Source organism: Chitinophagales bacterium (assembly GCA_016787225.1).
In the GTDB taxonomy this organism is placed as follows: domain Bacteria; phylum Bacteroidota; class Bacteroidia; order Chitinophagales; family JADJOU01; genus CHPMRC01.
Map to the genome: position 1 here is coordinate 1 of JAEUUY010000008.1, position 57,671 is coordinate 57,671.

Sequence of the window (57,671 nt, forward strand, 5' to 3'; positions counted from 1 at the left end):
GCCTTAGTGCTATTTGATTTGGATCACTTGTTTTAAATTTAAAATTGATTTTTAAAGGATTATCCTTTCCTAATTGATTTTGATTATTCTTCATACCTAATTTGGTTTGAAAAACTGTCAAGTTTTTTCAGGATAAGACAGGTAGTTGGCTAAAATGATTTTTTAAACCAACTTTGTCATTTAGATCTATCTCCGCAGGGAAAGGGTGTAGTTTCATATTAATTGTTTCCACAATGGTAAAGATTAAACCTGCTGTGATTATACCTACGATGACAGAAATTATATTACGCTTCATTTGTTAAAATTTAATTGAATGCAAAAATATATATTGTGTTAAGTGGTTAATTGTAAAAATGTTACCTATTTAAGAAAAGGAATATAATGAGGTGTGATTTTCATAGATGGAAATGACCTATAAATATGAATATATTCTGTTGGTGTTAAACCAGTTAACTGCTTGAAGTTATTGTTAAAATGTGCTTGATCAGCATAATTCATTTCATAAGCTAAAATCGAAAGATTGTCTTGATTTTCTTTAGAAATTATCCGGTAAGAATCGTTTATTCTAATAATTGAAAGCAAAGTTTTAGTAGAAACACCTATATAATTATTAAATAGTTGATTTAGATGCTTACGTGACGTATTTAGCTCTTTAGTCATAGCATTTACATTAGATAAATTGTTTTCATTTAGTAGAGTTTTGATTCCTTTTATCTTGTTGTAGTTTATTTTTTTCTTAATTAACTTTTCGAATAAAAAATCCTCTATAATCAATACTTGTTCCTCGAGGGTTTTCGCAGAAAGCATTTTCTCCCAGATTTCTTCTGCTTCATAGGAGAAAACATTGTCAAGTGTTATAAATTCATTCTTAAAAAGAGAGAGTGGCTCTTTAAAAAACGCATAGCACCCTACAATTTTGAATTGAATGGTAAACATACGGCTCTTACCATAACTTTCTACATAGTTTGGTTTGGTTTGTATTCCAGCTATCCAATGTTTGTAATAATTGGCAGCTGAAGAGAAACTATTATCATGGAATAGCTTGAAGGCATCGCCTAAGTTAAATACCAAACTCATATTTGTCTTAGGTAAACTTATTCCTTTATTATTACCTTCTATATAAATATAATTTTCAATATATTCTTCAAGTAAACGGCTCGGTTTTATGGTTTTGACGAACATGTGTTGAATGATATTTTTAGAACCAAATAAACGGACAGAAATCATAATATCGTTCCTTCTCTGGTCTTACCTGTAGCAGATATCCAAATGATAATTCTAATCCACCATAACTATTGCTCGCTATGCGGAGAGGGGAAGTATTCATGTCATAGCTCAGTTGAATTGATGAGCGTTTGATGTCGTATTGAACCCATGGGATAAAGGCATCGCCTGCTCTCCAACTCACTCCCAGTTTAAGTTTATTTCGCTCTTTACTTTTAGGTGCCAGATTCATACCTACACCGCCGCCGAAAACGATTTCATATTTTTTATCCTGATACTGATAGAAAAAAAGAGGAATAATACTATATCCTTTGCCGATTCTGAATTCTCCGTTGACATAAATATTTATTCTATTTTGCAACAAGGTATTCGTAGATTTTCTTAAAAAATTCTGCTCGGAAGAAAGTAGGTGCTGCATAGAGGCTCCAATCCCTAAGATATGCTCCTGCATAAAAGTTTGTTGATAGTTTAATCCTATCCCAAAATCAAAAAAATTGAGGCTCAGTCTATCAAACTGCTCTGTGACTGGCAGGCTTGGGTCGAAATAATCCCCATTGAACTGTTCTGGAAATCTGAGAAGCTCAGGGTTATAACTTCTATTGATATAATTGACATTCGCACCTATAGATAGTATCATGAAATTGAGACCAGAGGTGATAAGATGATAAGCACCAGATCCAGTAGCCTGGAATGTCGTAAATTTAGAGTCTCCTGCTCTATCCGCTAGCACTTGTAGTCCCAAACCAAATTTATCTTTGGTCAATTTAAATGGGAAATTCATATCGGCGCTTATACCTATCGAGTTATAATTCACCGGAATAGTCGCCCATTGATTTCTGGCTATAGCCATGAGTCTTATATCTTCCTCCATAGCACCGGTATTAGCTGGATTTAGAAAGATAGGGGTACGATAATACTGGGAAAAATGTAAGTCTTGACTACGGAGGAAACTAAGAGTTAAAGAAAAAAGAATAAGGAGAAGAATAGAGACTAGCTTTTTTGCGTATACATTTTTATTATTGTAGCACAAAGTTACGCGAAGTATTGCACAAAGTTTCACTAAGTAATGATTGGTAGTTAGAATGGGTCTCTTGTTTTTTTGTTTCAAATCAGGCTTAAAAGAAATCTTGCTTAATTCTATGTTCAAATTGCTAAATAAGGTAACCACTGACCACTCTCCACTGACCACCGACCACTATTTTAATATCGTAATATTCCCTTTCTTGCTCATACTGGCGCCTCCTATACATTCTACATAGAGATGATATGCGAATACACCTGGTTCTAGTTCTATTCCTTTGTAGGTGCCATCCCAGCCTTTTTTCTGATTATTGCTTTCGAATACGACTTGTCCCCATCGATCATAAATCATTAAATGCATTTTCATGATATTATCACCCATGACATAGAGGGCATCATTCTTGCCATCTTTATTTGGCGTAAAGCCTGTAGGAAGATATACTTCGGGGTCTTCACATATTTCATAAAATACAGTGACAACGACAGAATCTCCACTTCTGCACCCCAGTGGATCTCGCACTTCTACATAATACGTTGTGGTTGTATCTGGCTTAGCTTCTGGTATCGGTATAAATCTATTATCGAGGGTTTTGGCAGGAGACCATACGTATCCTACGATATTAGAGGCACTGGCCTGCAATATGGTTTTAGAACCATACTCAATTCTACTAGGATTAGCAGTGACATTAAGGTCGTCTAAGTACCTACTGTAATCTACCTTAATCGAGTCTCTATATTTACATTTCGTAAATAAACTGCTCACGGCAACGCAGCGAATAAGCGTAGAGTCAATAATTTTATAGCTTACGATATTTTTGTTATTGGTTATCCAGTTATTTGGTGTCCAGCTATAGGTAAAGGTTGGACTAAAATTCGCATTCAAAGTTATAGTGTCACCTTTGCAAACTATTTTATTGCCAGCAATTTTGAGATACAAGGTGTCTTTTCGCATATTGATACTATCTATTACAGAGCAGCTAATACCCCGGCTTAAAATAGCATTAATATAGAACTTAGTATCTTTATCTATCCAAGCTCTGATTTTATGGGTGCCTTGACCAGAGAGAATAGGCTGAGATGGCGCCCATTGATAGCTCACATTGGCTATATTTGGTACTTCTAATTTTACGGTATCAAATCGGCAAACTGTAGAATCTCGACTTAAAAATTTAAATGATGAGTTACTAAAGATTTTGATATTTAAAGAATCCTTTAAATGACAATTATTAGAATCTACTACCGTGAGTTTATAAGTGCTTGGTTGTACTACGGTTACTATAGTCTTGCTCGTAGTAGCACCTGTTGACCATTGATAAGTAGCTCCATTCAATGGAGTAGCATTCAGCGATACGGTATCACCTGCACATATCATAGTATCAGCCCATAATTTTAAGTCTGGGTTTCCAGCGAACACAAAATGAGTATCTACTGCTGTACAAAGATTTTTAAATCTTGCTGAAACGAAGTAGTTTCTGCTGACATCTGTTTTGAAAACAGCTGTATTTAGTAGCGCATTAAATAGGGCATTGTTTGGCCCCCACGTATAGGTTGTATTCGGTATAAGATTGGCAGATAATCTGATAAAACTATCTTTACAGTTGCTATTCGGTCCTTGAATATTTATCAAATTTTCAAACAAACGAACCCGAGCAGTATCTCTGAACTGACAACTTGGTCTTGAATTGAGGGTAGCTTGGAAATAAATAGTGCTGTCAGAGTTAAATGGACCAAAGGTAGCTGGCGATACTCCCTGGGCAGATTGCAATAATCCTGGTGGATTCCATAAGATATTCCATAGAGGATTGACATTAGCTATCGCAGTTGTGTTTAATCCTTTACAAGTTATGGTATCTGGTTGCCAATTGACAGCATCTTGTAAAAGTTTAAAATGAATTGTTTTTGTAGCGAAGCATGCGTTATTGACACGATACTCTACACTAATAGTTCGGGTGGTATCTACGCGATACTGAGCAGAGGTAGCTCCCTGAGATATGATATTCGAACTCGGATTAAAACTATATTGACCACCAAGTAAATTAGATGAAAAATTTATCGTTAAAATTTCATTTTTACATCCTATTGTATCCATTTGTAGATTCAGCGCAGTATTGACCACCTGCACGAGCATGCTATCTCGCGATACACAATTGTATTCTGATATGTAGGTCGCTTTTACATAACTATTAGAATTAATAATAATACGTGCACTATCTCTATTTTGATATGCGATTTGAGTGAATGGCTCCCATTGATAGCTTCCTAGAGCATACTTGGTTCCAGTGTATAGGGCTTCTTCTAGATTACATACAATATTAGGGCCATTTATAGTTAGTGGTTTGGCGGTGTCTATTAAGACGGTTTGTTCTATGGTATCTGTACACCCATTTTTCGTGAGATAGGCACGAAAAGTAGTTTGAGTATTGACCTTAACCTTTGGAGAAAATGTGTTGCCTCCTGTCATTTGACTGCTAGGAGTCCACGATATGGTAGCGTTAGGATCTACTATTCCAGTTAAACCTATAGTGACAGAGTCTCCTTTGCAGCTTTTAATCTGTGGCAATGTCGTAAAGGCATTATTGAGAATATATATTGGTTTTACTATAGTATCTGTTTTATTACAAGCTAAATTGTCATTGATTATTAAAGTAACATTTTGTAAACCGTAACTAGTAAATGTAAAACTAGGATTCGTTTGAGTAGATGTTCCTTGACCATTAAAATTCCATACATAGCTAGGATTAGCAGCTACACTTCGCGAGGTATTTGTGAAATTGATGGATAAATTTTGACAATTCGTATTCGCGGTAAAATCTGCTTCAGCAGTATGAGAAGTATCTAGATGTCTTACCAGAAAAGAATCTAAAATATAGCATTTTTGGGTGTCTTGAATATGTACAAAAAAGAGCTGTGATTGAATAGGTTTCACTCTAATATGAGCAGTATCTGACCTACCTATAATTGGAGGAAAGGGAGTCCACTGATAGTTAGATCCACTCATCAAGGTGGCTCGAATGGCAGCTGTATCTCCAGGGCATATGAGAGAATCTCCAGTGATTTTTATGAGATCATTGACGATACGTATCTTTAATGAATCAGATTCAATACAGTTATTGTCTACGACAGTCATCCGATAAAAGCTTGTTTGTGGCACACGGAACGTGGCGGATGTATCCGTTTGATTGATAAGCAGGGAGGCTGGGCTCCACTGAACATTGGCGCCTTTTGAACTATTATGCTTAATTGTGACCAAGCTATCTTTACACTTGAGTGTGTCCGCAGTTATATTCATAAATAAGTCTATGAATTTAACCAATGCTGAATCTTTAAACTGACAATAACTTTTTTGATTGTGAGTAGCTTCTATGAATACTTTCCTATTCGTATTACTAAAATTGAATCTTGCAGGACTGGTGCTCTGTGGGGTAATTAAAGTTGCTGAAGGCTGCCAAACTATGGTATAATTCATATTGGTATTGGCCGTGGCTACTACATCTTCATTCCAGCAGAGGATACTATCTACCTGCCAGTTCACAGCATCTTTTAACAATTTTATTCTTATAGAATCTTTGGCAATACAACTAGCAGATATGGTTTTCGTGACAACAAGGGTGAAAGTAGTATCCACTATAAATCTGGTAGTATCTGCATTTTGATATATAGGAGTAATTGTAGGGGAAAAAGTAAATATGCCTCCTTGAAAGTTAGATTTCGCTATGAGAGTTATGACGTCTCCTTTACAGGCTATGGTGTCTGCATTCAAATGGAGGTCTGGACTCCCTCCAAAAATTGTTTTAGTGGCAGAACTAATACAACCATGAGCACTTGTATAGCTTACAGAGATAGTGATAGGTAAGGCGGAGAAAGAATACTCTGCAGTATCTTTATTTGAGCGAGAAAGTATATTTTTAGGAAGCCAGTCGTAGCTACCTTGCGGGTACTTGTTAGTTGTGTATATAGCTTTTGCTCCAATACAAGACAAACTATCTCCTAATATAGTTAAGGCTTTAGGAGTGTCTACTATGACATTTTGATAAAAGGTATCTGTACAACCGGTTTTTTGAATGATAAGTCTATACTTAGTTGTAATAGAAGGAGAAGCAAATGGAGCTAATATTGTAGTATCATCTAAAGTTGAAGTTGGAGACCATCTGAAAGTAAGACCAGTATCTACAATATTGGTAAATCCAATACGAGTAGAACTCCCCGTGCAGATTGTCTTGTCTGTTAAAGTATCTGCAGTTGTACCGAGTACAATGATAGATTTAATCATAGTATCTGTAATATTGCAGGAAGTGGTATCCCGCACCACGAGTCTTGCCGTGTAAATTCCTGGTGTAGTAAAAGTTATAGTAGGCTCTTTTAATGTGGAGGTTGCACCATTGCTAAATAACCAAAAAAACTGAGTATTATTACTAACCGTATGACTAAAATTATTCATTTTAATATTAGCGGGGGCGCAAGCTGGTGTATAGGAGAAATCGGCTGAGACTGGAAGTCCGAAATCAAACTTAAAGACCCCAAGATTACAATTTGAGCTATTGTTGGTAGGACCTATTACAGATGCTGCATTGGGGTAGATTGGGAAATTTTGCTGTCCACCGCATCCAGCACAGACGGCATGATAGACGATCCCATTTTTATCAAATCGACTCGTACCTCCATCGACATGTTCTTGTGATAGGGCTGTAGTACCACCAAAAAAACTACCATAGTACAAGGCACTCAAATTTCCCTCCAAAATCATCATATAAAATCCATTCCCAAGCGTAGTGGATTGAAAAGCATTGGCTGTTACAGGAAGACCACTTGTCGTAAGTGAAAATGTATTGAATGAGCCTAAATTGCTACCCCATCCGGTAATGAAGATTTTATCACAATAGTCTACTAAGAAAGCTGTGGGAGAGATATCAGGGTTTTGATTTCCTCGACCAAACATGGTTGATCGAACCTTGGTAGTAACTGTTGAGTTGAGAATAGATACGAACTGCCCCGTATGTGGAATAGAGTATGCGGCACTTACTAAGTAATAATTCGTACTATTATGTGTAGTTTGCCCTAATACATAAACTTGATTGGAATTATCAGTTTCTACAAAGTAAATCTGATCATAACTACTGGTGCCATAGTAGGTAGCGAATCTGAGAGAAGTTAGATTATTATTAAGCGATACAATCATTCCATCTGTAGATCCACTGTAACTTCCGTTCACAACCCCCGCAGTTGCGCCTATATTTGAAGAGGCTGTACCACCTGCCGCAATTATATTTCCAGTATTATCAAAACATAAATCATAGATGGCATCATCTCCTGATCCACCTATATAGGTAAATGCTAATAATGTAGTTAAATTTGTATTAAATTTAGCTAGGATACCATCGTAGCCGCCTGTATTTGTTGTCTTAAACCCTCCTGCAACAGTTGGTAAATTATTGGAATTCGACAATGATGCTAGATAAATATTCCCAGATGTATCCGTTTCTATTTCTCCTCGAATACCGTCGCCATAGTTCTTAACTAAATCCGTGCTAATTCCTACTCCGTCAGTGCTAGATCCACCAAAAAACGTAGACCCAACCAATCCAGTTCCAGCTGGATTAAATTTCGTTATGACTATATCTGCTCCATTGGGATATGAAATACCTAATCCATTCAAAGAGGCAATTCCTGATAGAGCAGGACCACCAGAGAATGTCGTTCTAAAAGCACCTACTGTTGTTGGAAAATTAGAGGAGCTTGTGGTAGAAAGCAGTATAAGTCTATTGTTAGCATCTACTACCAAGCTATGCGGTACATCATAGCTGGAACCCCCGATGTAGGTTGAATAAATTCTAGCATTTCCCGTAGGACTAAATTTTGTAATTCCCACGTCTGATTGACCACCGAAGGTGGTTTGGTAGGCTCCAATAGTTGTAGGATATCCTGTTGCAAAAACTAACCCAGTGCCATAGAGGTTACCTGCATTATCATAAGTCGCTGAGGCGCCAAAATTATCTCCAGTAGAGCCGCTGTAGGAACTAAATATAATTTGCGGATCTATTTCCAAAACTTGATTTTCTTTAATATTTTTAATATCAGCTTGGAAACTTAAGATATTATTTTCAAGAATAAAATTGCTAGAAATATCACTAATTTGACCTTCTTGATGGAGAAAAGTGATAGGCTTCTCATCAACCACATCCCCTAGTACGGTTGTGGATACCAGATCTCCTTTGGCATCAATGTAGATACCCGAAAGTCCATTAAATTTCATCTGAATATCTCCTACCTTGGCCCCTGCACGCAAATAAAAAGTATATTTAGGTTGAAAATACTTTGAACTAATAACGAGGTCAATGTTTGGATAGATATCTTTATATCGAATGTCTTCATAGCCATTGCAGCCACCTTGCCATTTTGTAGGGTCATCGCCTAGAAAATAATTGAAATATTCTTGAAACTTTTTTTCAGCTACTATTTGAGTATTCATGTTACTATTGATGAACTCAATATTATAAGCATGTCCTTTACATATTCGGTTAAAATCAAAACTGGAGTCAAATTTGTGGCTATTATTTTCGGTGACATTGACAGTTATTTTGTTGTTTTCTAAATAGATAGCACCATTGCGAATAGCGGTTTTATACCGTACATTATTATGCCATTGTCCTTTGTTTTCGATATAAATCAGCTTACTAGACTGCCCACTATGTGCGAGACAGAGTGTATGCATGACCAAAAGCGAAAGAAAACTAAGGATTTTTCTCACATTAAAGTTTTGTTGCTTAGATATATTAGTCTCACAAATATAGCTAATTAGAGCAAAATCTTCAAGGATTTTTTAGCATATAAATCATTTTTTTATATACATTTGCTATAGTTTTAAAATCTAATCATGAATTTAAAGAGTGTATTGCTTCTTTTCGCTCTCATATTTTATATCATTTTATGTAGTAGATATTACGTTTGTGACATTAAAAATCTGTGTCCCGAGTCTGATAGTTCAATTCATGAACAGTCTTTTCCATTAAGGTTTTTTAAGAATTCTCATGCTTATGTTTTAGGAAATTTTGATATTTATTCAGATTCTATAATTCAGTTGAGTAAATTCAATAATATTGAAATTGTAGGTTATTATTCTAGTGACGAGGTGAATCATTCTGAATATGAAAATTTAGGTTTGGCTAGAGCAAATGTCTTAAAACAGCTCCTAATAAATCGTGGACTTGATTCTAATAAAATTAGCGTTTTTAGTCATAGTCAGCAACTTGAATTCACAGATAGCTTAAGTATAGCTACTATGGTAGATAAAGCTGTAGAGTTAGATTTAAATAGTGAAGCGGTGCAGATTGTTACCCATCACGGTATTTCGGAGGTTTATTTCCCTTCGAACTCAGATAGTGAAATAAAAAGTGAGGTGCTAGAATCTTTTTTGAACGAATTAGTTCAAACATCCATTGGTAAAAAGATAAAATTGGTAGGGCATACAGATAATCTAGGGGATGAAGAATCGAATCAGATCTTATCCTTAAATAGAACACATACTGTGCGAGATCGTCTGATAAAACTGGGTATACCTGAAGACAAAATAGAATGCGAGGGAAAAGGTTCAAGTGCCCCTAAGGTAAATAACTCTACACCTGAAAATCGCTCACTAAATAGACGAGTAGAGGTAATTATTCTTTAAATTCATTCAAATTTATTAATTATGATAAAATCATTCCTAATTTTAAATGCTTTTGGACAAAATCTAACGGAGAAATATGACGGAAGCGATGCCACGGCCCACATTCTGCTCATGCTTTTAGGTGCTGCCCTTATTGGGTTCTTATTAAGACATTTTATCGGATTTAGAAAGAAAGAATATATCATTGAACAAAATTCAAGTTCTAGTGGCTTCGAGACTACAGGTGATTTAGCAGAGCAAATAGAAAGACTTCGATTAGAAATCAATCGATTAAAAGGAGAAACAGATGAATCTTCACAAGTCTCAGGATTAAAAAGTGCTATTAAGAAAGTCGGTGGTCAAGGTGGAGGCAGCATGAAACCTAAACAAGAAACCACAACTCTTGGAGAAATTTCTGCCTTAGCTTCACTTAAAAATGCAGAGGTCAAGACTCTAGGAGACCTTGAGTCCAATAAAACCGAAAATGAGAAATCAACACAACCATCTATTAAAAAGAAAAGTAGCGCTAGCGATGATCTCAAAGTGATAGAAGGTATAGGACCTGCTTTAGAAAAGATGCTCAATGAAAATCAAATATTCACCTATGAACAATTAGCTAGTAAAACAGTCAGTGAGCTCGATGAATTGCTGGATAAGGCCGGTCCTCGCTTCCGAGTGCATGTGCCTGAAACCTGGCCAGAGCAGGCTGCTCTTCTAAGAGATGGTAAAACCGACGCCTTCAAAGCACTCACGGAAAAGCTGAAAGGCGGGAGGAGGCTTTAGTTGTTTAACAAGAGCTGTTTTTCACTCTTTATGAATTAAGTGCTAAATTGTCTTCCCAGAGGTTAAACATTAGCGAGAAGACACTAGGAAAGTTGTGTTAATAAATAGAATTTTGTGAATTTGGGGCGCAAAACTTCAAAACTCCTTCATTATTTTAAAAAATCGTAAGTTTGTCTTTTATCGAATATTAAAAGATGAACGCATTTGAAAAACTAGAACATTACAGGAAACTCGCTCAGCAAGGAGGAGGAGAGAAACGCATAGAATCTCAGCATAAGAAAGGAAAACTTACTGCACGGGAGCGCATAGAGATACTTCTAGATCCAAGTTCTTTTGAGGAAATAGGTATGTTTGTTGAGCACCGGTGCACGGATTTCGAAATGCAAAATGAGAAGTATCTCGGAGATGGCGTAGTGACTGGTCATGGGACTATTGATGGGCGTTTAGTTTATGTATTTTCTCAAGATTTTACGGTATTCGGAGGTTCACTTTCGGAGACACATGCAGAGAAAATATGTAAAATCATGGATTTGGCAGTTCAGAATGGATCACCGATTATCGGTTTGAATGATAGCGGAGGTGCGCGTATACAAGAAGGTGTGAGTTCCTTAGGGGGGTATGCAGATATTTTTTGGAGAAATACCAAAGCCAGTGGCGTGATACCTCAGATATCAGCTATCATGGGGCCATGTGCAGGCGGTGCGGTCTATTCTCCAGCTATTACGGATTTTATTTTTATGGTGGAGAAGACCAGTTATATGTTTGTAACAGGTCCTAATGTCGTAAAAACCGTTACCCATGAAGATATCACAAGTGAAGAATTGGGTGGTGCTGATACCCATTCAGGCATAAGTGGGGTAACTCATTTTAAAGCACCGAATGAGGTTGAGTGTTTAAGCATGATTCGAAAATTGGTAAGTTATCTGCCTCAGAATTGTGAAGATACAGCTTTTCAAAATGAGTTTAGTATAGGGAATGAGTCGCGAGAAAAACTTGACACGCTCATACCAGCTAGTCCCAATCAGCCATATGATATGCACGATGTTATTGAAGGAATCATTGATCAAGATTCTTTTTTTGAAGTTCATAAAGACTGGGCAGAAAATATAATTTGTGGATTTAGTAGAATAGGTGGACGCAGTGTGGGTATTGTAGCTAACCAACCTAGCAGTTTGGCAGGGGTCTTAGACATTAATTCGAGCAGAAAAGCGGCACGTTTCGTTCGTTTCTGCGATGCATTTAATATTCCTTTATTGACCCTAGTCGATGTTCCTGGATTTCTTCCAGGTAAAGATCAGGAGTGGCAGGGGATTATCACGAATGGAGCTAAATTGCTTTTTGCATTCAGTGAAGCGACAGTTCCGAAAATTACGGTGATAACCAGAAAAGCCTATGGAGGAGCCTACGATGTTATGAATTCTAAACATATTGGCGCCGATGTTAATTTAGCATGGCCTAGTGCGGAGATAGCGGTCATGGGTGCAAAAGGAGCAGCAGAAATTATATTCAAAAATGAGATTAATGCTTCAAATGATAAAGAGGCTACATGGAAAGAAAAAGAAAATGAGTATACAGAAACCTTTGCCAATCCATATAAAGCTGCGGCTAGAGGGTTTATTGATGAAGTTATATTTCCTAGAGAAACTCGATTGAAAGTCATAAAAGCATTTACCATGTTAGAAAATAAAGTAGTTAATCTACCTAAGAAAAAGCATGATAATATTCCTCTTTAGATTTGATTGCTGAATTTTTAATTTAAATATTGTGCGAAATGAATGCATACTTAAAAATACAAAAGCTGCTTCTAACAGCGACCATTCAATATATTAACTAACCAATTTTACATGTACGAATTTCATACAAACACACAATGGTATTACGAAATGCAGACACTAAATGCGGAGAAGTCAGTTATTCCATTTATTGAAGAAGTATTTCCAGTTAAGGAAGGAATGAAGGTTTTAGAGGTGGGTTGTGCTGAAGGAGGTGTATTAAAGGCATTTATAAAGCGAGGTTGCTATGGAGTAGGTGTGGAGTTAGATGCTGCGAGATTAGAGAAGGCAAAAGAGTTGAATGCGGAATACATTCAAAATAATCAGGCACAGTTTATAGCCAAGAATATTTATGATTCAAGTTTTCAATCTGAATTTAATGAACATTTCGATTTAATTATTCTAAAAGATGTCATAGAACATATACATGATCAGGAAAAGGTGATGCCTGTTTTAAAGCAGTATTTGAAAAAAGGAGGTTGTATTTTCTTTGGTTTCCCACCATTCAATATGCCTTTTGGAGGTCATCAGCAGATTTCTACGAACAAAATCTTCGCCACGCTACCTTATTCTCATGTTCTTCCTTGGCCATTGTTTAAATTGCTTCTAAAAATATTAAAAGTGCCTTCTCCGGAGGCCTACATTGAAATAAAAGAAACAGGAATATCTACGGCTAGGTTTGAGCGAATAGTGAAAGATACGAATTTAAGCATCATGAATGAAAGGCATTATTTATTCAATCCCATCTATGAGTATAAATTCGGACTCAAACCTCGAATTCAATTTTCATTTATTAAAGCGATTCCTCATATACGCGATTTTCTAACTACTTGTGTTTTTTATTTGGTAAGGAAATGATACGTATTTCTTTTTTGTTTTTTGTAGCAAGTCTTCTGTTTTCATTGAGTTCGAAAACAAGAGTTGAAACTAAAGCAGACTTGGGTAAAAAGTTATTTTTTGATACGCGTCTTTCGAAGAATAATAAAATTAGCTGTGCTAGCTGTCATAAGCCTGAATTTGCTTTTGCAGATACTTCTGCTGTTAGTCTTGGAGTCTATGGTCGTGCAGGTAAGCGCAATAGTCCTAGTGTGATGAATATGAATTCAAGGGAAGTGTTTTTTTATGATGGTCGAGCCAAAACACTTGAAGAGCAAGCTACATTTCCTATCCAAGATCATAATGAAATGGATATTCTTTTGGATAATGCTTTTGAGAGAATTATAAACGATAAAATTTATCAAGGCTTATTCAGAAAAGTATATAAAGAGAATCCAAGTCGAGTGAATATACTCAATGCAATAGCAGAGTTTGAGCGTACTTTAGAGACCACAAGTCCTTTTGATAAATATATGGGAGGTGATGAGAATGCAATTTCTGCCTCCGCTAAAAGAGGACATCAACTATTTCTAGACCAAAAGAATAAGTGCTTTGAGTGCCATTTTTCTCCAGATTTTACCGGAGATGAGTTTCGAAATATAGGGCTATTTGATGGTAAGAGATACAATGATAGTGGACGATTTCAAATCACAAATGACCCATCAGATTTAGGTAAATTTAAAGTGCCTGGTTTGCGAAATGTGGCGGTCACTGGACCTTATATGCATGACGGAAGTATGAAAACTCTTAACGAGGTCATTCAGTATTATAATGATATATATTCAATAGTTTCCAATCCCATTAATGAAGACAGTTTAGTTAAACAGAAGTTGAATTTAACGGAAACAGATATGCTAGATATTGAAAATTTCTTAATTTCGCTCACAGACCCACAATTTAATCATCTGCTTCATGGAAAAAATTCTCATCATAGGCGAGGAAAGTCTCTGTCAACTTCTAAGAAAAAAGTTAGATAACAAGGTTTATGAAATAGAAGTTTCCGATGGGGATGATGAAGAAGACTTCAAAAACTTCGATATCATTTTTGATTTGAATTTTGACGACGATTCTGAGAATTTCCCCATTTATGCAGGACTGAGAGATAAGCTCATTTTCTTATCCTCAGTCAAGCAATCGATAGCAGAATCTGCATATATCTATCCAGCAAAAGTTCGCTCACATATTTTTGGTATCAATGCTGTAGAATATTATTTAAACACGAATATTATTGAGCTATCAGCTTATCGTAAAAATGAATGGTCAATAGCCTTAGATTTTATGTCTAAGTTTAATTTAAATGTGATACAAGTAGAGGATGTTGTCGGTATGTTCAGGCCAAGGGTTGATTTTTTAGCTATCAATGAAAAAATTAAATTGCTAAATGAGAATATAATTTCATTAGAAAATGATTTTTTTCAAAAAGATTTTCAATTTATTGATAAAATTGGCGTTACTCCTATATTTGAAGTATTAATGGCCATCTATGAAGATACAAAAGATGTTTGCTACTTACCCAATACTATGCTTAAGAAAAAATATTTAAGAAATCATAGTTTTGTGAAATGATGCTGATTTATATTCCTGCTCCTAGTCCAAGAGTGCAATATATCTTCGACTTTGTACTGAAGGAAACTTTGGCTATAGATTATGAATTAACCTCGAATAAAGATTTTTTTAACTCAGCGGATAACCGTATGAAATGGTCTTATGGGGAATATATTCTTGGACTACCATCTTTGCCAGCGGCTAGGTTATTGTGGGAGACAGATATCCAGCATCAGTCATGTCATAAGTTAATCGTAGAAGATTTAGTTGTCATTTTTAAAACGGTAGAATACGATGGCATAGGTTACGATATTTTTGCCTCAATGTTTTATTTGATTTCGCGTTATGAGGAATACTTACCCTGTGTCAAAGATAAACATGGACGCTACGCCGCTATTCAATCTATTGCCTTTCAGTACGGTTTTCTGGAAACAGCTATGGTTAATCGATATATACTATGGTTTGGAAAGTGGCTTCGACACAAATTTTCTGACATTGATTTTAAGCTATCTAGACCCAAAGCCCTCATGACAGTCGATATAGATCATCCATTTTATACTCGCGATGTATCTTTAGGTAAATGGTTAAAACGTAGTTTAAAAGAACTTTCTTTTCTAGATGCGAAAGATAAATACGATACAACAGATTATATGCTCGATGTTTTAGGAGATTTAACATCTATATTTTTCATATTATGTCCAGAGCATCCTTCGGAAGTCGATCACCACAATCAAAGGGACAGTGAAGCTTTTCGTGCTATGATAGATAAGTTTCAATCCAAAGCCAAAGTAGGACTGCACCCTTCCTACTATGCAGAAGAAAGAGGACTCTTCTCTGAAGAGTATGATTGGTTATCCAGACTGCATCAGCGACCCATAAAATCTGTTCGTTTTCATTATCTTCGATTTGATGTAGAGACAACTGCTAACGTATTGATTCGACATGGTATTCAAAATGATTTTTCGCTCGGATATGGCACACATATAGGTTTTCGCACAAGTACGAGTTTGCCATTTTATTTTTTTGATTTAAACAAAAATAGAAAGACCCACTTGAAAATATATACCCCATGTATCATGGATAGTATATTCAAGCATCATAGGAAACCAAATTTTCAAGAGCATTTTCAGCAGTTGTATGCTGAGGTATTAAATTATGGAGGTGTTTTTATTCCTATCTTTCACAATGACATTATTGCTGAAGATGAGTGGCGACAAAATTTCGAATCGAGTATCGAGTTAATGAAAAAATTGGTTTAAGATAGTATGGTTTTTCTTTTAGATATTGATGGTGTGCTCAATAAATCAGATTATTTTACCACGTCGTATTCGAAAGATTTCGGTGTAGACCCTCAAATATTTAGTCAGTTCTTTGAATCAGAATTTCCATATACTTTGACAAATGATAAGGATTTGAGTGAGATGTTGCCTACTTTTTTAAAGATATGGAAATGGGAAAAGTCAGTAGATGAATTTTTAGATTATTGGTTTCGCAATGATGTCAAGCTTGATCGAGAATTACTTTTACTTATAAGACATTATAGGCTTTTAGGGTATCGTGTGGGTATCGCATCACAGCAGGAAAGGTGTCGAAAAGAATATTTATTATATAATCAAGGTTTGGACAATGAGTTTGATTGTTTTTACTTTAGTTGCGATTTAGGATATTTAAAGTCCGAAGCGAACTTTTACAAGGCTATATCGGAAAAAGAGTCGAACCCTATTTATTTATGGGACGATACTCCAGCTGTCATAGAAAAGGCTGCACATCATGATTTTCGTGCGTATCTTTATCACGATAATCAAAAACTAAAGCAAGAAATAGAAGTAATTATACAACAACATGAATTTTAAAGTTCTACACAGTTCCGCAATTAACGCAGCAAAGTGGAACGACTGCGTAGAAAGATATCAGATGGATATTTATGATGAATTTCATTTTCTGAATGCTGTTTGTCTAGATAATTGGTATGGTTTTGTATGGGGAGATTATGAGAAGATTCTTCCATTTTATCGCAAAAAGAAGTGGGGAATATTACCTTATATATGCATGCCCCCATTTTGTCAAAAGTTTGATAATAGACCATTGAGTGAAGAAGAATGGGAAGGTGCTTGGACTTATCTTAAAAGTAATAATCTGAAAATCGATTATGCTGTAATGGATAGGAAAGAAGAAAGTGAAGCTATTGAAAAATTTAACTTTGTTTTGGATAAATCGGATAAAAACATAGATCAGATTAGGGAGAATTATTCTTCATTACTAGTTAAAAATTTGTCGAAAGCGAAAAAGGAGCTTGAATTAAATTTAGAACTCTCTCATGTTGCTCTCGAGTTATTTCTTGCCAGTTTACCTTTATTTAAAAAATTAGTTTTCAAAAAATATGCGTTAAACTTTTGGAAGTTAAAGTCTAGCCTGTTAAAATACAATTATGCTTTGGACAAGGTTGAAAATAAACAGGTGGCTATATTAATGTATGTCCAACTCAAAAATAGAGTTTATTTGCTCTTTCCATATTCCTCTGACGAAGGTAAGAAAATGCAAGCCATGAGTTTTTTAATCAATTCCATAATAGAACAGAATGAAATAAAAGTTATTGATTTTGAAGGTTCTAGCATAGAGTCCATCGCTAATTTTTATTCCCAGTTTGGAGCAGAGAAACAATCATTCTGGTCTCTTAACTGGAAATGTCGATTTTTCCCAATATAATCCCTCATTTTTAATATTTTATGACTATCTTTGCACTCCCATTTTTAAAAAGTGGGAATTCATAATATTGTTAACCCTTTAAAATTAAACTTGCAATGCAAGACTCAAACAACAAAGCAGCGTATAACACTGCACACGACGACTTCGATTGGACGGTAAGTAAAAGAAATGTAACTACTTATGACGAGTCTACAAGAAAAAATTACGATGAAATGTATGGTAACTCATTGAATACGATCAATGAGCACGAAATCATTTCTGGAAAAATAGCCGCCATTACCTCTTCCGATGTGGTATTAAACGTAGGCTTTAAATCAGATGGACTCGTTCCATTATCTGAATTTAGAGATATTGAAAAACTGGAAATTGGTCAGGAATATGAGGTGTATGTAATGTCAAAAGAAGACAAGAAAGGTCACCTTGTTTTATCTAGAAAAAATGCAAAATTATTCAAAGCGTGGGAGCAGATTAAAACTTCTCATGCAAATGAAGAAATAGTGACTGGTTACATTAAGTCTAAGACTAAAGGTGGTTTGATCGCCGATGTATACGGCTTAGAAACCTTCCTTCCTGGTTCACAAATCGATGTGAAGCCTATCACAGATTACGATCAGTATGTAGGTAAGACTATGGATCTTAAGATTGTAAAAATCAATGAGTTGATTAAAAATGCAGTCGTATCTCACAAAGCACTTATTGAAGCTGACCTTGAAGGTCAGAGAGCAGCTATCATCGGTCAATTAGAGAAAGGTCAAGTACTAGAAGGTGTGGTGAAGAATATCACAGACTTCGGAGCATTTATGGACTTAGGAGGTGTAGATGGTCTTCTTTATATTACAGATATATCTTGGGGTAGAATACAGCATCCAACCGAAATTTTAGCTGTTAATGATAAGGTAAACGTAGTCGTACTTGACTTTGATGATGATAAGAAGAGAATTTCTCTGGGTATGAAGCAGTTGACCAAGCATCCATGGGATGAAATGATGGAGAAATTGAATGTAGGTGATACTATTGAGGGTAGAGTAGTGAATGTAGAAGACTATGGTGCATTTTTAGAATTGACACCAGGTGTTGAAGGATTAGTGCACGTTTCAGAGATTTCTTGGTCTAATCAACCTGTAAATAGTCGTGAATTCTTCAAAGTAGGCGATACGCATAAAGCTAAAATCATGACTATAGAAAATGATGACAGAAAAATGTCTCTTTCTATCAAACATCTTCAAGAAGATCCATGGGCTGGCATTGCGGATAAATTTGCTAAAGGTACCAAGCATACTGGTCTTGTGAAAAATATTACGGCTTATGGGGTATTCGTAGAATTAGCAGAAGGTATTGGAGGAATGGTTCATATCTCTGACCTAAGCTGGACTAAGCGTTATGGTCATCCAAGTGAGTTCACTTCTGTAGGTAAAGAAATTGATGTAGTTATACTAGAGATAGATAATGAGGCTCGTAAAATTACCTTGGGACATAAGCAGATTGAAGAAGATCCATGGGATACATTTGAGAAAGTATTCCCTGTTGGCAGTATTCATGAAGCTACTGTCATCAAGCGCGATGAAAAAGGTGCTGAAGTAGCCCTTCCTTATGGCTTAGAAGCGTTTTCTCCTACCAGACATGCTAAGAAAGAAGATGGTTCTATTATAGATATCGATCAGAAATATGAATTTAAGGTTATTGAATTCGATAGAAATGATAAGCGAATCTTAGTGTCTCATACACGAGTGTGGGAAGAGCGAAAGGCAGAAGAAAAGGCTGCAGAGCATGATGAGAAAAAAGCTGAGGCTCTTAAAACTAAAAAAGCCGTGCAAAAACTGAATGCTTCTACTGATAAGTCTACATTAGGTGACTTAGATTCATTGCAAGCACTTAAAGAACAGATGGATAAGAACGAAAATTAATATTATCAATCTTTATCATAAATGCCACTCTGCTAGGGGTGGCATTTTAATTTTACTTTAGTTCAAGCTTAAACTAAAATTTGTTTATATTTGCTATAAATAATTCTATATTAAATCTATATGGACCCCGAACCCCTGAGTTACTCCAATATTTTTCTCACTCTTTTTTTAGTATTTCTCAATGGATTTTTTGTAGCAGCAGAGTTTGCTATTGTTAAGGTTCGTAGCTCTCAATTAGAGACTTTAGAAAAAGGTTTTGTTTCCAAACTATCTAGGCACATTGTGCAGCATTTAGACGGCTATCTCGCTGCTACTCAGCTAGGTATTACCTTGGCTTCGCTGGCTTTAGGTTGGGTAGGCGAAAAAACAATGGAGCATTTCATTCATAGTGTTTTGTCAAGTTTGAGTTTTATTGATCCTATTCAAGCAAAAACTCTTTCTGATAAATTCGCCCTACCGATAGGTTTCTTCATTATCACTATGTTGCATATTGTTTTTGGAGAATTGATTCCTAAATCTATTGCCATAAGAAGTCCTTTAAAAACTACACTATTTATTTCAGCTCCTCTAAAAGTTTTCAGAACACTTTTCCTACCATTAATTTCCTTTATGAATGGTCTCGCTAACCTTTTTCTAAAAGCTATGGGAATGCGTATGCATGAAGAATTGGTTCACAGCGAGGAAGAATTGAAATTAATTATTTCTGAAAGTGCTGAAGGTGGAGCTATAGAGGACAGTGAACGAGAGCTGATTCAAAATGTTTTTGATTTCGATGACAGATTGGTTAAACAAATCTTTGTACATAACTCAAAAGTAGTGGGAATTCCTGTCGAAATTTCTATCGAAGAAGCTTCTCGTATAGTCTTGGAGCAGGGTTATTCGAGATATCCTGTTTTCAATGCTTCCTTAGATAATATAATAGGCATGGTGCACTCAAAGGATATTTTGAAAAATTTAATTGAAAAGCAGTCGAAGAAGGTGAGTGAAATCAAACGAGATGTATTGTTTATCAATGAAAATAAGCGTGTTATGGATGTGCTCCGCTCTTTTCAGAAGAATAAGACAGAATTCGGAATCGTCGTAGACGAATTTGGCGCTACCATAGGGATTATAACCATGGAGGATATTTTGGAAGAGTTAGTGGGAGATATTCAAGACGAACATGATGAAGAAATTAATATAGTAGAAAGGTTAGATGCAAATACTTATCGTGTGTATTCGCTCAATAGTATCGATGATATTAATGAGCAACTGCCATATGAAATCCCAAAGGATGAAACTTATGAGACATTATCTGGTTACATTGCTTCCTTAAGCCCTGAACTTCCTGAAAAAGGAGAGATTTTTGAAGATGAGCACTATCATTACAAGATATTAACAATGAGCCGCAAAAGTCCTGAATTAGTAGAGGTGAAGCTCAAGGGATAATAATGTGGATTTCTTTAATATATCTGTAGGTAAATTCTTCTTAACTTCGCATACTTATGTCAAAGGAATTACATGCAATAGTGGTAGGAGCTAATGGATTGGTAGGAGCGGAACTTACTAAGCTTCTACTTGAAGACAATTTATACAGTAAGGTGACTCTTGTTGTCAGAAGATATTTGGATTTCGAACATGAGAAGTTAGAGACAAAAATCGTAGATTTTCGGGATATACATAAAGATTGGAATGTTTTTGTTTGTGATCACCTATACTATTGTCTGGGAACTACGAAATCAAAAACATCGAAATCTGAAGAATACCAAAAAGTTGAATTTGATTATTGCATTAATATCGCGAAAATTGCTCACCACAATAAGGTAAATAAATTCCTTTATATAAGCTCATCTGGTGCTAGTCCTAATTCTTGGTTTACATATTTATCTTTAAAAGGAAGAACGGAGAATGCCCTCATTAAAGTAGGTTTTGAATCGTTACATATATTTAGACCCTATGTGTTGATAGGTCCTCGCTCTGATTTTCGATTTTGGGAGTCCATCGTACAGTTTGTATTGAGGATGTTTAATTTTTTGATGGTCGGGTTCTTGAAAAATATAAAAGGAATGCCAGCAAACCAGTTAGCTAGGGCTATGATACACAACGCTAAACTTAGCTCTAAAGGAGTTTTTATTCATTCAAATAAAAGTATTCATGACTTTTTTCCTAAGAAATAGTATTGCTTTTATACTTTTTTTCTTAGCACAAAATGTATCTGCGCAGTTTGAAAAAATGTCTGTACGCAATACTTCTATTGAGTATGAAAAAGATCTCATCGCCGACACTACTGCTCATTATTTGAAAATAATGTTGTGCGGAGACTTGATTCATAAAAGTCAGCTGCTAAAAAAATATGCCCATACAAAGACTGGTCAGTACAATTATCGAAGCTGGTTCAGACAGGTAAAACCTTTGTTCTTTTATCCAGATTATGTTGTAGGTAGTCTGCGTTCTTTTTTTCCCAATAGAGCCAATATTACTACGTTCCCAAATAGTGCCCCTGATGAGTTTTTGGCAGAATTAGAATACACCGGATTCAATGTTTTGATGATGTCAAATGCCGATGCATTAACGGATAGGGAGCACCTGAATCAAATGACTTTAAAAAAGCTAAATTATACGGATATCTTTAGAGTAGGTTCTTATAAAGATACTCTCGATAAGAAATCTAATTTTCCTTTAGTTTTAGAGAAAAAGGATATGAGAATTGCGTTTCTCAATTATTCTTGCGATTCTGTACTCTTAGACCTGCCTTCTCATCAGGTCAGTTTTTTCCATTTGGATTCTATACAAAGAGACGTAAAGAAGTCCAAGGATACCATGTTAGCTGAATATGTTATAGCATATATTGATTGGGCTGGGCAAGACTCTTTGAAGCTAGGTAAAGTTGTCGAGCTACTCAATATGGGTATAGATATAGTAATAGGAACTGGAGGTGGTGAAGCTTTCACAAGTGCAGATTTACTGACTTATTCTGATGGTTCATTAAAGTTACATGTAGATAATATAGGTTATTTTAATGCAGAATCTAATGAAAGAGAACGCGATAAATCCGCAGTGGTAGAGATTGTATTGCGGAAAGATAAGGCTACGAAAAGGGTTACGACACATGATATGGGTTTCATTCCCATTTGGACTCTCATAGATCATGAGCGGTATGCGGTATTGCCTATTTCAAACATAGAGGAAAAGCATATAGAAGATGTAAATTTAAATATAGTTCAATATTCTACAATGAAAGTGGCTTTAACTGATTTGAGATATGCGTTTTTTGATAAAATACCAGAACTTCATTATGACTTTAACGATCGAATAGTAGAGAATGTGGAGCAAACTGCATTTATCAGAAAGACGCTCATGCGCGAACAAGATAAAATCAATGAAGTAGTTAAGGAAAAGGCTGTAGATGAATATGTCAAACTCTTTGGTTCTAAACCTCCACCGCATGGTTCGCTAGATATTCCATACGAGGATATTTGGGATATGTATCCAAAGAAGCCAAGGAAAAAACAAAGTGAAAATGTAAGGGATACCATTGAATTGTACGGTGTTAAAGATGAGTTATCTCCTAGAGGTATAGTCAATATCAAAGCCAATCATAAGCACTATCAGCGAGAAAGAGTCAGAGTGCTTACTGCTAGAGAAAAATTTGTTATAGATTCTATCCGTCAATACAATGAGCGATTTATTGTAGTAGATAGTATTGCAGAACTTAAAAAAATGCTTAAGAAAAAGAAACAAGATAGTCTACGAAGACGAGATAGTATGTTTCAGGCGAGTCTAAATCCAAATTATAAATCTACCTATAATCCCCAACCAGAAATAGTAAAGGCACCAGAATATAAGCCTATTCCTAAATCTGGAGTTTATACCCAAGCAGAAGCTACTCGTGAAGGAAATTTACCGGTTCGTAATATTGAAGAATATTTTCTGGTGCAAATATTTACCCTTTCTAGCAAGAAACCAATAGACCTAGATAAGTACCCGTATCTTACAGGATATGAGATTAGGTATGAGGATGGTTTTTATAGGTATTACATAGGTCGCACCAATTCTAAACTCTTGGCCATCGAGTTATTAAAAAGTATCAAAGCAAAAGGTCATCCAGATGCTATTTTAGTTAAATATACTGATGGGGTCCGGACTACGGTAAAAACCAATTATTAGATGCATATCATTTCTGAACCAGGATGTCAACTATTCAAAATGGTAGCTTTGTTTCCTGTAGGGCGAGTTTCGGAGTCAAAGCGAGGCTTGACTCAATCCGTGACCGCTATGATGAAAAAGGCTACCTTAGCACGATCTAGTAAAAAACTTCATGAGTATTTAGACAGATATAGTATCCAAATTGAGGTCTATTCTACTCCCACGCATATCACTGCTCAGCTTCATTGTCAAGCGAAGTTTATTGATAAATCAATCCCTGTTTTTTTTGAAATTCTATTTCAATCCAAATTTTTAAAAAATCACTGGGAAATAGTGCGACATCAAGTGATAGATAATATTAAACAACAAGAAAAGCAAACAGATTTTTGGGCAGATAAACTCCTTTCAGAGCACTTATTTGGATGGAATCATCCTTATGGCTATTATAGTCAACCTTCCGATTATCTAAATATTCAGATAGATCAGATTCAGGATTTTTATGCTACTCATATACAAATTCAAAGGCCAGAATTTTTTTTAGCAGGTGACGATATTCCTATAGCCCAAAAGATCATAAATTCTGAGATTAAGAAGTATCCACTGCAAAAAAATCAAAAAAAGCCAAGGGTAAGATTAGTCCATACTTCACCTGGTATTATGGAAAAAAAGTTGGAGGGTAGTTCTCAGGCTTCAGTAAGACTTGGGAAAATTTTTCAAAGAAAATCTTTCAAAGACTTTCAAACTTTGGAATTAATGACGGTATTTCTTGGAGGATATTATATGTCTGCATTAATGAAATTACTGAGGGTCGAAATGGGCATTACTTATGGTGTCTACGCGCATCTAAATCACTTTTTTGATGTTTCTGTTTTGCATATTGGATTTGAAACAGACATGAAGAATGTCCCCGAATCACTCAAAGCAATATCGGAGCTTTTTGAGCGTTTATCTAAGGAGCAAAGGTTAAAAATCGGCGAAGCAGCCAAAGAATACTATAGTCAATGGTCAAAAAACTCTGAAAAATCATTACAAGAAATTATGTATAAGGTACGAATGTTTAAGCTCGGGTACAACTACACAGAATATTGTCAATGGATCAATTTATTGGAAGGTATTCCAAAATCTAAATCCATTTCCATAGATCCTACTATTTTTGATATAAATACCTATTCAAAATCTGTTGTGTATTGAAAAAGTTATTTTTTCTTGTCTTGTTTTACAGTTTAGTATTTGAACTACTTGGTCAATACAAAGCTCCTATTCTGACATGTGTTACAAGAAAAACTGCTGGAGGTGCTTCGAATGAATTAGAATGGAAAGATCCCAACGAGACTTGTGGAGCATTTCAAAATTTTGAAATTTATCATGCGACAACTAAATCTGGACCATATACCTTACTCACTACAATTACTAACTTAACTACCACTACCTACAATCATCTAGGTATTAATGCCAGTAGTACCAATTATTACTACATGACCTCCAAGTATAATTGTGCGGGTTCTAGTTCTTTCTCTGACACCTTGAGCGATACGCTTATGCCTTATCCTAGATTACTCGCTATTTCTATTGAAAATAATTTCCCCGTTTATAAATGGCTACCAGTTCTCGACCAAAAAAAAATCTGGGCTTATGTCTTAATTAATTTTGGTTCGTCCTTTATAGATACCGTAATAGGACGCGAAAAAACAGAATACATAGACTCCTCCTTTCAAGCCAGTTCAGGGGTATATACTGGACATATGGTCGGCTCATTGAGTGCCTGTGGTGAAAAGGGACTTTCTCCTCCTATTTTTAGACATAGACCGGTTTTTCTCAGTCTTGCGAGCAATCCCTGTGAGGATGAGATTGAAATTGCCTGGACTAAATATCAGGGCTGGGGTCCTAATGACGAAGTAAAAAATTTTGAAGTCTATATCAAAAAGAATAGTGGAGCAGAAGAATTAGTGGCTACGACAGACTCTTCTATACGGACCTTTCGATATAAAGACTTCCTATTTGGCGATACCTTGTGTATTCGTATTAAAGCCCTGCATCCTAGCGAGCCTACCATACATTCTTTTTCAAATCAGCTTTGTTTTGTATCGAGTAAATCTCAGGTTCCTGAGCTCCTTCAGGCTTTAAGTGCTAGTTATATCGATAATTATAAGATACGTGTACGATGGTATTGTTCACTAGACGCTATTCCTAAATCTTTTGATTTATTGGTGATAGATCCACGGAGTGGTTCTGTTCTTCGAACTATAGAAAAAGTAAAATATGAATCTGAAGGGAATGGTTTTTATTCCTTCCTAGATTCTTTTGGGGAATCATCCAAAGCAGTAGCATACCGAGTGAGATATGAAGATTTGTGCAATAATAAAAGTGCTGGAGGACAAGTAATTACGAATTTTATGACAATCAATCAAATAGGGCTTTATAAAACTGAATTAAAGTGGCCAAAAGCCTATTTTCATGATTCTATTCTGTATTCAAAGCTTAAGTATGAATTATATTTTTCTACAGATGGCATGAGCTATAATAAAATAGCAGAACCTAGTATATCAGACTTTAATTATGAACATAATACTGAAAATTATTATCAGACCGAGGGCAAATTTTGTTACAGATTGGTCATCAATTATAAATTTGATACCTTGAGGTTTATTCATGATAGCTCCTTTACCATGATCTCTCCTAGTCAATGTATCGATATGCGTACAGTTCTATGGATGCCAAATGCCTTTAAAATAAATGGTGTAACTCCTGTTTTCAAACCGAAGATGTTCTTTTTTAATTCATCGGTTTTCAATATGAAAATTTTTAATCGCTGGGGGAAACAAATATTCGAATCCAATGATCCTAATCTCGGATGGAATGGCTATACTAGCAGTGGACAACTAGCTTCTGAGGATAGCTATGTGTATTTAGTGTCGTATCTAGGCAATGATGGAGTAAAGGTGGAGAAGACAGGCACCTTTACCTTACTGAGATAAGCAAAGGACCCGTTAAATTGCTAGTTTTTCAATAGACTTATCAAGAAATTCGTAATAACGAATTATTCATTAATCCCAAAATAGAAAATTTTATTCTTATTTTTATCATATTGAGCGATAAATGGAAAGGTTTCAGTTTCGCTTTGTAAGCTACCTCTAAATTCTATATTTTGTGGTTCTGATGCATGCGAGCTAAATCCATCGAAAGTAACGTCCGTAATAGTGGCAGTAGATTGAATTTGTTCGTTCACTGTATTGAGTTTAAATAATTCTTCTAATGAAATCTTATCGAGGTCTACATAGCGAGCGTTGTGCTGATTTCGTCCACCTAGAAAATTTTGTAAAAAATTTGCGGTTAAGTTCATTCCGATTTGATTCATTCTAAGGTCTGCAATCGGGTAGTTATATTCCGTGACTTGCTGATTAGCGTGAATTTTGACCTTTACCTGTTCAATGGAGTTCTTTTTAACGATCTCTCCAGCTGTATCTATGAACTGAAGTGCAGCAGAGGATGATTGGAAGTCAAATCCAATGAGAGGAGGAATATTATAATAAATATCGATAATGACAGAATCTTTTGATTTATGAATAGTCAAATTGTCGGCACCGAGGTTTAGTTTCAGATATTCGCTAGTATGATTGTAAGGATTTTCCTTGCAAGCAAGGATTATACAAGCTAAAGTAATAAGAATGATGTTAGGAATACGCATGGATTTTTTTAATTTTTTATTGCCTCAAAAGTAGAAACGAATTAGTAACTAATTTGGTATAATTTAAGGCTAGACAAAAGCTTATATAAATTTAAATTAGGGTCTGCTGAAAAACGCCAAAACAATGGATAGCCAAAAGATTGCAAAAACTTTTCCCCCTGAAAATGCAAATTGTAAAAACAAGTTTACTAGAGTTCACGCCCAAATATCTTGCATTTACCGACAAGATTTTTAGGCTACTCAGAAGCACACCAGCTACTTCGCCATCTTCTACCAATAGCGGTTTTAAAATGGTCCAACCCATTTTAATACCTTGCTATGGTAAATGCCGTAGCAGTATTTGTTTAGTACAATGAGCCATGCGACATTGGACTATTACTAATACGCTTACGGTATTCACCTCGCAGTATGTCTATACAACTTCGGCTTGATTGCTCGTATTTGTCGCACTTCTGAATTTTTCAGCAGACCCTAAATTATCTAAAGCGACCTCGAAGCTGCGTTTTTATCTGAGGTTTTATGAATTATTCTAAGTTAAATGTTCAAATTCTTTAATTTTGCCCAAAAATTTTCCTTCATGAGCCAGAATTATGCATCTCTAATAGGTGATCAAAAAGCAGACCTATTACTAAACTTTTCAAAACCAGCTATTGATAAAAGTTTGATACACAAGCCAAGTGGAGATTTTGTCTCAGAAATTTGGTCACATAGCAATCGCAATATTCCTACCTTAAGAAGCCTCGAGCAACTATATGGAAATGGTAGATTAGCTAATACAGGATATATGAGTATATTGCCCGTGGATCAAGGAATTGAGCATAGTGCTGGCGCTTCTTTTGCGCCTAATCCGATTTATTTCGATAGTGAAAATATAGTAAAACTAGCGATAGAAGCTGGTTGTAATGCGGTGGCCTCTACCTATGGGGTATTAGGCTCTGTCGCTAGAAAATATGCACATAAAATTCCATTTATCGTTAAGATTAATCATAATGAGTTCCTGAGTTACCCAAATACCTATGATCAAGTGATGTTTGGGACTATCAGAAGTGCTTGGGAAATGGGCGCAGTGGCGGTAGGTGCTACCATATATTTCGGCAGTGAAGAAAGCAGAAGACAGATCGTAGAAGTAGCAGAGGCATTCGAATATGCGCATGAATTGGGCATGGCTACGGTTTTATGGTGTTATACCAGAAATAATGCATTTAAAGTAGACGGTGTGGATTATCATGCTTCTGCGGATTTGAGCAGCCAGGCAAATCATTTAGGCGTTACCATTCAAGCTGATATTATCAAGCAGAAATTACCTGTAAATAATGGTGGTTACAAAGCGACCAAACATGGAAAAACACATGACAAGGTTTATTCTGAATTGACATCAGATAACCCTATTGACCTTTGCCGATATCAAGTGGCAAATTGTTATATGGGTCGTGCGGGTTTGATCAATTCTGGGGGTGAGTCAAAAGGTGCTTCGGATATGGCTGAAGCTATTGAAACAGCTATTATTAATAAAAGAGCTGGAGGTCAAGGATTAATTCTTGGTAGAAAAGCTTTTCAGAAAGATATGAAGGTAGGAGTAGAGCTAATAAATGCTGTCCAAGATGTATATTTAGATAAAAAAGTCACGATTGCATAATTTTGGTTCGAAACTTTAGAAAAAAAGGACTGTTGAAAAACAGTCCTTTTTTTATGTGAATTCATGTGAATAAACTGTGAATTACTGCATTGAATTATTCGTGTTTATTCATTGTATTTGCCAACTTTCAAATGCCTAGTTTTTTCGGTATTCTCTTCTCTTCTTTCTGATTTCTGACATCTTCGCATCTTGCTCATTGTTGAGAACGGAGTCTACCTTAGCTTTTGTAGCTTGCATTTCTGCTTTTCGCTGCTCTTTCGACATAGCTTTTCTAGCTTCTTTGTTTGCCTTAGCTTCTTTGTGAATCTCTTTAAGTTTGGCTTTTTGTTCTTCTGTGAGATTGAGATCCTTTCTCATCTCTTTAAGTTTGGCTTTTTCTTCTGCTGAGATTTGTCCTTTTGCAGGCTTATCCTGAGCTTGTATTACGTTTGATAAAAATGTGATCGACAGAATTAAAATAAGCTTTTTCATACATGTTAAATTTAAAAGTTGAGTAATTTTAAATCTTGGATAGGTTTTTGCATTTTAGGTTTAATTCAGGTAAAATTATTCCAAAAGTTAAGATTAAATTCCTTACTTTTGCAGCGCTTTTTAGAAAGATAAATATTTTAAAGGCAGCTTAGATGATTAATAGATTGATTTTCAGTTTTTTATTTTCGGTAATTTTCAGTTTTTTTGCCTTGGCTTCATCGGAAGTCCATGCTATAGTTGATACCGCTTCAAAAGTCGTAACAGCAACACCGGCTGCGACTCCTGTTTCAGCGGCTGAAGCTACTGATGCACATGGTAAAACATTTGATCCAGTAGGACTCATTATGCATCACATAGCTGATGCGAATGAGTTTCATATTTTAGGCCATACTTCATTGCCATTACCTGTTATTATCTACAATAAGGATAAGAAAAATTGGTTTACCACACTATCATCCAAATTTCATGCCCATCATGGCGAAGGCACCGTAGAGGTGGATGGCTATAAAATGGAACATAGCCGTGTGCACCCTGTGGATGGAAGTCATATCATTGATTTTTCCATTACAAAGAATGTGTTCGGCATGCTTTTAGGTATGTTCATTTTGTTCGTCATTTTCTTCTTAGTCAGAAAGGCTTACTCTAAGAGAGCGAATCAAGCACCAATTGGATTACAGAGTCTAATGGAGCCATTGTTTCAGTTTATAGCGCATGATATCGCTCGAGAAAATATCGGCAAGAACTATATGAAGTTTACCCCATTCCTAGTTTGTGTATTTTTCTTTATTCTTATTAATAACCTATTAGGACTTATTCCTATTTTCCCAGGTAGTGCAAACGTCTCTGGAAATATTTCTTTTACCTTAGTATTAGGGACTTTGGCTTTTATACTAATCAATTTTTTTGCAAAAAAAGATTATTGGATTCACGTATTCGCTATGCCAGGTGTTCCTAAAGTATTATTACTTATTTTAACGCCAATAGAAATTTTAGGCTTATTCATTAAACCAGCTTCCTTGATTCTGCGTCTCTTCGGAAATATTACCGGAGGTCACATAGCGGTATTGAGTATAGCTAGCTTAGTTTTCATCTTAGGCAAAGCAGGAGAGAGTGTTGGCGGTTCATTAACTGGTGGATTGATTGCTATCCCTTTATTGATTTTTGTAAATGCGATGGAGTTGTTCGTAGCTTTTCTACAAGCTTATGTCTTTACACTACTGACTTCAATTTTTATAGGAATAGCTCAAGAAGAACACGCTCATCATTAAAATATTTTCATATTAAATAACCATTAAAACTCAAAAAAATGACTGGAATTGCAGCAATTGGATGTGGATTAGCAGCGGTAGGCGCTGGATTAGGAATTGGTTTGATAGGTGGCAAAGCCGTAGAAGGTATTGCTCGTCAACCAGAAGCTAGTGGTGAAATCAGAGGTGCCATGATTATCATGGCGGCACTTGTAGAAGGTGCAGCTTTGATCGCTATTATCTTCTCTTTCTTGATGAAATAATCTCCCAAGAAAAACTAATGCGGGGCAAGGGATTGCCAAGCCCCGTATTTAATTCACCAAATGGTAAAGTAAAAACTAAAGATATATGATATTATTATTCGACGCCATGAGCTTAATAACTCCAGATTTAGGATATACATTCTGGACTTTATTAGCATTTGTAATTTTTTGGATAATCGCTGGAAAATTTGCGGTAAAACCTATCGTAAGTTCTATCGAAGCTAGAAATCAGAAAATCGAAGACGAATTATTATCCGCTCAGAAGGCTAGACAAGAGTTTGAAGCATTGAAAGCTCAGAATGACGACTTATTAAAAGAGGCCAGAGAAGAAAGACATAAACTTCTACTAGAAGCTAAAAATGATGCGGATACCTTTAGAAGTACCGAAATGGCAAAAGCTAAAGAAGATGCAGCTAGACTATTAGAGCAAGCAAAAAGCGAAATAGAGAATCAGAAAAGAGCTGCTATCAATGAAGTAAAGAAAGAAGTAGGTGCTATTTCTATAGGAATCGCTGAAAAATTGGTAAGAGAGAAATTGAATGACAATGCTTCTCAGCAGTCTTTGGTAACTAAGTTGGTGAACGAATCACTATCTTCAAATTAAGAATCAATGGCTATAGAAAAAAATAGTATTCCATACGCCAAGGCTTTATTTAGCCTAGCCACTGAAAAGAAAAACACTGCCAGTATCAAGGCAGATGTTATGGCTCTTCAATCTTTGGCTACAGAGAATGCAGAATTTAAAGATATTATCAAAAACCCAACGATTTCTGCTACCCTCATGAATGACTTGGTTCAGAAATTGTTTTCAGGCAAGCTTCAACCAGAAACCTTAGACTTCCTTCGTCTATTAATTAAAAAAGGAAGAATAGGACAGTTAGCTTCTATCTGTGAAGCGGTTGTTTTCTTTATCAATCAGTCCGAAAATTTAACTCATGTTAAATTAACCACAGCTACTGCGGTATCAGACAATGAGAAATCTCAAATTGCAAGTAAATTCCTAGGAGACAGGAAGTGTGAAATAGAAAATATTGTCAATCCAGAAATCGTAGGTGGTTTCGTATTGGAATTTGACAATAAAATATTAGATAATAGCATATCTACCCAATTGCAAACTTTAAAAAATAATTTAATAAACTAATAATATGTCCACAGCAGTTAGACCAGATGAAATTTCATCATTGCTCAAGCAACAAATTTCTAATGTAAATTTATCTTCATCATTACAAGATGTTGGTACCGTGCTTCAAGTAGGTGATGGTATCGCTCGTGTTTACGGATTGAACAACGTTCAGGCGGGTGAGCTTGTAGAATTTGCCAATGGTACACAAGCTTTAGCTCTAAATCTTGAGGAAGACAATGTCGGTCTTGTATTGATGGGTCCTTCAGAAGGTATTAAAGAAGGAGATCAGGCTAAATCTACAGGCAAAATCGCTTCTATCAAAGTAGGAGAGGGTATAGTAGGTAGAGTTGTAAACACTTTGGGTCAGCCAGTAGATGGTAAAGGTCCTATCAGTGGTGAACTTTTAGATATGCCTTTAGAGAGAAAAGCTCCAGGTGTTATCTTTCGTCAGCCTGTAAATGAGCCCCTTCAAACAGGTATCAAAGCTATTGACTCTATGATTCCTATAGGAAGAGGTCAGCGTGAATTGATTATTGGCGATAGACAAACGGGTAAAACCTCTGTCGCTATCGATACTATCCTCAATCAAAAGGAATTTTATGATAAAGGTGAGCCTGTATATTGTATTTATGTAGCTTGTGGTCAAAAGGCTTCTACGGTTGCTAATATTGTGAGAGTTTTAGAAGAAAATGGTGCTCTTGCTTATACCACTGTAGTTATGGCTTCGGCTGCTGATCCTGCTCCATTGCAGTTCTACGCTCCTTTCGCAGGTTGTGCTATTGGAGAATATTTTAGAGATACAGGAAGACCAGCATTGATTGTATATGATGATTTATCAAAGCAAGCGGTAGCTTATCGTGAGGTTTCACTTCTTTTGAAAAGACCTCCGGGACGTGAAGCTTATCCAGGTGACGTATTCTATCTTCACTCCAGATTATTGGAAAGAGCAGCTAAGGTAGTAAAAGATGATGCGGTAGCTAAGAATATGAATGACCTCCCAGATTCATTGAAGTCAAGAATCAAGGGTGGTGGATCATTGACTGCACTTCCTATTATTGAAACACAGGCGGGTGACGTATCAGCTTATATCCCTACGAATGTTATATCGATTACAGACGGTCAGATATTCCTAGAGTCTAATTTATTCAACTCAGGTGTACGCCCAGCTATCAACGTAGGTATCTCTGTATCTCGTGTGGGTGGTAATGCACAGATCAAAAATATGAAAAAAGTTTCTGGTACATTGAAGCTAGACCAAGCGCAGTATAGAGAGCTAGAAGCATTCTCTAAGTTTGGGTCTGACCTTGATGCAGCTACGAAATCTGTTTTGGACAAAGGTGCAAGAAACGTGGAAATATTGAAGCAAGATTTATTCTCTCCACTGACTGTTGAGAAGCAAATTGCTATCATTTATCTTTCTTCTAATAATTATTTAAGAAATGTGCCTATCAATAAGGTTCGTGCTTTCCAAGACGATTTCTTAAATACATTAGAAAAATCACATGCGGATGTTTTGGCATCATTGAGAACGAAGGGCATAGATGAAGTAGGTCCACAAGTAGTAGAAATAGCTAAGACTGTATTAAAAAATTACGAGAACTAGATACAAGTTACTAGTTATTAGTTGCTAGTATTGATAAGCACTTGTAACTTGGAGCTTGAAACTTGAAACTAAGTTATGGCAGGATTAAAAGAAGTAAGAGAACGTATTAAATCGGTCAAATCGACGCAGCAGATAACCAAGGCGATGAAATTGGTATCGGCAGCGAAGTTGAAAAAAGCGACCACTGCAATTACGCAGATGAGACCTTATGCAGAGAAATTGCAAGAGGTGATGAATAATATTCTGGCTACAACAGATATGTCTGAATTATCCTTAGGACTCAATGAAGTGAGACCAGTTCAGAACGTATTAGTCGTTGTTTTTACTTCAGATAGAGGACTTTGCGGTGGTTTTAATTCCAATCTTCTAAAAGCAGCTAACAGAGTTTTAAAAGAAAAGTACGCAGACCTACCTAAATCTAATATTACCATACTACCAGTAGGTAAGAAAGCTTTTGATGCTTTTAAGCGTTCGGGCTATGATTTGAATGATGAATTTTATACCTTGTTTACCAAACTTAGTTTTGAAGAGTCTGCTAAAATAGCTCAATTTATTGTTAATTCTTTTTTAAGCAAGGATTATGATAAGGTGGAGGTGATATATTCTAAATTTAAAAATGCAGCTGTTCAAGAATTCAAAACAGAAGAATTTTTGCCGATAGCCAAGGCTGAAACTTTTGCTGGTGCTAGCAAAGCAGACTATATCTTCGAGCCTAGTAAAGCACAGCTATTAGAAGAGTTGCTACCAAAAATTATCAAGACTACCTTCCATAGATTTGCGCTAGATAATAATGCCTCTGAGCATGGAGCGCGAATGGTAGCTATGGATAGTGCGACTAACAACGCAGCTGACCTCATTAAGCGTCTTGAGATCGAGTATAACAAAGCTCGTCAGGCGTCTATTACCAACCAGATTTTGGAGATCGTAGGAGGTGCAGCGGCATTGGAAGCTTAGTCTATCACTGATTATCTCTCACAGAATACACAGAAATCACGGAATTTTCGATCAAAGTCTTGTATCCTTTGTGCAATCTTTGTGCTCCTTGTGGTGAATTTTCAATAAGCTCACTTGTTTTCGCTTTCTTTTAAAACTCGTATCTAGCAACTGCTATTCGGATTTGCATAATTATCGCTTTGGTCTTCGTCAGTATGATCTAGGCATACAAAATCCTTCTCCAATATCAAAAGGAGATTCCCAAAACTATTTTTATAGGTAATCTTATCGGTGTCATTCCAGATTTTAGCTTCTTGGCTAGGAAGGAATAGCGTTATTTTGTCGTCTACAAATTGTGCTTGAAGTTCTTGGATTCCTTCTTTGGCTTCTAACCTGTACATAAAATTATTTTCTGGAAATTCCGTCTTTTCCTCTACCCAGCCTAGCTCTGAGAGTTGTTTGACTTCCTTTTTTACAAGCCGAAAGCGCACGGTGTTGTCTTTGATTCTAATTTTCATGTTTTATATTATGTGATTGGCTATAAATGTTAAATGAGTCATTTTTCAAAAATCCTATCAAAGTTATCCCAAATTCATTAGCCAATTCGACTGCCAAAGATGATGGTGCTCCGATAGCACATATAATAGATATCTTTGCCATGATGGCTTTTTGAATCAACTCAAAACTAGCTCTACCACTGAGTAGTAGAATCATATCTTTAAAGTCTAGATTATTTGTTATGAGATGGTGACCAATCAATTTGTCTAAGGCATTATGCCTGCCTACGTCTTCATATATAGAGATGATTTTACCATTTAAATTAAAAAGGGCAGAGGCGTGTATTCCGCCAGTTTGACTGAAATTGGACTGGTGTTCATTGATTTTATCCTTTAATGAAAGTAATAAAGAAGGCGAAAGTTTGATTAAATCGTTTGATGATGGTTTATGTTCAGAGACTATGGTGTGAATGGCCTCTATAGAAGATTTGCCACAAACTCCGCAACTACTGGTTGTATAGAAATTTCGTTTTAATTTTTCAAGATCAATCTTGGTATCTTCTTTTAAATGAACATTGATTTGATTTGCTACAAAAGAATTGGTTTTTTCAATTTGGTCATAGCTAGAAATAATACCCTCTGTATATAAAAATCCTAAAGCCAACTCTACGTCATAACCCGGTGTGCGCATAGTTATGGAAATAGATTGTCTTTTCTTTTCTCCATCTTCAATAAAATGTAGGCTAATCTCCAATGGTTCTTCTACTGCTAAAACATCTTCCTTCACAAGAAACTGTCCTTGTTTAAATTTAGAAATAGATACCTTTTTGGTAGAATTCATAGTTCAAATATCGGGAAAATAGTATAACTAATTGAATAATACTCGTTCTTAAGTATAATCAATGCTTTTAATAACTTCAAGATTTTTAGGAACAATTTTTGCGATTTGCAGGGTTCTTAAAATGGCTTGAAGAGAGTTTATTCCTGAATCAATTTGACTTACTAAACTTCCTTTAAATGCTTTTTTATATAATGCTAGAAAAGGCTCATAAAAACCCGTCTCTGGATTAAAATAAACATTCGCTATGGTATCGGTAGGTACTAATAATTTTAAAATGTGCTCATCTGAGAACAATGGATAGTCTATAGCTACTACTAACCAATCTGTTTCCTCATTTTTAAATGCAGAGAGTATCCCATTAATAGGACCAATATTTTCATATTGAGATAAATCTAGTATGGTAGGTAATGCATATTTGTTTTCCTTTGCAGAAATGAAGACTTTATCACAATATTTTTCTAGCATACCATAGACATATTGATATTGGGGCATACCATGATAGTCGATGAGTGCTTTGTCACTGCCCATTCTAGTAGAATAACCTCCAGCTAATACTAGTCCATTCACGATTCTAGAAATTTTTCTATAAACAAATCCAAAGAAAGTATTGCAGCATCTTCTAGTTTAAATTTCTCAATAGCTGCCGCAAGTAGGGTATTTCGTATGACAATAATGAGTGTCTTATTCGAAGATGCTCCCTTAAAATTTTGAATAAAATCTCCTAACTCTGGCTCAAAGCCTTTTCCGTCCATTTCCAATTTTCCTAGTTCATCTATAATAATCAAACTGGCAGGAGTTTTATGAAGTTGCTGCAATTTGTTTTTTACCAAATTAAAAGTAGATTTACTGAGGAAAAACTTACCAATAGCAATAGCATTTTTTTCATCGGCTTCATCCAATTCAAATGGAAGTTCTTCATCCGTATCCAAAAGAATTAGCTTGCGAGATTCATCAATATCTGGAGTAATAAAACCGTCGAAACGAGTAGAGCTCCCTTCCCAAAATTCCATAAGAGCTGTCGTCTTGCCACTTCGTATAGGAGCTGATAAAATAAAAATATTATTGCTCATTCTGCGGACTATGAAATACGTTGAGGTAAATAGAGTAGAACATGAAATTGCGTATTTTAGCAAAACCATGGTCTTTGGACACGAATTCAAAACTTCTTCTCATATTTTCTTTAATTGCAGGCATTAATGATAAAGAATGTAGAACCTTTGATTCTGATCTTTTGCTAAAATACTGCAGTATAAATCGCAATATAAAAGGGAGAATGAGTGCCAATATAAGAAACCAAGTAAATGCCTTCAGAGCATAAATTGTCCAATGTACTTTGACAGAGGAGAAATAGAAAAATAGAAAGAAAAAAATCACGGAAAATGTCATGATAACCCATATAACCTTTTTATTGCCTCTCGGTTTTTCTGAAGGCAATTGTCTTTGATTTAATAGTATGGAGGAGTCTAGTTTAAATTTTTCTATACTACCAAGAAATGCATATGCCCAATGACCAATAATCAAAGCCCATATCGTGTAGATTCCGAAATAAATAGAGGTCAAACCAAATAAAAAGTTTTCTGTAAGTTGACGATTCTTAAAAAATTTATTTACCGTAATGCTGATTCCTTGTATTAACTCATCTCTAAATATAAGGTAAGCCATGAGTGGTTTCTGAATGGCATTTTCTAGCATAACTAGGATAGCGTAAAGCAAAATCGAAAGTCGATTGACACCAATAATTGAAAATATGAGAAGTGCTAAAATGCCTTGAAAACTAACGGCAACATAAGCACCCAATGGGCTATGCGGACTGAGTGCAAATTTACATAAAAGTACAAGTCCTAGGCTACTGAGCATAGTTCTTGCATTTCCCTTAGAATATGCTGCGATAAAAACATTGATGATAACGGAAATACCTCCTATCAAAAATCCTGTCATAGGAATATGCAAAAGATGCATCATTCCACCGAGACCGCCTTCGGCAAATGCCCATAAGTAGGTCAGTCGTAGAATAGTTTCTTTATGCTCTGAATATTTTTTTTCCATACATCCATAAATTGTAAATCATTAAGAGTGGTGAAAATATAAACACAATGAAGTTCAAAATCATAGCCACCGCTAGATGCAGAATTAATTTACAAATTTCACTTATTTTCGGTAGTGATGCGCTTGGTAAAGGGTCTAATCCAATTAGGGTTTTAATTTCTTCTATGGTTGACTGCTTCAATTTTGTAACAGTTATGCATTGTTGATATAAATTGCTAGTCCTACAACCTATTATAAATGCCTTGAATGTCGGCTTAGGGTATATGAGAATACCTGCGACTAAACCTCCCGAGTTTAGCAAATAAGCAGCAAAATAATTCATGCATCCTGATGCGATTTCCCAAGCTGCAATCTCAAATTCACCCAGCAGTTCACTCTTATAGCCAGTCAATAAGTGATGTATATCATGACGCAAAACTGCTTTTCTTCTATTATCCCAATTGGGAATATAAATCTTGAAAAAACTAAAAATTTCTAGAGTAACATAACTCAATTGATTCCCACCTTCAGCGCCAAGGTTATAGTCGTAGTAAAATTTTTCAAGATGGTCGGAAATAGTTTTTTGCATAATTTTATTCAATAATGGGATATTAAAATTGGAAGTTCAAACTCGCAATCTACGGTTTTACCATTAACTATTTCAGGCTTCCATCTTGGCATTTTTTCAATTAAATTTTTAACTTCATTAATTATTGAAACATTTTTTGAAAGATTTACTTCTTTAAATTTAGCATAACCATCTCTTTTTACAACGAAACAAATTATAATTCTCGTTGGCTTTATCTCACCTGAATCAAAACTCAGTTTCGTATAATTGAAATTTTCTCTAGTAAAATCAATTAATGCGCTATCCCCACCTGGAAACTCTAGGGCGATAGGGTATGGCCCACATACTATGATGTCCCCTTTCTTAGTTTTTTGCTTTGTTTTACTACTCTTCTTCTGAGCATTCAAGTCAATAGAAATAAATATAATAAGAAAAAATAAAAAACCAAACCTCATTCAATAATTTATTAGCCACAAAGAAACAAAGTCACAGAGCAATACATCTGCAAATTCTCACATTATCACATCACCACATAATCACATTCCAATTTTCAAATCGAATAATTTTCAAATTAATCTATTTTCAAATCAACTTTTCACTTCCTTATTCTCATCCACATATTTACTTGGACATTTCATGAGGATTTGACTAGCTTTGAAATGGTCATCCTCATAACTTCCTGCTACCACTATCTTTTCTGTTTGGTCAAAGCCATCAGGTTTGGTGCCTTTATGAATCACTTTAGACTCTACACCCTTTTCATCGACCATATAGAATTCAAAATGATTGGCATCTATTTGCGGATTATAGGTCTGAGGCTTCGATTTATTCAATCGACCTACAATGTGGTATTCCGTTGAGGCATTATCCATTGCCGTATCGAAGTCAGCGTAGGTAGAGTATTCATCACTTTTAGTGAAAATAAATCCGATAGCTATGGCTATGATGATAAGTCCTATGATATGTATTTTTTTCATAAATTGAAGCCTTTCTTGTTTATTAATTTGTAATTGCTTAATCTGCCCTCTTGTCAATGAATTCGATTCTCTAATTTTCCAAAAACGGATATTTATAGTCCACAGGCGGATTAAATGTTTCCTTAATTGTTCTCACTGAGACCCATCTCAACAGATTGAGTTTAGAGCCAGCTTTGTCATTGGTGCCACTAGCTCTAGCACCGCCAAATGGCTGTTGACCTACGACAGCCCCCGTTGGCTTATCATTGATGTAGAAATTGCCTGCCGAATTTTTCAATGCTTCAGTCATTTCTTCTATCGCATATCTGCACTGAGAGAAGATGGCACCTGTCAAGGCATAAGGCGAGGTCTGATCGGCTATTTTCAGAGTTTCTCTCCATTTTTCATCTTCATAAACATAAATGGTTAATACTGGTCCGAAAATTTCTTCGCACATCGTAGTGTATTGAGGATTTTTTGCCAGAATGATAGTCGGCTCCACGAAATAGCCTTTCGATTTATCATATCCACCTCCCAAGATAATTTCGGCATCACCAGACTTTTTTGCTGCTTCGATATAGTTTACAATATTGTCAAAGGAAGCTTCATCTATCACTGCATTCACAAAATTGGAGGTGTCTTCTACCGTACCCATTTTGATTTCTTTCAAATCTCTAGTTAAGTTTGATTTCACCGTATCCCAAAGTGAAGAAGGACAATACGCTCTCGAAGCAGCGCTACATTTCTGACCTTGGTATTCAAATGCCCCTCGAGTCAAGGCAGTAGAAAAGGCATGTACATCTGCTTTCGGGTGAGCAAACACAAAATCTTTGCCACCTGTCTCACCTACAACCCTTGGATATGATTTATAGTTATTGATATTATCTCCAATTGCTTTCCACATACCATTAAATACACCCGTAGAACCTGTAAAATGAACCCCTGCGAAGTCTCTATGCTTGAAGCAAACTTCACCGACATCTTTTCCACCAGAAAATACCAAATTGATCACACCATCAGGCATGCCCGCTTCCATAAATAATTTCATAAGGAAATGAGCAGAGTAGATTTGAGAATTAGCACACTTCCATACAACGGTATTGCCCATCATAGCAGCGCTAGAAGGCAGGTTGCCAGCGATAGCGGTAAAGTTGAATGGAGTGACTGCCAATACAAAGCCTTCAAGTGGTCGGTATTCTAGTCTATTCCACATACCATCAGGACTGTAGGGTTGTTCACCATATATTTCGGCTGCGAATTCTACATTAAAATGCAAAAAATCTATCAATTCACAGGCAGCATCGATTTCAGCTTGAAATACATTTTTACTCTGAGCCAGTATGGTAGCAGCGAGTACGGTGTTTCTATATTTCGTCCGCAATAAATCTCCAGCCTTCATAAATATAGCCAATCGTTGTTCCCACCGCATAGCTGCCCACTTCTCTTTAGCAGCTAGAGCTGCCTCGATAGCTTGCTCTACATGCTTGGCTGTGCCTTTGGACGCATGACCAAGAGTGTGGGTATGCTCATGGGGAGGACTCAGTCTTATTTTATCTTCAGTAAATACTTCCTTGCCTCCTATAATCATAGGTACTTCGATAGTTTCTTTTTTCAGTCGTGAAATTTCAGCAAGCAAGGCTGTGCGCTCTGCACTGCCTTTGGCGTATGCTCTTACGGGTTCGTTTTTGGCAGCTGGTACTTTGTAAAATCCTAATGACATAGTTTAATATATTTAAAATTCGATTAATTCAAAATTAAAGGATAAAATTAGAGGATAAACCTAAATTCAATATTTAAGAATTGATAAAATCCTATTTTCTGCGCCATTGAATATTATAATACGTAGCATAGATACTGCCAATAATCGTAGGGGTAAACCACGACCAATACCCAGGTAAAACTTCATTTACAACCAAAAATGCCGTCACAGCAGCTATGTAGCCACCAGATATCTTATTGATATGGTGTTTTATCCTCTCCTTTTTATACTTTTCGAAATCCTTAAATGCCCTTAAATCCCTTACTCCAGCTAAAAGACCAAAAATGCCAAACACAGTCAATACTATATTTACCTCGCCATTTACGATAATTGGAAGTCCTATCATGAGGGAACAATTCAGTATCAGTCCAATAGCTAGGATTTTATCAATTGTTATATTGAAACTAGGCTTCAAAACCTTTAGACATCTTCGACCACTAATGACACTATACAGACTAAAGACACCTATTCCGAACAAAAAAGGGCTGAAATGAGAGGGAATTAGCGCTATGCCTAGAGAAATCAGGACTGAAGCCACCATAGTATGATGAAAAACGGAACCAGATTTCTTGTGAATTTTACTGCCTTTGACCGTAAATGCCGCCACGAGACCTGCTATTAAGGCTGCTCCCCCAAGGCTCGCATGTAGATAAATGAGAAATTTTGGAATATCCATGATTCAAGTTTTAATAGTAAAAATAATGTTTAATTTTGGACTATAAAAAATAAATAGTTTATTCGGCGAATTACTATAAATTTGTGCTCTTATATTAGTTTTAGACACCAGAAGATATATTTTGAATGAAATTATTTAGTTTTCTTACCCAAGAAATAGCCATAGATTTAGGAACCGCAAATACCATCATAATGCATAATGATAAGGTGGTGGTAGATCAGCCTTCTATGGTGGCCATAGATAAAATTACGGACAAGGTTATTGCTATAGGCGAAAAAGCGCGCCAAATGCAAGGGAAAGAGCATAGGAATTTAGAGGTTGTTAAACCGCTTAAAGACGGAGTTATAGCTAATTTCCATGCGGCTGAAAACATGATAAGAGGGATGATTGGGATTATTTCGAAGACGAATTTCTTACAATTACCCCCAAATTATAAAATGGTAATCTGTATTCCTTCTGGTATCACAGAGGTTGAATTGAGAGCGGTAAAAGAAAGTGCGGAACGTGCAGGTGGAAAGGAAGTGAAATTGATTTATGAGCCTATGGCTGCTGCTATAGGTATAGGTATAGACGTCAAAGAGCCAGAAGGTAATATGATTGTCGATATAGGAGGAGGAACCACAGAAATCGCTGTTATCGCTCTTTCAGGTATTGTGTGTGATCAGTCCATTCGCCTTGCAGGAGATCAATTGACTAAGGATATTATGGATTATATGAAAACCCAGCATAATCTGAATATCGGAGAGCCTACTGCAGAGTTAGTCAAGAAAAATGTAGGGTCTGCATTGACACACTTAGACAATCCTCCACCAGAGTATCCTGTTCAAGGAAGAGATAACGTAATGGGTATTCCTAAGCAAATCATTATTTCATATCATGAAATAGCAGATGCCTTAGATAAATCAATTCAAAAGATAGAAGAGTCGATTTTGAAGGCTTTGGAGTCTACTCCACCTGAACTAGCTGCAGATATTTTTAGAACAGGCATATATTTAACGGGCGGAGGAGCCTTGTTGAGAGGATTAGATAAGAGATTAAGTGAAAAAACCAAATTGAAGGTGCATGTAGCCGATGATCCTTTATTGGCTGTAGCAAGAGGGACCAACATTGCCCTAAAAAATATGGAAAATTTCGCAGCAGTACTCAAGAACTAATAGGTATATCAGGGTTCTATGGGGAATATTATATTTATCTTTCAAAGAGCATTTCCATTTTTAGTTTTTATACTGCTTCAGTCAATTGCTTTTTATATCATTTTTAAGTATAATGACTATCATCAATCGAATTTTATCAGTAGATCAAATTATTTAGCAGCTAGTTTTAATGAGAAGCTTTCAAGTTTAACTAGCTTCGTTAATATGCCCAAGCACAATGAATCTCTAATAAAAGAAAATGCGAAATTAAGAGAAGAGATATACAAGATTTCTAAATTTATTAATACTATTCGTGGGGATTCTACAGGTGAAAAGATCGGGATATTGCTGCCTCCTTCCACAAGGGTTGTATCAGGAAAAGTTGTCAGTAATTCTATAGCTAGTTTACGAAATTACGTTATAGTCAATAAGGGTATAAAGGACGGCATTAAAAAAGATATGTCTGCAATAAGTAATCTGGGACCTGTAGGCATAGTTATTGAAGTTACCGAGAATTATTGCTGCATTATGTCTATTTTGAACAAGGATGCCAATGTGAGTGTTCGCAATAGATCTACAAAAAATGTAGGACAATTGAGATGGAAAGGCGGAGATATAAAGACTGCTCTGTTAGAAGAGATTCCTAAACACATCAAGTTAAAAAAAGGTGAAATTATTGAAACAAGTGGTTACTCAAGTTATTATCCTGAAGGTATTCCAGTAGGAACAGTAGAAAAGTATTCTGAAGATAGTAAAAGTAATTTTGCTAATATTCAAGTGAAGCTCTATAGCGATTTTTCAAAGCTGAAATATGTCTATCTTATAGAGAATATTGAACGTCCTGAAATTAGATCTCTTGAAGATACCATCATTAAAATTCAAAAACAGGAAAATTAATGAATAGTAAATGGACTAACCTAATATTCATAGGCATAGTTATTACGCTATTGCAGCTATTTTTTTCGAATAGTATTAGTTTTTATGGTTTATTCAATCCAAAAATATATCCAGTTTTTCTACTATTATTACCTAGAGATATTAAACCAGCATTCTATATGCTTATTGGTTTTTTCTATGGATCTATTATTGATATCTTTTGTAATACTTATGGATTCGGTATTGCTTCATCTGTATTTATCACATTTATTCGACCCTACGCTTTAGCTTTAATTTATAACAAATCTCCAGAAGAAGAAAGTGAGATTAGTGTGAAAATACAAGGCGAGAATTTTGTATTTTTATATCTGTTTATCGGTTTGGTACTATTTCACCTTTTTTATTTTTTTGTGGAATTGGGAGAAATAGCTAATGTGTTATACATAGCCTTGAAATCATTATTGAGTGCATCTTTGGCTATAGTTCTATACGCTATTTTTTATATGATGGTATATCGTCTGCCAAAGAAAAAATAATTGCAATTATTCTATTTCAAGTTATATGAGCGATAAGTTTAATAGTGAGAGTTATTTAAAAATGGAGTTGCTTAGATTCACCACTGCAGGGAGTGTAGATGATGGAAAAAGCACCTTGATAGGTAGATTACTTTATGATTCTAAATCCATTTTTCAAGATCAGATTGACGCTATTGAACGAATAAGTATACGCAAAGGTGAAGAGAAACTAAATCTAGCATATTTCACCGATGGACTTAAAGCAGAGTTAGAGCAGGGAATAACTATTGATGTCGCATATCGTTATTTTGCTACACCCAGACGAAAGTTTATCATAGCAGATACTCCAGGTCACATACAGTATACCAGAAATATGGTGACAGGAGCTTCTACTGCAAATCTCGCTATCATTTTAGTTGATGCAAGAAAAGGTATCATTGAGCAAACGAAAAGACATTCTTTGATAGCCTCACTGTTAGGAATACCGCACCTCGCTATTTGTATAAATAAAATGGATCTTGTTGAATGGGATGAATCTGTGTATGATAATATCCGGGAAGCATACAAAGAGTTTGCTTCTAAGCTATCCATTCGAGACGTTCATTTTATTCCTATTTCAGCTCTTCATGGAGATAATATAGTACATAAGTCTGAGAACATGCCTTGGTATGAGGGAACCACACTTATGTATCTTTTAGAGAATATTCATATAGCGAATGACCAGAATATGGTTGATGCTAGATTCGCTGTGCAAGGTGTTATAAGACCTCAGTCCGACAAATTCCATGATTATAGGGCATTTTCAGGTAGAATGCTCGGTGGAATTTTAAGAAGAGGTGATAAAGTCACTATTTATCCTTCAGGTTTTTCGAGCACGATTAAATCGATACATCATGGTGAAAAAGAAATAGAAGAAGGCTTTGTACCTCAATCTATTTCTATTCAGCTCGAAGATGAAATAGATATATCGAGAGGAGATATGATATTGCGTGAAAACAATGTGCCAAAACGAGGTCAGGATATAGAGGCTATGATATGCTGGATGGGTGACAAACCATTGCAACCAATGCAAAAATATGTTTTGAAGCATACCACTAAAGATGTCAAAGCCATGGTGAAAGCTATACAATACAAAATGGATATCAATAATCTTAGCCGAATTCCTGATACAACTAGTTTAAATATGAATGATATTGGAAGAGTAATACTGCGTTGTACTTCAGATCTGTTTTATGATGCCTATATTAAAAACAGAAATACAGGGAGTTTTATCCTAGTAGATGAAGCAAGCAATGTGACAGTAGGTGCAGGAACCATCATTGATTCTGCTAGCTAGATCATATGAAATTAAAACTAATATTTGCTACTTCGAATGAAAAAAAGCTCAAGGAAGTCAAAGAGATTCTAGGAGTGCGGTATGAAGTTCTATCATTGAGAGATATTCAATTTGAAGGTGAAATACCAGAGCCATTTGATACCATTAAGCAAAATTCGATTTTTAAAGCCAACTTCTTTTTTGAAAAAACAAAACTTCCTTGTATAGCAGAGGATAGTGGATTAGAAGTGGAGTTTCTAGGAGGAAGGCCAAGTGCCTATAGCGCTCGCTATGCAGGAGAGGAAAGAGATGATACCAAGAATTACGAAAAAGTGTTAGCTGAACTTGGGGATTCCCCTCAGAGAAATGCGAGATTTATTTCTATTATTACATTAAAAGATACTGACTGTGAAGAAGTATTCGAAGGTCACATGGAAGGCTCTATAAGTCATGAACCCAGAGGCAAAAATGGCTTCGGTTATGATCCTATTTTTATTCCTCAAGGATTTGATAAAACCAATGCAGAATTAACATCCGAAGAAAAAAATGCAATTAGTCATCGAAGAAAAGCAATAGATAAATTGACAATATATTTTCTATCATAATTTCTTCGACATTCTTTTAGATTTTTCTGCTTATTTAGCCTGGATGTAACCTTTTTACTTTGAGTTAAACTAATGCATATATCTTAGTATAAAAAATTTATGAATCTCTCCATCCAAAACTTAAACAAACAATACGCCAATGGCATTAAAGCTATTGATAATATCAACCTGGAAATAGGTGCTGGTATGTTCGGATTGCTCGGGCCGAATGGTGCTGGCAAATCCAGTCTCATGCGCACGATAGCAACACTTCAAGAACCCGATAGCGGTACTATTATGCTCAATGAAATCAATATTTTAGAGCAAAAAGACGAACTGAGAAAACAACTAGGTTATTTACCGCAAGAATTCGGCGTATATCCTAAGATAACGGCTTATGATATGCTGCATCATATAGCTACACTCAAAGGTATTCAAGGCAATATTAAAGATCTCGTTCAGGGACTTTTAGACAAGGTCAATCTCTATGAGTTTAGAAAAAAATATGTAAGTGATTTTTCAGGTGGTATGAAACAACGCTTCGGTATAGCGCAGGCACTGATAGGTAATCCGAATTTATTAATAGTAGATGAACCCACAGCAGGACTTGACCCAACAGAGCGCAATCGTTTCCATAATATTCTCTCCGAAATAGCCGAGAATAAAATAGTCATTTTATCTACTCATATTGTACAAGATGTCATTGAGCTTTGCAATCAAATGGCCATTATTCACCAAGGGAGTGTTCGGTTCCAAGGCAAGCCGTCAGACGCCTTGGGTATGCTAGAAAACAAGGTTTACGGAAGATTTGTAGAAAAAAACGAGATGGAACATTTTATTTCAAATAATCAGGTACTTTCAGAGAGGTTGTATGCCGGCAAGAATTATTTCAATGTATATTCCAATGAACCACTATCGGCACCTTTTGAAGCAAAAAAAGCAGATTTAGAAGATGTCTTTTTCTATATATGCAAAGCTTAAGTTCATTTCTTACTTGTAAATTTTAAATTTTATGTTTTGGAAAGTTTTGAGTTTTGAACTCACCTATTGGAGAACGAGGATTTATACTTATGTCTTTGCACTTATAGTATTTTTATTGACTACACTCACTTTCTCACTTGAAGGAATTTCCTTAGGAGGAGATGCCAATTTCATCAACTCCCCTTATAGTATAATGATATGGTATTATGTGCTGTGTCTTATCTTACCTATATTTATCAATAGTTTCGTGAGCTCGGGTATAACTCGTGACTATGAAAATAAATTTGATCAAATCTTGTATTCACTTCCAGTGAGCAGAACTAAAATTTTACTTGGCAGATTTGTAGGAGGTCTTATTGTTATATTTCTTATTTTTTTAACCGTGCCACTGGCAGAGTTGGTGGCTGAATACTTGCCATGGACAGATAAAGACATGATAGGTGCTTGGCGACTTGATGCTCATATTCATAGTATACTCACCATGGTATTACCAAATTTGATAATCATAGGCAGCATTCTTTTCCTTATCGCCAGCTGGACACGGAGTATTAATTCTAGTTTTTTAGGAGCTATAGCCGTCGTAGTGATATTTAACTCGATTAGTGGATTAAATGATAAAATAGATAATAAGACTATCGCTGCACTATCTGACCCTTTTGGATTTATGCCTATAATGTATTATACCAAGAAATGGTCGGTTTATGAGAAGAATTACCTCCTGTTTCCACTCGATTGGAAGTATTTCCTAAATAGGCTCCTGTGGTTATCCGTAGCTGTCGGACTATGGTTTGCTGCACTTCATATTAATAAGTTTAAGCTTCAAAAGACTAAACAAAAGGCTACTAAAAAGAAAGATGTTAAACCATCATTTTCTGGTGTTGATTATAGTAAAAAGGAGAAAGATTTTTCTTCAACTTATTTTCTGAAAAACATTCACTTTCAAGCCAAAATAGATTTTTTACACATCATTAAAAGTCCAGCGTTCTTGGTTACCATTGGACTTATTATTATGGTTCTCGTTATGTCATTTATCGGCACCATTCAGACAGACTCTGGATTAGCAGACCAATTAGCTACGACATCCAATACGCTTGACATACTAGAGGTAGTGACTAAAACGATTAACTATGCTATCATTTTCTTTTCAGGCATGCTGATATGGAAAGAACGGGATGCAAAAATGAATGATATTTATGATGCCTTACCTGTGAAAACATATACCGTTTTTCTTGGAAAATTGTGTTCAATTATTTACTTAGTCATGGTGTATTCCACCTTACTGCTGATTATAGGTGTCGCATATCAAATAGCCAGAGGAGTTTATGATATTGATTGGGCGCATTATGCTATGGAATTGTATGTTATCAATCTATTCTACTCTATTACCTTGGCTATTTTATCTATGTTTTTTCAGGTGATGATAAATAATAAATTCATCGCTTACTTTGCCTCTGCTATCGTCGTATTTGCAGAACCATTTTTATTTCAATGGTTAGAGATAAGTAATAATATGATTTCTATAAGCCCGAGTCTGCCGAGTGTTATTCATTCTGATTTTTACGGCTATGGTAGTTATAAAACATCCTTGTTTGCTTTTATGGCTTATTGGCTTTTGATATATAGTGTTATTGGCTTTATTGCTTATTGGTTTTATGTACGAGGTAGAAATACGAGCTGGAGAGAGCGATGGCAAGAGTCCAAAAAGCGATTGAAAGCATCAAAAGCCATTTTTTCAATTTTAGCAGTTACTACTACCGGCTTTATAGGATTTATGTATTATCAAACACAAATGCAGAATTCTTATTTCGGACAGAAAGAGAGGCTAGAGCGAATGGCATATTATGAGAAGAAATATAGACATCTCATGAGCTATCCAGTGCCTAAAGCTACCAAAGTAGATTATAAGATTGATTTATTCCCAAGTAAACGTTCATATCAAGTAAAAGGAAAAATGTGGATGGTCAATAAAGACGATACTAGCATTCAAAAAATTTATCTAAACAATGATTTTAAACATCCATTTAAAATTAATATCAAAGATGCAAAATTGAGCAATGAAGATAAAAAAGGCATTGTCAATTTTCAAACCTATTCATTGGTTAAGCCTCTACAAATAGGAGATAGCGTGCTCGTAGAGTGGGAATATTCTGAGACTAATTCAGGTGTAGAAAATGAAATCTCAAACAGGCGATTAAATAGTAATGGTACTTTCCTTGACTTTAGTTCTTTTACCCCAAGTTTTGGATATGACAAGGGCTTGGAAATTTCTCGAAAGTCAAAACGTGAAAAATTTGGATTGCCTACCAAGGCAGATTTTAAGCCTGCATTAATTAGAGAATGTACCCATCAATGTATGAAAGATTATATAGGTGGCATGGCAGATTGGGTTACCATTTATACAGAAATTTCTACTGAAGATGATCAAATCGCAGTAGCTCCGGGCGAAATGACCAAATCTTGGAAAGAAAATGGTCGAAGTTTTTATAAATATGACCTAACCCAGCCTTCAAAATTTTTCTTTTCGGTAGTATCTGGTAAATATGAAATATTGAAAGATACCTCACTAGGGGTGCAATGCGAAGTGTATTATTTACCAGAGCATGCGCATAATACCAAGGTCATGATGAATGCACTCAAAAAATCTATTGCTTATTATTCTCAGAGCTTTGGACCGTACAAACATCCTGTAGCTCGCATTATCGAGTTCCCAAAGTTTTCTAGTTTTGCTCAGGCTTTCCCTGGTACTATGCCGTATTCAGAATCGATAGGATTTACATCCAATATTGTCAACAATCCAGAGGACATTAATGAAGTATTTCATATCGTAGCACACGAAATGGCACATCAGTGGTGGGCACACCAAGTCGTTGGCGCCGATATGCAAGGTTCGGAAATGCTTTCAGAATCTATCTCTGAATACGCCAGTCTGAAATTGCTAGAAAAGGAGTATGGACTGGACATGGCGACAAAATTTCTCAAAGAATCGAATAATAATTATGTTTTCTCTCGTGCTTTTGAAAATAAAAAAGAGTCTTCACTCAAGGAGGTAGATGGACAGGGTTATATTTATTATCAGAAAGGTAGCTTGGTTTTATATGCAATACAGCAATTATTGGGAGAAGATAAAATGAATATGGCATTAAGTAATTTAATAAAAAATTATGGCTATAAAGAACCTCCTTATCCCAATTCTTATGCGCTTCTAGATGAAATTTACCAATTGACTCCCGACTCATTGAAATCTCATATCAAAGCTGGACTAGAGGAAATTGTTATTTTCGAGACCGATGTTCAATCTGCTGAAGTTAAAAAATTAGCAAATAACAACTATGAAACGACGATTCAATTTGAACTAGTAAAAAGAGCCGCTGATCCGAATGCCAAAGAAGTCAAAAAAATAAAAGATATTAAGCTAGGAAAGAGTGATGAGGTAGCCATTCGGGACTATTTCGATATCGCATTGTATCAAAATACCGAAGATAAATCTCGCTATGGCAAGTTCATGAAAAAACAACGATATCTTTTGAATAAGAAAAATAATACTTTAAAAATTCTCAGCGACAAAAAGCCAGATAAGATCGTGATAGACCCTTATTTCCTTCATATTCATAAAGACCCTGAGGAGAATATTAAGAAGCTGTAAGTGTCTATATTGGGCTAATTCTGAATAATAGCAAATGCCTAGAAAGCTAACTTTTTTATCACTTTTGCTGATCCTATAGATACTTGAACTATATAAATAGTATTTTGTTTGAAACTAAACTCTAGTCTCTTTTTATTAGAATTGACTATTTCTTTCAATAGCAGTTTTCCATCTACTGAGAAAATAGTGACGTCATTTATTATATTTAAAGAGGAAATTTCATAGTTGTCACCCTGATAATTCATGTCAAAATCTAAATTTTCTTCATCACGCTGTGAGCTATTTGTAGCCTTTAAACTCAATGTGCTTATAGCTGTATTGGTAACTATTGGCTCATTGTAATCAAAATAAATGCTTGCGGTATTTTTAATTTTTCGACCAATAGGTAAATTTTTTCTGAGCTTCATGGTATAATTAATAAATCCGTGACTATTTGGTTCATCGATAATTTTAGGGCTAAGATTTATATCTTCGAAATTCCAAACTAGAGTTCTTCCTCTAACGATGAGTCTTACAGGATGTGATATCTTACCTAAGGCTATACTGCTTAGGTCAAGCGAAGTATCTACATCATTTTCAACTCTGACCTTATAGGTTCTCCAGTTTCCTTCATTTTGAAAATTAATTAAATAGCTTAACTCCTCTGTTTTATGGTCTATATTGCCATCTGCTCCTTCACCATTTGGGCTTACAATAATTTCATTGGGATCATAAGATCCTTTGACATCGTCATGATTGATGGAAACATTGTTCCCAATTACCACATCATTTAATGTGGGGGTAATTAGAGTAGTATCAGATTTAATTGAACCGACAACATAGTTTGTAGGAGCGGTAAATTCAATCTTAATGAGTTCATGCTGACCAATGTGCAATAAGCCAAGCCCAAATTTAATGGTGTCTCCAGTTTGAGAATAAAATGTAGAGGCATTACCAATAGTTAATCCACTTGGATATTTGAACATGATTTGTGCATTCGTAATATCAATATTCCCAAGATTCGAAAAAAGAATATAATAAGTAACGGGTTGACCGGGAACTATTGCTGTATGAAAGGTCTTGACTGCTAGATTAGGTCCATTAGGGGGTAAATTCATTACTTTGCAAAGTGTATCAGTACAACCTAAATTGTCTTTTATATAATGGCATATTGTTTTAGGTCCAGTATGGGCATATTGGTGATATACAATTCTTCCTGAGCCATCTATTGTATCTCCAAAACTCCAATTATAATTAGAGATAGTATTAGGGGAATAAGCTTGAGATATGAAGAAATTATTAAAACTTAGAAGAGTTTTACCGGTTTGAAGAGAGTCCGTGGTTAAAAAGAATTCAGCAGAGCAGCATTTATAGACGGTATCAGTAGTTGAAATAGTTAATGTATCCTTATATCCGAAAATTCTATGGGTAATGATAACACGATAAGTGCCATTGGTTTTATAGTATATATTGCCCGAGGTGTCACCAGTATTCCAGAGGTAACTAAAGGTAGTATAATCTATAGGTGTTAGATAAATTGAAACATCATTTAACTTACAATCGTCAATTTTAGAAATTCCATGCTTACAGGTGTCGTCATTTACTTTATAATTAATAGTATCTATACAATTATACAAGGTGTCTTTAACTATCATTTGATATATACCATGCGTTTGACTTGATATTTTTTTTGTAGTAGAACCATTATTCCAGATATATTTTAATGCTTGATGGTTGTTATGTGTATTAGCATAGACCTCAAGGTCAACATCTCCAATCAAGCAATTATCTGTTTCGCCTATCGTTGCATAGAAGTATTTGCAAAAATTACATGTGTCATCAATAATATTTGTTTTAAATGAGTCTTTACAACTATAGGTCAAATCTGTCACGGTTAAACTATAGGTGCCAGAGGTTTTGCTAAAAACATCTTGAGTTGTTTCTCCACTGTTCCATTTATACAAGTATGCTCCACTTCCTACTGGCACAATAGCTGTTAGCCGTATGTCGTTATAATTACATGAGTCAATTTCATAAATACTAGGCTTTAGATACAAGCAGTTGAATGTATCTGATACGGTAATGTATGCGGTATCTACACATCCATAGAATGTATCCTTTACAATTGCTCTGTGAGTGCCTGCTCCTCTATAGTCAATAGTTATTCCATAGCCAATTGGAGACCATTCTACAAAGTTGATGCTTCCAGATCCGCCCGTAATAGTAGCTTGAAGCTTTATGTCATCTTTATAAAATCCATCGGAAACTTTTTTTATCCGGGCTTTATATCCATTACATTGGCTAATCACATTCTGACTAGTCGTGAATAAAATGCAAAGTAAAATAATGAATTTGTTAGGTAAATTTCTATTTCTCATAATTCTGTATTTAGGAATACAACGCAAAATTAGTGTGTTTATTTGCGAATAATACAAGAAAAAATAACTTTTGTTAGATAGATTAAAATAGTTTTTAAGGTATAGGATAAGCTAAACTCTGGCCACTATTATACTTCTTAGTGAATCTATTTTATACTGTTCTAATTGATAATCTCCAAAATGATGGATAACTTGAAACCCGATATTTTCTAGCATATCTTGAATTTCTGCGGCATCGAATAACTGAACCTGCTCTCTATATTGAAATATCGTTTCTTGGTCATTGATTTTTATTTCTTTTATCACAAAATCGTCTTCAAAATATTTTTGAATAGAAAATTCAATACCCGAAATAGTCTTGGTGTAGGATTCCTCTCCTTTTGCCCGCACAAGTTGACTATTGAGGTAATCGATAACTAATACGCCATTTTCCTTTAAATGTTTTTTAGCGCAATTCAATACCTTCAAATTATCTTCTTTATTTTCAAAATAGCCAAAAGATGTAAAGAGATTAAAGATAAAATCAAAAGTTCTATTTAAGTCGAAATGACGCATATCCTCTACTTGAAAATGCAATTTTTCGGATAATCCTTTTTCTCTCGCCTTGAAATTGGCATCCTTGATAGAGTTGGAAGCCAGATCTATACCCATTACATTATTTCCTTTGGATGCCATATAAATAGCATGTCTTCCTGCACCGCATGCTAGGTCTAAGATAGTATGTTGAGGTCTTATGTTTAATAGCTGGTAAAGGTGTTCTATAAACAACTCCGCCTCTTTGTCGTCTCTATGTTGATAGAGTATGTGATAATAGGGACTATTAAACCAGGATTCAAACCACGAAGTATTCATTATACTAATTCTATACTCGAAATTTTATTCCCTTTGACTTTGACTTCGATTTTTTCAAGCATAGTGGTATTGAGTGAAATGCCTACATGGTCAGCGACAATAGGAAATCGCTTATGTTTTCGTTCTACTAAAATCAAGGTATGAAGGGCATCTATTTTCATGTCAAAAAATGGTTTTAAAGCATAAAAAAGCGTTTTGCCGCTATTAATGACATCATCAACTAAAATAATGGCTGTCTCTTTTACCTGGATATTTTTGGATAATTTGATGTCACTTGTTTGAGGATTCTTTTTGTCAATTTCTAAAGCTACTACCTCAGTAGGTAAGTTGAGAATAGGCTTTAAGTAACTTTCTACCTCTTGAGCTAAGACATAGCCACTTTCTTTAACACCCACAAAGGTGATATGCTTACGATGACAATAGTTTTCCGCCAATTGGTAGGCTATTCTCTCTAATATTCTCTCAATTTTTTCTCTATTTGCTATTTGAGCCATTTTACTTAATTATTAGTTAGTCACTATTAGTTATTAGTTAATTCCTTTCAGCATCGGCACAAATTGAAATCCTTCAAAGCGTTCTTCATAATATTCACCTTCTTCCAGTTTTACAATACGCTTCATATAATTTGTGTCATTATCATTAAGAGGAATAATCATTTCTCCTCCTTTTTTAAGCTGACTAAGCAATGATTCAGGTACAAAATCTGCTCCACAAGTGATGATTATTTTGTCAAATGGTGCTTGACTAGGCATGCCTTCAAATCCATCTTTCAAAAAAGGAAATACATTTTTCATTTTCATCTTTTTGAAAAAAGACTTAGCTTTTTCGTGTAAAATTTTATGGCGCTCTAATGTATATACTTCTTTGCAAAGCTTGCTTAATACACTCGCTTGATAGCCAGATCCAGTTCCTATCTCTAAGATTCTATCTTTAGATTGAGGATTGAGCACAATTGTCTGCAAGGCAACGGTAAGCGGTGAGGACATAGTTTGATCTTCGTCTATCAGCACAGGCGCTATTTCATAGGCCATACGCTCGAATCCTATGGGCGCATACAAATGTCGTGGAATTTGACTCATGACCTCTAGAACCCTGTCGCAATGGCTTATCTTATAGCCTTTAAGCCTTTCTGTCAACTCATCAATCATATTTCGTCTTAGACCTATAGTTATATTGCTTTCCATCCTAAAAAATCTCTCAAAAGTAAGCATTTAACCTTAAATTTGACCTTTAATTATAAATAGAATTTCTAAGAAAAGTAACACGAAGATTATGTATAAAATCAAGTTTGGGACAGATGGTTGGAGGGCTATAATAGCTAAGGATTACACAGTAGACAATGTAGCTCGGGTAGCTGCAGCTACAGCTGATTTTATTTTAAAATCAAATCCTAAACCCACTCTTGCATTGGGATTTGATTGCCGTTTTGGTGGAAATATGTTTGCCGAAACCATCATTCAAGTCATGTATTCAAAGGGCGTCAAAGTTGTGTTTTATGATAATATATGCACTACTCCTATGCTATCACTGGCTTGCAATGAATATAAAGCAGATATAGGCGTCATGGTCACGGCGAGTCATAATCCACCTTCTTATAATGGATATAAGCTCAAATCGAGTTTTGGCGGACCTACACCACCTAGTCAAGTGCAGGAAGTTGAAGATATGATTCCCGAGTTCTATAATTATACTGAGGTTTCTTTAGATGTGATAAAGTCAAATGGATTTTTGGAGTATAAAGATTTCAGAACACTTTATTTGGAAAGGGTTCGTAGTTATTTTGATTTAGATAAAATTAATCAATCTCAATTAAAAATCGGCTATAATGCCATGTTTGGGGCTGGGCAGAGCATTGTTCCAGACATACTGCCGAATGCTGTTCATTTTAACTGTGAATGGAATCCTAATTTTAATCATATAGCTCCTGAACCTATTCCAGGAAATTTAAAAGACTTTTCAGAATTTTTAAAATCAAAAGGTGACATCGATGTTTCTTTTGTCAATGATGGAGATGCTGATAGAATAGCCTTAATGGATAGAAATGGTAATTACATAGATGCACATATGATTATTCTTATGCTAATCTATATTCTTCATAAGGATAAAGGGATGAGTGGTAAGGTGGTCGTAGCATTCTCTGTTTCACCTAAGATTAAAAAGATGTGTGAGGCATTTGGCTTACCTATCGAAGTAACTAAAATCGGGTTTAAATATATCGCAGAAATTATCCAAGAAGGTGGAGTACTTGTAGGCGGTGAAGAGAGTGGAGGTATTTCTGTAGCAGGTCATATACCCGAGCGCGATGGTATCTGGGATGCACTTATCGTAATCGATTATTTAGCCAGAACGGGTAAAACCCTAGAGCAATTTATTGAGGACATAAACGCTGTGGTGGGCGCATTTTCTTATGGCAGAAATGATTTGAAATTGACAGAAGAAAAAAAGCAAGCGATTCTGAATTATTGCAATACCACTGAGATAAAATCACTTGCAAATATTCCTGTAGAGCTGACTGAAACTATAGATGGCTTTAAATATCACCTTGAAGGCGAGCGTGTATTGATGATTCGAGCCAGCGGCACCGAACCAGTATTGCGCGTATATTGTCAAGCAGAGTCTAATGACAAGGTGAAAGATATTTTAGATAAAGTTTGTTCGTTTTTACATTCAATTTAATTCAAAATTTAAAATTAGATGTCCGACCCCCAGCCCAAAATCTCCTTTGAAAACACAGAAGTAGCTTATGCATACTTATCTAATAGTGAATTGCGCAAAGCCTATTGGCTCTTTAGAATGATGAGTATAAACTGGCTCGTGAGTATAGGCAATTCAGTCATTCATTCTATGCTCAAGCTCAACTTTCCTATTCAAGGAATCATCAAGAATACTATTTTTTCTCATTTTTGTGGCGGAGAGTCTTTAGATGAGTCCATTCCATTGATTAACCGATTGAAGAACAATAATATTGAAGTTCTTCTGAATTACAGTGTGGAAGGATTAGAAGATGCTTCTGGTTATAGAGATACCTATGAAAAAACATTGAATGCAATTCATTTTGCTAAGGAAAACCCTTCCGTCCGTGCTATGTGTTTGAAATTTACTGGCTTCGCGCACACTGATGTATGGGTAAAGCTACAAGCTAAGCAAGAATTGACACCAGCAGAACAGCAGGAATATCTTCAAGCGAAGTCATACATAGATAAATTATGCAGTGAAGCTGTGGACTGTGATGTGCACCTCTATGTAGATGCTGAGGAGAGCTGGTTCCAGGATAGTATCGATGAGCTGGTCGATGAAATGATGGAGAAATACAATAAAGATGAAGCCTTTATTTTCAATACTTATCAGTTGTATCGCAGTGATAAATTAGAGGACTTTAAGAAAGCACACCAGCGGGCGTTGTCAAAGGGTTATATCCTCGGAGCCAAAATAGTTCGTGGAGCTTATGTAGAAAAAGAAAACGATTACTATGTAAAACTCGGCAAGAAATCTCCAATCAATAATACTAAAGAAGCTTCAGATCGAGAATTCGATG

The 57,671-nt window shown here is 35.5% G+C and carries 51 protein-coding genes (1 of these 51 running past the window's edge); 31 read left to right on the top strand and 20 right to left on the bottom strand.

Annotated features, from left to right (window positions below; all coding sequences use genetic code 11):
• Positions 1 to 127: 127 nt before the first annotated feature.
• From JNL75_02000 to JNL75_02015, 4 genes are all read right to left on the bottom strand, one after another.
• Positions 128 to 295, bottom strand: coding sequence for a hypothetical protein (locus JNL75_02000; protein MBL7788589.1), 168 nt, complete (start codon positions 293 to 295; stop codon positions 128 to 130).
• 65 nt (positions 296 to 360) lie between these two features.
• The gene (locus JNL75_02005; GenBank protein ID MBL7788590.1) at positions 361 to 1,182 is read right to left on the bottom strand and encodes an AraC family transcriptional regulator; all 822 of its coding nucleotides are present in this window, start codon (positions 1,180 to 1,182) and stop codon (positions 361 to 363) included.
• Between the two features lie 16 nt (positions 1,183 to 1,198).
• Positions 1,199 to 2,413 (bottom strand): PorP/SprF family type IX secretion system membrane protein, encoded by a 1,215-nt coding sequence (locus JNL75_02010; GenBank protein ID MBL7788591.1) that lies wholly within the window; start codon positions 2,411 to 2,413, stop codon positions 1,199 to 1,201.
• 6 nt (positions 2,414 to 2,419) lie between these two features.
• Positions 2,420 to 8,989 (bottom strand): gliding motility-associated C-terminal domain-containing protein, encoded by a 6,570-nt coding sequence (locus tag JNL75_02015; GenBank protein MBL7788592.1) that lies wholly within the window; start codon positions 8,987 to 8,989, stop codon positions 2,420 to 2,422.
• Between the two features lie 126 nt (positions 8,990 to 9,115).
• Here JNL75_02015 and JNL75_02020 point away from each other — a divergent pair, with 126 nt between their 5' ends.
• From JNL75_02020 to JNL75_02090, 15 genes are all read left to right on the top strand, one after another.
• Positions 9,116 to 9,907 (top strand): OmpA family protein, encoded by a 792-nt coding sequence (locus tag JNL75_02020; GenBank protein MBL7788593.1) that lies wholly within the window; start codon positions 9,116 to 9,118, stop codon positions 9,905 to 9,907.
• A gap of 21 nt (positions 9,908 to 9,928) precedes the next feature.
• Positions 9,929 to 10,669: a hypothetical protein gene (locus tag JNL75_02025; protein ID MBL7788594.1), complete on the top strand. Its 741-nt coding sequence runs from the start codon at positions 9,929 to 9,931 to the stop codon at positions 10,667 to 10,669.
• 194 nt (positions 10,670 to 10,863) lie between these two features.
• The gene (locus JNL75_02030; GenBank protein ID MBL7788595.1) at positions 10,864 to 12,402 is read left to right on the top strand and encodes an acyl-CoA carboxylase subunit beta; all 1,539 of its coding nucleotides are present in this window, start codon (positions 10,864 to 10,866) and stop codon (positions 12,400 to 12,402) included.
• A 111-nt stretch (positions 12,403 to 12,513) separates the two neighbouring features.
• Positions 12,514 to 13,299: a class I SAM-dependent methyltransferase gene (locus JNL75_02035; GenBank protein ID MBL7788596.1), complete on the top strand. Its 786-nt coding sequence runs from the start codon at positions 12,514 to 12,516 to the stop codon at positions 13,297 to 13,299.
• Entirely contained in the window at positions 13,296 to 14,294 is a 999-nt protein-coding gene (locus tag JNL75_02040; protein MBL7788597.1) for a c-type cytochrome, read from the top strand. The genes JNL75_02035 and JNL75_02040 overlap by 4 nt, the downstream gene beginning before the upstream one ends.
• Positions 14,230 to 14,883, top strand: a complete 654-nt coding sequence (locus tag JNL75_02045; GenBank protein MBL7788598.1) for a hypothetical protein — start codon at positions 14,230 to 14,232, stop codon at positions 14,881 to 14,883. Before JNL75_02040 ends, JNL75_02045 begins: the two co-directional genes overlap by 65 nt.
• The gene (locus tag JNL75_02050; protein ID MBL7788599.1) at positions 14,880 to 16,121 is read left to right on the top strand and encodes a hypothetical protein; all 1,242 of its coding nucleotides are present in this window, start codon (positions 14,880 to 14,882) and stop codon (positions 16,119 to 16,121) included. The genes JNL75_02045 and JNL75_02050 overlap by 4 nt, the downstream gene beginning before the upstream one ends.
• A gap of 6 nt (positions 16,122 to 16,127) precedes the next feature.
• A complete protein-coding gene (locus JNL75_02055; GenBank protein ID MBL7788600.1) occupies positions 16,128 to 16,715 on the top strand; it encodes a hypothetical protein in 588 nt (195 codons plus the stop codon).
• Positions 16,705 to 17,568: a hypothetical protein gene (locus JNL75_02060; GenBank protein ID MBL7788601.1), complete on the top strand. Its 864-nt coding sequence runs from the start codon at positions 16,705 to 16,707 to the stop codon at positions 17,566 to 17,568. Before JNL75_02055 ends, JNL75_02060 begins: the two co-directional genes overlap by 11 nt.
• 95 nt (positions 17,569 to 17,663) lie before the next feature.
• Complete coding sequence (gene rpsA, locus JNL75_02065) at positions 17,664 to 19,472, top strand: 30S ribosomal protein S1 (GenBank protein MBL7788602.1); 1,809 nt, start codon at positions 17,664 to 17,666, stop codon at positions 19,470 to 19,472.
• A gap of 120 nt (positions 19,473 to 19,592) precedes the next feature.
• Positions 19,593 to 20,900 carry an HlyC/CorC family transporter gene (locus tag JNL75_02070; protein ID MBL7788603.1) on the top strand — a complete coding sequence of 436 codons (1,308 nt, stop codon included), beginning with the start codon at positions 19,593 to 19,595 and terminating at the stop codon, positions 20,898 to 20,900.
• 56 nt (positions 20,901 to 20,956) lie between these two features.
• Complete coding sequence (locus JNL75_02075) at positions 20,957 to 21,628, top strand: NAD-dependent epimerase/dehydratase family protein (protein MBL7788604.1); 672 nt, start codon at positions 20,957 to 20,959, stop codon at positions 21,626 to 21,628.
• Positions 21,606 to 23,618: a CapA family protein gene (locus tag JNL75_02080; GenBank protein ID MBL7788605.1), complete on the top strand. Its 2,013-nt coding sequence runs from the start codon at positions 21,606 to 21,608 to the stop codon at positions 23,616 to 23,618. The genes JNL75_02075 and JNL75_02080 overlap by 23 nt, the downstream gene beginning before the upstream one ends.
• Positions 23,619 to 24,788, top strand: coding sequence for an insulinase family protein (locus tag JNL75_02085; GenBank protein MBL7788606.1), 1,170 nt, complete (start codon positions 23,619 to 23,621; stop codon positions 24,786 to 24,788).
• Positions 24,785 to 26,572: a gliding motility-associated C-terminal domain-containing protein gene (locus JNL75_02090; GenBank protein ID MBL7788607.1), complete on the top strand. Its 1,788-nt coding sequence runs from the start codon at positions 24,785 to 24,787 to the stop codon at positions 26,570 to 26,572. The genes JNL75_02085 and JNL75_02090 overlap by 4 nt, the downstream gene beginning before the upstream one ends.
• A 62-nt stretch (positions 26,573 to 26,634) precedes the next feature.
• On the opposite strand, the gene JNL75_02095 is transcribed toward JNL75_02090, so the two are convergent.
• Positions 26,635 to 27,282, bottom strand: a complete 648-nt coding sequence (locus tag JNL75_02095) for a hypothetical protein (GenBank protein ID MBL7788608.1) — start codon at positions 27,280 to 27,282, stop codon at positions 26,635 to 26,637.
• A 577-nt stretch (positions 27,283 to 27,859) separates the two neighbouring features.
• Between JNL75_02095 and JNL75_02100 the strand changes: the two genes are divergently transcribed.
• Positions 27,860 to 28,918, top strand: coding sequence for a class I fructose-bisphosphate aldolase (locus tag JNL75_02100; GenBank protein ID MBL7788609.1), 1,059 nt, complete (start codon positions 27,860 to 27,862; stop codon positions 28,916 to 28,918).
• Positions 28,919 to 29,053: 135 nt separating this feature from the next.
• On the opposite strand, the gene JNL75_02105 is transcribed toward JNL75_02100, so the two are convergent.
• Positions 29,054 to 29,389 carry a Spy/CpxP family protein refolding chaperone gene (locus tag JNL75_02105; protein MBL7788610.1) on the bottom strand — a complete coding sequence of 112 codons (336 nt, stop codon included), beginning with the start codon at positions 29,387 to 29,389 and terminating at the stop codon, positions 29,054 to 29,056.
• A 152-nt stretch (positions 29,390 to 29,541) separates the two neighbouring features.
• Between JNL75_02105 and atpB the strand changes: the two genes are divergently transcribed.
• The 6 genes from atpB (at position 29,542) to atpG (ending at position 34,579) form a co-directional block, all read left to right on the top strand.
• The gene (atpB, locus tag JNL75_02110) at positions 29,542 to 30,657 is read left to right on the top strand and encodes a F0F1 ATP synthase subunit A (GenBank protein MBL7788611.1); all 1,116 of its coding nucleotides are present in this window, start codon (positions 29,542 to 29,544) and stop codon (positions 30,655 to 30,657) included.
• Positions 30,658 to 30,695: 38 nt separating this feature from the next.
• Entirely contained in the window at positions 30,696 to 30,899 is a 204-nt protein-coding gene (gene atpE / locus JNL75_02115; GenBank protein ID MBL7788612.1) for an ATP synthase F0 subunit C, read from the top strand.
• Between the two features lie 85 nt (positions 30,900 to 30,984).
• Complete coding sequence (atpF, locus tag JNL75_02120; protein MBL7788613.1) at positions 30,985 to 31,503, top strand: F0F1 ATP synthase subunit B; 519 nt, start codon at positions 30,985 to 30,987, stop codon at positions 31,501 to 31,503.
• Positions 31,504 to 31,509: 6 nt separating this feature from the next.
• Positions 31,510 to 32,040, top strand: coding sequence for an ATP synthase F1 subunit delta (gene atpH, locus JNL75_02125; protein ID MBL7788614.1), 531 nt, complete (start codon positions 31,510 to 31,512; stop codon positions 32,038 to 32,040).
• A gap of 4 nt (positions 32,041 to 32,044) precedes the next feature.
• Positions 32,045 to 33,625, top strand: coding sequence for a F0F1 ATP synthase subunit alpha (locus JNL75_02130; protein ID MBL7788615.1), 1,581 nt, complete (start codon positions 32,045 to 32,047; stop codon positions 33,623 to 33,625).
• 75 nt (positions 33,626 to 33,700) lie between these two features.
• On the top strand, positions 33,701 to 34,579 hold the full coding sequence (atpG, locus tag JNL75_02135; protein MBL7788616.1) for an ATP synthase F1 subunit gamma: 879 nt from the start codon (positions 33,701 to 33,703) through the stop codon (positions 34,577 to 34,579).
• Between the two features lie 143 nt (positions 34,580 to 34,722).
• Here the strand turns inward: atpG and JNL75_02140 are convergent, their stop codons facing one another.
• From JNL75_02140 to JNL75_02185, 10 genes are all read right to left on the bottom strand, one after another.
• On the bottom strand, positions 34,723 to 35,076 hold the full coding sequence (locus tag JNL75_02140) for a hypothetical protein (GenBank protein ID MBL7788617.1): 354 nt from the start codon (positions 35,074 to 35,076) through the stop codon (positions 34,723 to 34,725).
• Positions 35,066 to 35,896, bottom strand: a complete 831-nt coding sequence (fdhD, locus tag JNL75_02145; GenBank protein MBL7788618.1) for a formate dehydrogenase accessory sulfurtransferase FdhD — start codon at positions 35,894 to 35,896, stop codon at positions 35,066 to 35,068. The genes JNL75_02140 and fdhD overlap by 11 nt, the downstream gene beginning before the upstream one ends.
• Before the next feature lie 48 nt (positions 35,897 to 35,944).
• Positions 35,945 to 36,463 (bottom strand): molybdenum cofactor guanylyltransferase, encoded by a 519-nt coding sequence (locus JNL75_02150; GenBank protein ID MBL7788619.1) that lies wholly within the window; start codon positions 36,461 to 36,463, stop codon positions 35,945 to 35,947.
• Entirely contained in the window at positions 36,460 to 36,966 is a 507-nt protein-coding gene (locus JNL75_02155) for a hypothetical protein (protein ID MBL7788620.1), read from the bottom strand. Before JNL75_02155 ends, JNL75_02150 begins: the two co-directional genes overlap by 4 nt.
• Entirely contained in the window at positions 36,956 to 37,942 is a 987-nt protein-coding gene (locus JNL75_02160) for a hypothetical protein (GenBank protein MBL7788621.1), read from the bottom strand. Before JNL75_02160 ends, JNL75_02155 begins: the two co-directional genes overlap by 11 nt.
• On the bottom strand, positions 37,917 to 38,510 hold the full coding sequence (locus JNL75_02165; GenBank protein ID MBL7788622.1) for a hypothetical protein: 594 nt from the start codon (positions 38,508 to 38,510) through the stop codon (positions 37,917 to 37,919). Before JNL75_02165 ends, JNL75_02160 begins: the two co-directional genes overlap by 26 nt.
• An 8-nt stretch (positions 38,511 to 38,518) precedes the next feature.
• Positions 38,519 to 38,944, bottom strand: coding sequence for a hypothetical protein (locus tag JNL75_02170; GenBank protein ID MBL7788623.1), 426 nt, complete (start codon positions 38,942 to 38,944; stop codon positions 38,519 to 38,521).
• 132 nt (positions 38,945 to 39,076) lie between these two features.
• A complete protein-coding gene (locus JNL75_02175; protein ID MBL7788624.1) occupies positions 39,077 to 39,466 on the bottom strand; it encodes a cytochrome c maturation protein CcmE in 390 nt (129 codons plus the stop codon).
• A gap of 70 nt (positions 39,467 to 39,536) precedes the next feature.
• Positions 39,537 to 41,165 (bottom strand): L-glutamate gamma-semialdehyde dehydrogenase, encoded by a 1,629-nt coding sequence (gene pruA / locus JNL75_02180; GenBank protein MBL7788625.1) that lies wholly within the window; start codon positions 41,163 to 41,165, stop codon positions 39,537 to 39,539.
• Positions 41,166 to 41,256: 91 nt separating this feature from the next.
• Positions 41,257 to 41,880, bottom strand: a complete 624-nt coding sequence (locus JNL75_02185) for a hypothetical protein (protein MBL7788626.1) — start codon at positions 41,878 to 41,880, stop codon at positions 41,257 to 41,259.
• A gap of 125 nt (positions 41,881 to 42,005) precedes the next feature.
• On the opposite strand from JNL75_02185, the gene JNL75_02190 reads away from it, so the two are divergent.
• From JNL75_02190 to JNL75_02220, 7 genes are all read left to right on the top strand, one after another.
• Positions 42,006 to 43,034: a rod shape-determining protein gene (locus tag JNL75_02190; protein ID MBL7788627.1), complete on the top strand. Its 1,029-nt coding sequence runs from the start codon at positions 42,006 to 42,008 to the stop codon at positions 43,032 to 43,034.
• A gap of 18 nt (positions 43,035 to 43,052) precedes the next feature.
• Positions 43,053 to 43,910: a rod shape-determining protein MreC gene (gene mreC, locus JNL75_02195; protein ID MBL7788628.1), complete on the top strand. Its 858-nt coding sequence runs from the start codon at positions 43,053 to 43,055 to the stop codon at positions 43,908 to 43,910.
• Complete coding sequence (locus JNL75_02200; protein ID MBL7788629.1) at positions 43,910 to 44,425, top strand: hypothetical protein; 516 nt, start codon at positions 43,910 to 43,912, stop codon at positions 44,423 to 44,425. Before mreC ends, JNL75_02200 begins: the two co-directional genes overlap by 1 nt.
• A gap of 61 nt (positions 44,426 to 44,486) precedes the next feature.
• Complete coding sequence (locus tag JNL75_02205) at positions 44,487 to 45,740, top strand: sulfate adenylyltransferase (protein MBL7788630.1); 1,254 nt, start codon at positions 44,487 to 44,489, stop codon at positions 45,738 to 45,740.
• Between the two features lie 5 nt (positions 45,741 to 45,745).
• Positions 45,746 to 46,324 carry an RdgB/HAM1 family non-canonical purine NTP pyrophosphatase gene (gene rdgB, locus JNL75_02210; protein ID MBL7788631.1) on the top strand — a complete coding sequence of 193 codons (579 nt, stop codon included), beginning with the start codon at positions 45,746 to 45,748 and terminating at the stop codon, positions 46,322 to 46,324.
• A gap of 99 nt (positions 46,325 to 46,423) precedes the next feature.
• The gene (locus tag JNL75_02215) at positions 46,424 to 47,284 is read left to right on the top strand and encodes an ABC transporter ATP-binding protein (GenBank protein ID MBL7788632.1); all 861 of its coding nucleotides are present in this window, start codon (positions 46,424 to 46,426) and stop codon (positions 47,282 to 47,284) included.
• Positions 47,285 to 47,315: 31 nt separating this feature from the next.
• Positions 47,316 to 50,927: an ABC transporter permease subunit gene (locus JNL75_02220; protein ID MBL7788633.1), complete on the top strand. Its 3,612-nt coding sequence runs from the start codon at positions 47,316 to 47,318 to the stop codon at positions 50,925 to 50,927.
• 38 nt (positions 50,928 to 50,965) lie between these two features.
• On the opposite strand, the gene JNL75_02225 is transcribed toward JNL75_02220, so the two are convergent.
• The 4 genes from JNL75_02225 to JNL75_02240 all read right to left on the bottom strand — a co-directional run bounded on the left by JNL75_02225 (position 50,966) and on the right by JNL75_02240 (position 55,320).
• Positions 50,966 to 53,284, bottom strand: coding sequence for a hypothetical protein (locus JNL75_02225; protein MBL7788634.1), 2,319 nt, complete (start codon positions 53,282 to 53,284; stop codon positions 50,966 to 50,968).
• A gap of 111 nt (positions 53,285 to 53,395) precedes the next feature.
• The gene (locus JNL75_02230) at positions 53,396 to 54,136 is read right to left on the bottom strand and encodes a class I SAM-dependent methyltransferase (protein MBL7788635.1); all 741 of its coding nucleotides are present in this window, start codon (positions 54,134 to 54,136) and stop codon (positions 53,396 to 53,398) included.
• The gene (locus JNL75_02235; protein ID MBL7788636.1) at positions 54,136 to 54,630 is read right to left on the bottom strand and encodes a phosphoribosyltransferase; all 495 of its coding nucleotides are present in this window, start codon (positions 54,628 to 54,630) and stop codon (positions 54,136 to 54,138) included. Before JNL75_02235 ends, JNL75_02230 begins: the two co-directional genes overlap by 1 nt.
• Positions 54,631 to 54,663: 33 nt before the next feature.
• On the bottom strand, positions 54,664 to 55,320 hold the full coding sequence (locus JNL75_02240) for a protein-L-isoaspartate(D-aspartate) O-methyltransferase (GenBank protein MBL7788637.1): 657 nt from the start codon (positions 55,318 to 55,320) through the stop codon (positions 54,664 to 54,666).
• Between the two features lie 88 nt (positions 55,321 to 55,408).
• On the opposite strand from JNL75_02240, the gene JNL75_02245 reads away from it, so the two are divergent.
• Both JNL75_02245 and JNL75_02250 read left to right on the top strand, forming a co-directional pair.
• Entirely contained in the window at positions 55,409 to 56,812 is a 1,404-nt protein-coding gene (locus tag JNL75_02245; GenBank protein MBL7788638.1) for a hypothetical protein, read from the top strand.
• Between the two features lie 18 nt (positions 56,813 to 56,830).
• Positions 56,831 to 57,671: the 5' portion of a proline dehydrogenase family protein gene (locus tag JNL75_02250; protein MBL7788639.1), read on the top strand. Its footprint extends 341 nt past the window's final position; only the first 841 of its 1,182 coding nucleotides appear in the window; its start codon is at positions 56,831 to 56,833; its stop codon lies off the right edge, out of view.

Coding starts and splice junctions, on each gene's coding strand:
- JNL75_02000 (MBL7788589.1), bottom strand. CDS start 295: ATGAAGCGTAATATAATTTCTGTCATCGTAGGTATAATCACAGCAGGT.
- JNL75_02005 (MBL7788590.1), bottom strand. CDS start 1,182: ATGTTCGTCAAAACCATAAAACCGAGCCGTTTACTTGAAGAATATATT.
- JNL75_02020 (MBL7788593.1), top strand. CDS start 9,116: ATGAATTTAAAGAGTGTATTGCTTCTTTTCGCTCTCATATTTTATATC.
- JNL75_02025 (MBL7788594.1), top strand. CDS start 9,929: ATGATAAAATCATTCCTAATTTTAAATGCTTTTGGACAAAATCTAACG.
- JNL75_02030 (MBL7788595.1), top strand. CDS start 10,864: ATGAACGCATTTGAAAAACTAGAACATTACAGGAAACTCGCTCAGCAA.
- JNL75_02035 (MBL7788596.1), top strand. CDS start 12,514: ATGTACGAATTTCATACAAACACACAATGGTATTACGAAATGCAGACA.
- JNL75_02040 (MBL7788597.1), top strand. CDS start 13,296: ATGATACGTATTTCTTTTTTGTTTTTTGTAGCAAGTCTTCTGTTTTCA.
- JNL75_02045 (MBL7788598.1), top strand. CDS start 14,230: ATGGAAAAAATTCTCATCATAGGCGAGGAAAGTCTCTGTCAACTTCTA.
- JNL75_02050 (MBL7788599.1), top strand. CDS start 14,880: ATGATGCTGATTTATATTCCTGCTCCTAGTCCAAGAGTGCAATATATC.
- JNL75_02055 (MBL7788600.1), top strand. CDS start 16,128: ATGGTTTTTCTTTTAGATATTGATGGTGTGCTCAATAAATCAGATTAT.
- JNL75_02060 (MBL7788601.1), top strand. CDS start 16,705: ATGAATTTTAAAGTTCTACACAGTTCCGCAATTAACGCAGCAAAGTGG.
- rpsA (MBL7788602.1), top strand. CDS start 17,664: ATGCAAGACTCAAACAACAAAGCAGCGTATAACACTGCACACGACGAC.
- JNL75_02070 (MBL7788603.1), top strand. CDS start 19,593: ATGGACCCCGAACCCCTGAGTTACTCCAATATTTTTCTCACTCTTTTT.
- JNL75_02075 (MBL7788604.1), top strand. CDS start 20,957: ATGTCAAAGGAATTACATGCAATAGTGGTAGGAGCTAATGGATTGGTA.
- JNL75_02080 (MBL7788605.1), top strand. CDS start 21,606: ATGACTTTTTTCCTAAGAAATAGTATTGCTTTTATACTTTTTTTCTTA.
- JNL75_02085 (MBL7788606.1), top strand. CDS start 23,619: ATGCATATCATTTCTGAACCAGGATGTCAACTATTCAAAATGGTAGCT.
- JNL75_02095 (MBL7788608.1), bottom strand. CDS start 27,282: ATGCGTATTCCTAACATCATTCTTATTACTTTAGCTTGTATAATCCTT.
- JNL75_02100 (MBL7788609.1), top strand. CDS start 27,860: ATGAGCCAGAATTATGCATCTCTAATAGGTGATCAAAAAGCAGACCTA.
- JNL75_02105 (MBL7788610.1), bottom strand. CDS start 29,389: ATGAAAAAGCTTATTTTAATTCTGTCGATCACATTTTTATCAAACGTA.
- atpB (MBL7788611.1), top strand. CDS start 29,542: ATGATTAATAGATTGATTTTCAGTTTTTTATTTTCGGTAATTTTCAGT.
- atpE (MBL7788612.1), top strand. CDS start 30,696: ATGACTGGAATTGCAGCAATTGGATGTGGATTAGCAGCGGTAGGCGCT.
- atpF (MBL7788613.1), top strand. CDS start 30,985: ATGATATTATTATTCGACGCCATGAGCTTAATAACTCCAGATTTAGGA.
- atpH (MBL7788614.1), top strand. CDS start 31,510: ATGGCTATAGAAAAAAATAGTATTCCATACGCCAAGGCTTTATTTAGC.
- JNL75_02130 (MBL7788615.1), top strand. CDS start 32,045: ATGTCCACAGCAGTTAGACCAGATGAAATTTCATCATTGCTCAAGCAA.
- atpG (MBL7788616.1), top strand. CDS start 33,701: ATGGCAGGATTAAAAGAAGTAAGAGAACGTATTAAATCGGTCAAATCG.
- JNL75_02140 (MBL7788617.1), bottom strand. CDS start 35,076: ATGAAAATTAGAATCAAAGACAACACCGTGCGCTTTCGGCTTGTAAAA.
- fdhD (MBL7788618.1), bottom strand. CDS start 35,896: ATGAATTCTACCAAAAAGGTATCTATTTCTAAATTTAAACAAGGACAG.
- JNL75_02155 (MBL7788620.1), bottom strand. CDS start 36,966: ATGAGCAATAATATTTTTATTTTATCAGCTCCTATACGAAGTGGCAAG.
- JNL75_02160 (MBL7788621.1), bottom strand. CDS start 37,942: ATGGAAAAAAAATATTCAGAGCATAAAGAAACTATTCTACGACTGACC.
- JNL75_02165 (MBL7788622.1), bottom strand. CDS start 38,510: ATGCAAAAAACTATTTCCGACCATCTTGAAAAATTTTACTACGACTAT.
- JNL75_02170 (MBL7788623.1), bottom strand. CDS start 38,944: ATGAGGTTTGGTTTTTTATTTTTTCTTATTATATTTATTTCTATTGAC.
- JNL75_02175 (MBL7788624.1), bottom strand. CDS start 39,466: ATGAAAAAAATACATATCATAGGACTTATCATCATAGCCATAGCTATC.
- pruA (MBL7788625.1), bottom strand. CDS start 41,165: ATGTCATTAGGATTTTACAAAGTACCAGCTGCCAAAAACGAACCCGTA.
- JNL75_02185 (MBL7788626.1), bottom strand. CDS start 41,880: ATGGATATTCCAAAATTTCTCATTTATCTACATGCGAGCCTTGGGGGA.
- JNL75_02190 (MBL7788627.1), top strand. CDS start 42,006: ATGAAATTATTTAGTTTTCTTACCCAAGAAATAGCCATAGATTTAGGA.
- mreC (MBL7788628.1), top strand. CDS start 43,053: ATGGGGAATATTATATTTATCTTTCAAAGAGCATTTCCATTTTTAGTT.
- JNL75_02200 (MBL7788629.1), top strand. CDS start 43,910: ATGAATAGTAAATGGACTAACCTAATATTCATAGGCATAGTTATTACG.
- JNL75_02205 (MBL7788630.1), top strand. CDS start 44,487: ATGGAGTTGCTTAGATTCACCACTGCAGGGAGTGTAGATGATGGAAAA.
- rdgB (MBL7788631.1), top strand. CDS start 45,746: ATGAAATTAAAACTAATATTTGCTACTTCGAATGAAAAAAAGCTCAAG.
- JNL75_02215 (MBL7788632.1), top strand. CDS start 46,424: ATGAATCTCTCCATCCAAAACTTAAACAAACAATACGCCAATGGCATT.
- JNL75_02220 (MBL7788633.1), top strand. CDS start 47,316: ATGTTTTGGAAAGTTTTGAGTTTTGAACTCACCTATTGGAGAACGAGG.
- JNL75_02225 (MBL7788634.1), bottom strand. CDS start 53,284: ATGAGAAATAGAAATTTACCTAACAAATTCATTATTTTACTTTGCATT.
- JNL75_02230 (MBL7788635.1), bottom strand. CDS start 54,136: ATGAATACTTCGTGGTTTGAATCCTGGTTTAATAGTCCCTATTATCAC.
- JNL75_02235 (MBL7788636.1), bottom strand. CDS start 54,630: ATGGCTCAAATAGCAAATAGAGAAAAAATTGAGAGAATATTAGAGAGA.
- JNL75_02240 (MBL7788637.1), bottom strand. CDS start 55,320: ATGGAAAGCAATATAACTATAGGTCTAAGACGAAATATGATTGATGAG.
- JNL75_02245 (MBL7788638.1), top strand. CDS start 55,409: ATGTATAAAATCAAGTTTGGGACAGATGGTTGGAGGGCTATAATAGCT.